The sequence below is a fragment of the Mesorhizobium sp. M1409 genome, assembly GCF_040317535.1.
In the GTDB taxonomy this organism is placed as follows: Bacteria; Pseudomonadota; Alphaproteobacteria; order Rhizobiales; family Rhizobiaceae; genus Mesorhizobium.
On sequence record NZ_JAMYKV010000003.1, the window covers coordinates 1 to 54,577 of the forward strand.

The window sequence follows — 54,577 nt, forward strand, 5'->3', positions numbered from 1 at the left end:
TGCCTAGGGTAAGTCTTTGTCGCAGAAGCATTTTCCCTGATTCGGAGCCCCGATGCACCTCAACTCTGTGAGATATTCGGGCTAGCGCCGGCGGTTTTGCGTTTTGGCGGGGAATTGGGCCTGGCTCGGACAGCCGGCAAAGGCCGTGGATTGGACCAATTCCGTGTTTCTGGACAGGGTGAAGCGCGGCGGCTAAAAGGCCAAGTCTATCTTCTAAAAAGTCTATCTTCTAAAACGCAGAGCCCATTTCCCGCCGGTTTGCCGGCGGCTCTCTCGAAAAGGCAGCATTCATGAGTGGCGTGAACGAAATCCGGTCGACATTTCTCGACTACTTTCGCAAGGAGGGTCACGAGATCGTCGCGTCGAGCCCGCTTGTGCCGCGCAACGACCCGACGCTGATGTTCACCAACGCCGGCATGGTGCAGTTCAAGAACGTCTTCACCGGCCTGGAGAAGCGGCCCTATTCGCGCGCCTCGACCGCCCAGAAGAGCGTTCGTGCCGGCGGCAAGCATAACGACCTCGACAATGTCGGCTATACCGCGCGCCATCTGACCTTCTTCGAGATGCTCGGCAATTTCTCCTTTGGCGACTACTTCAAGGAGCGCGCCATCGAACTAGCCTGGAACCTGATCACCAAGGAATTCGGGCTGAACAAGGACAAGCTGCTGGTCACCGTCTATCACACGGATGACGAGGCAGCCGGCTTCTGGAAGAAGATCGCCGGGTTTTCCGATGACCGCATCATCCGCATCGCGACCTCGGACAATTTCTGGGCGATGGGCGACACCGGACCGTGCGGGCCATGCTCTGAGATCTTCATCGACCGCGGTGAACACATCTGGGGCGGACCTCCCGGCAGCCCTGAGGAGGACGGCGACCGTTTCCTCGAATTCTGGAACCTGGTCTTCATGCAGTATGAACAGGTGACGAAGGAGGAACGCATCGACCTGCCGCGCCCGTCGATCGACACCGGCATGGGCCTGGAGCGCATGGCGTCCGTCCTGCAAGGGGTGGAAAGCGTCTTCGAGACCGATCTGTTCCGTCATCTGATCGAGGCGTCGTCGTCCGCTCTCGGGCATGGGCCCGACAAGGAGACGGTCGCGTCCTTCCGTGTCATTGCCGACCACCTGCGCTCGTCCTCTTTCCTGGTGGCCGACGGCGTGCTGCCGTCGAACGAGGGCCGCGGCTATGTCCTGCGCCGCATCATGCGCCGCGCCATGCGTCATGCGCAGCTGCTCGGTGCCCGCGATCCCCTGATGTGGCGCCTAGTGCCGGCGCTGGTGCGCGAGATGGGCCAGGCCTATCCGGAACTGGTGCGCGGCGAACAGTTGATCACCGAGACGCTGAAGCTCGAGGAGACTAGGTTCCGCAAGACGCTGGTGCGCGGCCTCGGACTGCTTTCGGAGGCGACGGAAACGCTGCGGGCCGGCGATATGCTGGATGGCGAGACGGCCTTCAAGCTCTATGACACGTACGGCTTCCCGCTCGACCTGACGCAAGACGCGCTGCGCCAGCGCAGCATCTCGGTCGATCTTGCCGGCTTTACCAATGCCATGGAGCAGCAGAAGGCCGAGGCGCGCAAGCATTGGGCTGGCTCCGGTGATGCGGCCACCGAGACCGTCTGGTTTTCGGTGCGCGAGAAGGCGGGCGCCACCGAATTCCTCGGCTACGAGACCGAGCAGGCCGAAGGCATCATCCAGGCGCTGGTCAGGGACGGCACGACCATCGACAGCGCCGGCAAGGGCGATGCGGTGGCGATCGTCGTCAACCAGACGCCGTTCTATGCTGAATCCGGCGGCCAGATGGGTGACACCGGTGTCATTTCAGGCGAAGGCTTCTCGATCGAGGTCTCCGATACGCAGAAGAAGGCCGATGGGCTGTTTGTCCATATCGGCAAGGTGGCCAGCGGCACGGTCAAGACTGGCGCGGCGGTCGAGCTGAAGGTCGACCATAACAGGCGCTCCAGACTGCGCGCGAACCATTCCGCGACGCATCTGATCCATGAGGCGCTGCGTGAGGTGCTGGGCAGCCATGTCGCGCAGAAGGGCTCGCTGGTCGCGCCAGAGCGTCTGCGCTTCGACATCTCGCACAACAAGCCCATTTCACCGGAGGATCTCGAAGAGGTCGAGCGCATGGCCAACGAGATCGTCGTGCAGAACGGCCCGGTGAACACGCGCCTGATGTCGGTCGATGACGCCATTGCCGAAGGCGCCATGGCGCTGTTTGGCGAGAAATATGGTGACGAAGTGCGCGTCGTTTCGATGGGCACCGGCGTGCATGGCGCCAAGGCCAACCGGCCCTATTCGGTCGAGCTTTGCGGCGGCACGCATGTCAGGGCGACCGGCGACATCGGTCTGGTGCGTGTCGTGTCGGACAGCGCGGTCGCCGCCGGCGTGCGCCGCATCGAGGCGCTGACAGGCGAGGCCGCGCGCAGGCACCTCGACGAGCAGGACCGGCGTTTGAAAACGGTTGCCGCGACGCTGAAGATCTCGCCGGCCGACGTGCCGGCGCGTGTCGAGGCGCTGCTCGACGAGCGCAAGAAGCTCGAAAAGGAACTGACCGAAGCGCGCAAGAAGCTGGCGCTGGGCGGGGGCGCGGCCCCTGGTGCGCCGGTCGAGAACGAGACGGTGGCCGGTGTCGGCTTCCTGGGCAAGGCAGTCTCCGGGGTCTCGCCGAAGGATCTGAAGCCGCTGGCCGATGCCGGCAAGACTTCGCTCGGCTCCGGCGTCGTCGTCTTCGTCGGCGCCGGCGAGGACAACAAGGCGAGCGTCGTGGTCGCCGTCACCGACGATCTCGTCGGCCGTTTCAGCGCTGTCGATCTGGTGCGCGTGGCCTCCGCCGCGTTGGGCGGGCAGGGCGGCGGCGGTCGGCCCGACATGGCGCAGGCCGGGGGACCGGATGCGTCCAGGGCCAATGATGCGATTGCGGCGGTAAGGGCTGCACTCGAAGCCGCCTAACGGCCAGATCATGGCGGGGAGCCCTATCTTTGGCGGGTAGTGCTGCCCCTCATCTGGCTGCCGCCATCTTCTCCCCGTGAACGGCAGGGCTAACGCATATGGAATTCGTCAGATGTCTGCCCGGCACGGACCCCCACCCCTAACCCCTCCCCACAAGGGGGAGGGAGACTTCCGTTGGCGCTGACCCCGGAGGATCGCCTGTCTTTTCGGCGCCAAGAGGAATTAAAGGCACGCGGCAGCGTTCCCTCCCCCTTGTGGGGAGGGTTAGGGTGGGGGTTCTTCTTCGCAAGAATTCATATGCGATAGCCCTGCCGTGAACGGGGAGAAGGGCGCTTTCGCGCACGATTTCGCTAATTGCCAGTGTTGAAGGGTAGCCGCAGAGATCGCGGCCAGCGCCACATGGGTACGGCGAAACCGAAGATCACTCGGTCTTTTCGGTTCTGACAAAGCTTGGACGAGTTGAAATCCGCTCCCACCAAGCCTGGATCGTCGGAAATTCAGCGAGCAGGCTTTGCCCTTCGGCGACCTTGACGAAATAACCCATGATCGGCGCCGCATGCAGATCGGCCAGGGTCAGCTGGTCGCCCAGCAGCCACGGCCCTGGCGCTTTCAGCGAGGCAAGCGTCTGAAGCGCTTTGCTTGCCTGCGAAAGCCCGCTGGCGATCAGCGCCTCGTCGGGCGCTTCTTTCTCCAGCCGCTCGACGGCGACATCCCAGACCATCGACCTGTAGGCATAGGCGTCGAGCATGCCGATGATCTGGTTCATGGTTGCGCGGCGGCGAGGCTCCCTCGGCTGCAAGCTCGGCCCGTCAAATGATTCGTCTACATATCTGGCGATCGCACTCGTCTCGAAGAGCCGAAAGCCTTCATGCTCGAAGGCCGGGATGCGACCGAAGGGGTGGTGCTCGAAATACCAGGCAGGAATGCCATCAGTGGCAAAGACATCGACCGGCACAAGCTCGTGGTCGACGCCTTTTTCCGCGAGCACGAGGCGGACGATGCGCACATAGACGCTGTAGTCCGCCCCATAGACGATGGGCTTGCTCATGCTAGCCCTCCTGGACCTCGACAGGTCAGGCCATCGCCTTCTGCAGGTTCTCGTCTATCTTGTCTAGGAAACCGGTGGTCGAAAGCCAGGGCTGGTCGGGGCCGATCAGCAGCGACAAGTCCTTGGTCATGAAGCCGGATTCGACGGTCTGGATGCAGACCCGTTCCAGCGTTTCGGAGAAACGCTTCAACTCGGCATTGTCGTCGAGCTTGGCGCGGTGGGCGAGGCCTCGCGTCCAGGCGAAGATCGAGGCGATCGAATTGGTCGAGGTTTCCTCGCCCTTCTGGTGCTGGCGATAGTGGCGGGTGACGGTGCCGTGCGCGGCTTCGGCTTCCACCGTCTTGCCGTCCGGCGTCATCAGCACCGAGGTCATCAGGCCGAGCGAGCCAAAACCCTGCGCAACCGTGTCGGACTGGACGTCGCCGTCATAGTTCTTGCAGGCCCAGACATAGCCGCCCGACCATTTCAGGCTGGAAGCCACCATGTCGTCGATCAGGCGATGCTCGTACCACAGCTTCTTCGACTTGAACTCGGCTTCGAATTCGGCCTCGTAGACCTCCTGGAAAATGTCCTTGAAGCGGCCGTCATAGGCCTTGAGGATGGTGTTCTTGGTCGACAGATAGACCGGATAGTTGCGCAGCAGGCCGTAATTCAGCGAGGCGCGGGCGAATTCGCGGATCGAGTCGTCGAGATTGTACATGGCCATGGCGACACCGGCGCCCGGCGCGTCGTAGACATCGTGCTCGATCACCTTGCCATCCTCGCCGACGAACTTGATCGTCAGCTTGCCCTTGCCGGGAAAGCGGAAATCGGTGGCGCGGTACTGGTCGCCGAAGGCGTGGCGGCCGACGATGATCGGCTTGGTCCAGCCGGGCACGAGCCGCGGCACGTTCTTCATGATGATCGGCTCGCGGAAGATGGTGCCGCCGAGGATGTTGCGGATTGTGCCGTTCGGCGACTTCCACATCTTCTTCAGCTTGAATTCCTCGACGCGCTGCTCGTCGGGGGTGATGGTCGCGCATTTCACGCCGACGCCGTATTTCTTGATGGCGTTGGCCGAATCGATGGTCACCTGGTCATTGGTGGCGTCGCGATGCTCGATACCGAGGTCGTAATATTCGAGCTTCAGGTCGAGGTAGGGGTGGATCAGCTTGTCCTTGATGAACTGCCAGATGATGCGGGTCATCTCGTCGCCGTCGAGTTCGACGACCGGGTTCGCCACCTTTATTTTCGCCATGGAAAAAATGCCTCGTTGCTGGGAAATGGGATGGCCTTGCCCGCATCGCGTTCGGCCGGGGGATGCCGCCCGTATATCAAAGCGTTTTTGACCGCGCAAACGGCTATCGGTCACGAATGTGAGGCACGACCGCCGTCATTTGCGAATGCTTCATTTTCGCGGCCGAATATGGCAGGGACGCTGAAATGCCGCAAACAGCAGTTCATTGACAATCATGCCCATCATCGAAGATCGCGATAATACTGCAGACGCCGGCCCGGCGATCATCCTCGTCGAGCCGCAGCTCGGCGAGAACATCGGCATGGTCGCTCGCGCCATGGCCAATTTCGGTCTGTCGGAGCTGCGTCTCGTCAACCCTCGTGACGGTTGGCCGAGCGAGAAGGCACGCGCGGCGGCCAGTCGCGCCGATCATGTCATCGATGCCGTCACCGTCTTCGACGATCTGGCCTCCGCGCTCGCCGACCTGAACTTTGTTTTCGCCACCACGGCCAGGCAGCGCGACGGCTTCAAAGCCGTGCGCGGGCCGGTGGAAGCGGGCAGGATGCTGCGGGCCCGTCACGCAATGGGCCAGCGCACCGGCATCCTGTTCGGACGCGAACGCTTCGGCCTCTACAATGACGAGGTCGGCCTTGCCGACGAGATCGTGACCTTCCCGGTGGATCCTGATTTCTCCTCGCTCAACATCGCCCAGGCCGCGCTGCTGATGTCCTATGAATGGATGAAGTCAGGCTTGGAAGACGAGACCAAGACCAATTTTTCCGGCCCGAATATGAAGCCGGCGAGCAAGGAAGAACTGCACGGCCTGTTCGCCTATCTCGAAGGCGCCTTGGAAGCGCGCGGCTATTTCCGGCCGGCCCCGAAGAAGCCGAAGATGGTGGACAATCTGCGCGCAGTGCTGACACGTCCCGGATTTGCCGAACCGGAGCTCAAGGTGCTGCGCGGCATCATCTCGTCGCTCGACCGATTTTCGCCGGCGATGCCGCGCGGCGATGGTTCCCCGGGTGACGATCCAAGACGATTGCCCGCGGCCGCCGCGCGCGCCCGCAAGGCGGAAGGCAATCGCCTGGCTGATACCGGCAAGGACGACGACATACCGCCGCTCGGCGGAAAGGGAACCGACAATGACTGAGCGGCCGATCCTGATGTTCGATTCGGGCATAGGCGGGCTCACCGTGCTGCGCGAGGCGCGCGTGCTGATGCCCGATCGCCGCTTCATCTATGTCGCCGACGACGCCGCTTTCCCCTATGGCGCCTGGGAGGAGCCGGCCCTCAACGCCCATATCCTCGGCCTTTTCGGCGCGCTGCTGGAAAAATTCCAGCCCGAGATTTCGGTCATCCCCTGCAACACCGCGTCGACGCTGGTGATCGACGCGCTGCGCGAGAAATTCCCGGGCCATCCCTTTGTCGGGACGGTGCCGGCGATCAAGCCGGCGGCGGAGCGCACGCGCTCCGGGCTGGTCTCGGTGCTGGCGACGCCCGGCACGGTCAAGCGTCAATACACGCGCGACCTGATCAGCAAATGGGCGCAGAAATGCCACGTGCGGCTCGTCGGCTCGGACCGGCTGGCGCCGCTGGCCGAGATTTACATGCGCGAGGGGTTCGTCGACGAGGAGATCGTGCGCCAGGAGATCGCGCCATGCTTTGTCGAGAAGGACGGCGCCCGCACCGATATCGTCGTGCTCGGCTGCACGCACTATCCGTTCCTGGCCAATCGCATGCGCAAGACCGCGCCCTGGCCGGTCGATTGGATCGACCCGGCCGAAGCGATCGCCCGTCGCGCCATGTCGCTGCTTGCACCGGTCGACGGGCCGCTGCCGGTGGGTGAGCCTGACATTGCCGTCTTCACCTCCGGCAAGATGGACTTCGCCACCAGCCGGCTCATGCAGGGCTTTGGCCTGACGGTCGCCTGATATCCGGAACATTGGTTGGCTCGATGCGTTTTCCCCTCAGGCAATGAAGAGAGAAACAGCCATGCCATCCACCTCGAAAGCCCAGCAGAAAGCCGCTGGCGCCGCTCTGTCGGCCAAGCGCGGCGAGACGAAGAAGGGCGAACTCAAAGGCGCTTCCAAGGGAATGTACGAATCGATGAGTGAAAAGCAGCTCGAGGAATTCGCCGAGACGAAGCGCAAGGGCCTGCCGGAAAAGAAATCGAAGCATTGACGTCAGGCACGCCCTTCGCAGGGATGACTAGGACGACAAGGTCGTTCGCGGGAACGCGAGACGGAACCAAAAAAGCCCGCAGCTAAAGCGCGGCCTTTGAAACGTCGGTCGCCTGAGCCGAACCGGAAGCCTAGCCGCAAGCTTGACACCGGCTAAATCTCCGTTTAATCAGCGCGCCAACACCGGGCCGCAACGCCCGGTGGTTTTCTTTATGTGCGCAAGATGCGTGGAAACTCAATTCTACTATCTTGTTTGAACTGACGTGTCCCGTGGGTTTTCCGCCGCGTTGCGTGGGAAAATCCTGTCAGGTCTCGAAAACGGAGGCCAGAGGAGGGCGCGTTTCCTTCACCCGGACCATGAGGTTCCGGGTGTGTTGTTATGAAAAAGGGAATGCGATGAGCAAGCGCGAATCCGCGAAGTACAAGATCGACCGCCGTCTTGGCGAAAATATCTGGGGCCGCCCGAAGTCCCCGGTCAACAAGCGTGAATACGGCCCCGGCCAGCATGGCCAGCGCCGCAAGGGCAAGCTTTCCGATTTCGGCCTGCAGCTGCGCGCCAAGCAGAAGCTGAAGGGTCACTATGGCGACGTTTCGGAAAAGCAGTTCCGCAAGGTCTATGAAGAGGCGGATCGCCGCAAGGGCGACACCTCGGAGAACCTGATCGGCCTGCTCGAGTCGCGTCTCGACGCCGTCGTCTACCGCGCCAAGTTCGTGCCGACCATTTTCGCCGCCCGCCAGTTCGTCAACCACGGCCACGTCAACGTCAACGGCAAGCGCGTCAACATCGGCTCGTACCGCTGCAAGCCGGGCGATGTCGTCGAAGTCCGCGAAAAGTCGAAGCAGCTGGTCATCGTTCTGGAAGCGGTCGGTCTCGCCGAGCGCGACGTGCCGGACTATATCGAAGCCGATCACAACAAGATGGTCGCGACCTTCTCGCGCATCCCCGGCCTGGCGGACGTTCCGTTCGCCGTGCAGATGGAACCGAACCTGGTCGTCGAATTCTATTCGCGCTAAAACGGGCGCGTTTTGCGATACCATTCAAGGCCGCCCATCGAGGCGGCCTTTTCTTTGTCGGCCATGTCCGCTAATTCCGAGCGCAACGAAGCGCCGGACAGTCGTTGCTCCCGGATTTTGGAACTGACGCCATGAACATGCTGCCAGACGCCGAATCGCTTGAACCGGCCAGCGACATCGAGGGCGGCTTCCATCCGCTGTTTGCCGATGTGCCGTCCTCGGTCGAGTTCAACAAATTGCGCAAGCGGCTGCTGCGGCTGACCCGGCAGGCAATCGAGGATTTCTCGATGGTGAAGCCCGGTCAGCGCTGGCTGGTAGCGCTGTCGGGCGGCAAGGATTCCTACGGTCTACTCGCCGTTCTGCTCGACCTCAAATGGCGCGGACTGCTGCCGGTCGATCTTCTGGCCTGCAATCTCGATCAGGGCCAGCCGAATTTCCCCAAACATATCCTGCCGGACTATCTCGACAAATACGGCATTGCGCACCTTATCGAATATCAGGACACCTATTCCGTCGTCACCGACAAGCTGCCCGCGGGCAGCACCTATTGCTCGTTGTGTTCGCGGCTCAGGCGCGGCCATCTCTATCGCATCGCGCGCGAGGAGGGGTGCTCGGCGCTGGTGCTCGGCCATCATCGCGAGGACATTCTCGAGACCTTCTTCATGAACCTGTTCCATGGCGGGCGTCTCGCCGCCATGCCGCCAAAGCTGCTCAACGACGACGGCGACGTCATGGTGTTGCGGCCGTTGAGCTACTGCGCCGAGGTCGACCTCGAAAAATTCGCTGCCGCGATGCAGTTCCCGATCATTCCCTGCGATCTCTGCGGCAGCCAGGAAGGTCTCCAGCGCAACGCCATGAAGGCCATGCTCGGGGATATCGAAAAGCGCATGCCCGGCCGCAAGGACACGATGCTGCGCGCGCTGTCGAACAGCAGGCCATCGCATCTGCTCGACAGAAGGCTGTTCGATTTCGCCGCGCTCAATGAGGCCCTCAGCACAAGGCAAGCCGATGACATTTGACGATAGTGCGATCGACTGGCTCGCTGACCTTCTGTCCGACGCTGCAAAGGCCGAGATCATGCCGCGCTTTCGCAGGCTGGGCGAGGGCGACATCCGGCAGAAGACCTCGGCCGCCGACCTGGTGACGGAAGCCGACGTCAATGCCGAGCGGCTCATCACCGCGCGGCTGCGCGAGCGTTATCCCCAGTCGATGGTCGTCGGCGAGGAGGCCTGTTCCGACAATCCGGCGCTGTTGAATGGGTTGGGTGATGCTGATCTGGCTTTCGTCATCGACCCGGTGGACGGCACTTTCAACTTCGCCTCCGGCGTGCCGCTGTTCGGCGTCATGCTGGCGGTCGTGGTCAAGGGCGAGACTGTTGCCGGCATCATCCACGATCCCGTCGGCAAGGACTGGCTGATCGGCGCCAAGGGCGCCGGCAGTCATATCCGGCATGCGCATGGCGGCATCGAAAGGGTGCATGTCGTGGCACCCGCGCCGATCTCGGAAATGACAGGCTCGGTCTCCTGGCAATATATGCCCGAGCCCGAGCGGTCGCGGCTGGCGCGCAACCAGACGAAGATCCTGTCGCAGTTCGCCTATCGCTGCGCGGCGCACGAATACCGTCTGCTGGCCAGCGGTCATGCCCATTTCGTCGTCTACAACAAGCTGATGCCATGGGACCATCTGGCTGGCGTGCTGATCCATGCCGAGGCTGGAGGCCATGCCGCGCGATTCGACGGCAGCGCCTATCTGCCCTCGCATGTCGGCGGCGGCCTGCTTGTCGCGCCCGATCGCGAAAGCTGGCACGAATTGCGCCGCGAGCTTTGGGCGCAATAGGATCATTTCCTAGCCAGTGCTTTGTATCGGTGGTGGCCAGCGAAAGAGCGATGCAATCTCACGCAGATCCGGAGGCTCTCGAATGAAACCTCGGTTCGCAATTGTCGCGGCGGTTCTTGCCGCCGCCTTGTTTGCCAGCTCCCACGAAGCAAGATCGCAAGAGCGCAGCTGTCGCAGTTCCGATCCCATCGACACGATAAAAGAGATGTCGGACGCTATTTATGCTTGTTGGAAGCCGCCACCCGGAACCGCCGGCATGTCGCTGACGCTGCGGTTCTCGCTTCGCCGCAACGGCACGCTGATTGGCAAGCCTCGCGCCACATATTCCGAGCTGGGGACCGATCCCCAGCTCAGCCGGGCCTTCGTGGCGTCAATCCTCAAGGCACTCGACGAGGCTCTGCCATTGCCTTTTTCGGACAGCATGGGCGGAGCCATCGCGGGGCGTATGCTTGCCCCTCGCTTCACCGCGGCCCTTGAAGGTGCGTCCTGATGCATGTCGCCCAAAAGTGGCCCCGGGACGACGACACGCACAAAAACGACAATTCAGTGCAAATCGGTGATGTGCCCTGAAACGGGTGGGTTCTGCGGCTGGAACATCTTGCCGCGCTCGGCAATGAAAATCATCAGCAGCGCCGCAACCGAGACGCTGCAGAAGCCGGCGGCCAGCGGCGTCACCGTGCCGTTGAAGGCCTGGCCGATCAGCGTGCCGAGAATGCCGCCGAGAAAGGTCTGCATGAAGCCCAGGATGGACGACGCCGTGCCGGCCAGTTGGCCGAGCGGCTCCATGGCCAACGCATTGAAATTCGCGCCGAGCGCGCCGAACGGGAGCATGGCGCAGGCAAAGAAGGTGATGAACAGCCAGAGCGGCATCTTCATTTCCAGCGAAATGACCAGCCAGGCAAGGCTGATGACCAGGAACAGCAGCAGCGCGCTCTGCGACAGGCGGCGCATACCGATACGGCCGACAAGGCGCGAGTTCAGAAAATTGGAGAAAGCAAGCACGCCCGCAACCCCGGCGAAGATGACCGGGAACATCTCGCCGACATTGAATATGTCGACATAGATCTGCTGCGCCGAGGCGATGAAGCCGAACATGGCGCCGAAAATGAAGGTGCTGGCGAAGGCATAGCAGATTGCAATGCGGTTGGTGAGCACGATGCGAAACCCGCCGAGGATGGAGTTGACGGTCAGCGGCCGGCGATGTTCGGGATGCAATGTTTCAGGCAGGCGCAGCAGCGACCAAGCCGAGACAATAAGCGCACCGACGGCCATGGTGACGAAGATCCAGTGCCAGGTCGCAAACAGCATGATGAACTGGCCGATGCCGGGAGCAATGACCGGGATCGCCATGAACACCATGAAGATCAGTGACATCACCTCGGCCATGCGCCGGCCGTCGAACGTATCGCGCACGATCGAGACGGCGATGACGCGGGTCGCTGCCGCACCAATGCCTTGCACGGCCCGGCACAGCAGAAGTGTTTCAAAGCTGGGTGCAACGGCGGCCGCCGCGGCCGCGGCGACATAGACCACCAGCCCGGCGACCAGCGGCGCGCGACGGCCGAAGCGATCCGAGATCGGCCCGAAGAACAGCTGGCCGCCGCCGAAGCCCAGAATATAGGCGGTGATTACATATTGCCGGTGGTTTTCGTTCTCGACGCCGAGCGAGGCGCCGATCTGCTGCAGAGCCGGCAGCATGATGTCGATGGCCAGCGAGTTCAGCGCCATCAGCGCGGCGCACAGCGCGATGAACTCCCAGCGTGGAATGGGCAGTACCGATTGCGGCGCTGATTTTGGCTGGTCCACGGCAAGTCCGATCTTTCAAACGAAAATGCGCCGGCGGGCCGGCGCATTGGCTCGTCTCGGTCCTGCATACAGGACATATGTCGAGGTGGGGTTGCCCTGGCGTTTGGTGCGCGTTGCCTAAAATTGTGTGGCGGTTTTAGGCGGACGACAGGCACGAAAGACAGCGGTCAGGCGGCGCCTTTGACGCCGACGCCCTTTTCGACAAGGAAAGTCTGAAGTTCGCCCGCCTGGAACATCTCGCGGATGATATCGCAGCCGCCGACGAATTCACCCTTGACGTAGAGCTGCGGGATCGTCGGCCAGTTGGAATATTCCTTGATGCCCTGGCGCAGTTCGGCCGAAGTCAGCACGTCGACGCCTTTGTAGTCGGCGCCGATATAGTCGAGGATCTGGACGACCTGGCCGGAAAATCCGCATTGCGGGAAACCGGGCGTGCCCTTCATGAAAAGGACGACGTCGTTGCCCTTCACTTCGTTGTCGATGTAGTCGTTGATACCGCTCATGGAATATCCTTTCCCGCCTGTGGGAGTCAGGCTCGAAACATTTCCCTTCAAATAAACCCAACGATTGCTCGAAACAAGACTTTAGCCGTGCCGTGGCTGAAATGGCGCAAAGGATGGGCTGGGTTGGGCCAAGCGGTTCTCTCGACACTGATTCGCGTCGTTGCGGTTGTTCCGGTGCGGATCAGTCGGGAACGCTGGTCTGTAGCGCCAACGCGTGCAGCACGCCGCCCATATTGCCCTTCAGCGCGTCATAGACCATCTGGTGCTGCTGCACGCGGCTTTTCCCCCGGAAGCTTTCGGCCACCACCTCGGCCGCATAATGGTCACCGTCACCGGCAAGATCGCGAATTGTCACCTTGGCGTCCGGAATGCCTTCCTTGATCAGTTTTTCGATGTCGTGGGCATCCATTGCCATGGCAGAATCCTGTTTCGAGCGGCCGGTAGCCGGCCATGAGACGAGAGTCGGGCGAGCCTAAAGCCTTTCCGGTCCGGATTGAAGCCGTTCTATCCCGCCAAAGGCAAGACGGTCCGAGAACCACAGGGAAGACCTAGGCCGGTGGGCTTGCTTCATCCTCGACAGCGTCCTCGCGTGTCGAGAAGGCGCGGCCAAGGCTGAAGGCCAGCACATAGAGGGGAACGTTGATAACCAGGCTGACAATGGGAAGATAACTCGTCATCTGCCAGAGAGGCGAGAAGAACGGTTGGCCGTAGCCGTCGCAGATCAGCGAGGAGCCGTACTCCCACAGCGCCCCTATGACGGCCGCGCAGGCAAAAAGCTTGATGCAGGTGACGATATGCCTCGCCCGTTCCGGATCCGGGAAAAGGCGGCCCCAAAGCACTAGGCAGATGATCGGGATCGCGTAGATGAGGTTCTGCGTGGCGAGCATCGGGATGGCGCCATTGGCCGCGGCAAGAAACTGCGCGCGCGTTTCCAGCTGGGGGCAAACCTCGCTTGAGGTCGTCGACAGCAGGAAAAAGACGAACGGCCCAAGGAACCAGAAGAAGAACAGCGACGGCCAGAAGACGACTGCAAGCAGCGCCCGGGCAGCCAGTCCGGTCAACTGGCCTGGTCCATGAAGCGCGGGAACCAGCCTTCGTGGGCCCCGGTCAATTCGCTGACCGGGATTGCCCGCGCCTCGCCAAGCTTCAGTACACTGCCGCCGGTCGAGCCGATCCACGGCGCGAAAATGCCGAGTTCGCTCTGCTGCTTGCGGATGGCGTCCCATTCTTCGCCATGCGGGTCGATCGACAGCGTCAGCAGATAACGGCCCTGATCCTCACCGAACCAGACCGGGATCGGATCGGTGCCGACAAGTCCTGGGACAGTGGCGCCGATGCCGGACGCCATCGCCATTTCGGCCAAAGCCACCGCGATGCCGCCATCGGACACATCATGGGCCGCCGTGACGATGCCGGACGCGATGAGCGCGCGCACATGGTCACCGACGCGCTTTTCATGATCGAGGTCGACCGGCGGCGGCGGGCCATCCGTGCGGCCGTGGATGTCCCTGAAATAGACCGACTGGCCAAGATGCGTTCCCCAGGAGGCCGGCGCGCCGACCAGCAGGATCATCTGGCCTTGCGCGGCAAAGCCGGTCCGCACCATCTTAGACCAGTCGGCGATCAGACCGACGCCGCCGATGGTCGGTGTCGGCAGAATGCCCTGGCCGTTGGTCTCGTTGTAGAGCGAGACGTTGCCGGAGACGATCGGGAAGCCGAGCGCGCGGCAGGCCTCGCCGATGCCTTTCACCGCGCCGACCAATTGCCCCATGATCTCGGGCCGTTCCGGATTGCCGAAATTGAGATTGTCGGTGGCGGCCAGTGGCAAGGCGCCGGTGGCGGTCAAATTGCGCCAGCATTCGGCCACCGCTTGCTTGCCGCCCTCATAGGGGTCGGCCTCGCAATAGCGCGGCGTCACGTCGGACGAGAAAGCGAGCGCCTTGGTGGGATGGCCTTCGACGCGAACCACACCGGCATCGCCGCCGGGAAGCTGCAGCGAATTGCCCTGGATCAGCGTGTCGTATTGCTCCCAGACCCAGCGGCGCGAGGAAAGATCCGGTCCGCCGAGCAGCTTCAGGAGCGCATCGGCAACATCGGCCTGCGGGACGTCATTGGCGGCCAGCGGCGCCGGCTTCTTCGGCTCGACCCATGGCCGGTCATATTCCGGTGCCTTGTCGCCGAGATCCTTGATCGGCAGGTCGGCGACCTCGTCGCCCTGGTGCAGGACGCGGAAGCGCAGATCGTCGGTGGTCTTGCCGACGATGGCGAAGTCGAGCCCCCATTTGTGGAAGATCGCCTCGGCTTCCTTTTCCTTCTCGGGGCGCAGCACCATCAGCATGCGCTCCTGGCTTTCCGAAAGCATCATTTCATAGGCGCTCATGCGCTCCTCGCGCACCGGCACCTTGTCGAGATCGAGCTCGATGCCGAGACCGCCCTTGGCGCCCATCTCGACCGCCGAGCAGGTGAGGCCGGCCGCACCCATGTCCTGGATGGCGATGACGGCGCCCGAGGCCATCAGTTCGAGGCACGCTTCCAGCAGGCACTTTTCGGTGAAAGGGTCGCCGACCTGCACGGTCGGGCGCTTCTCGTCGATCTTGTCGTCGAATTCAGCCGACGCCATCGTGGCGCCGCCGACGCCGTCGCGGCCGGTCTTGGCGCCGAGATAGACGACCGGCAGGCCGACGCCCTTGGCTTCCGACAGGAAGATGGCGTCTGTCTTGGCTATGCCGGCCGCGAAAGCGTTGACCAGGATGTTGCCGTTGTAGCGGGCGTCGAAATTGACCTCGCCGCCGACCGTCGGCACGCCGAAGGCGTTGCCATAGCCGCCGACGCCGGAAACCACGCCGCTGACCAGATGCCGCGTTTTGGGATGGTCAGGCGCGCCGAAGCGCAGTGCATTCATCGCCGCGATCGGTCGCGCGCCCATGGTGAACACGTCGCGCAATATGCCGCCGACGCCGGTCGCCGCACCCTGGTAGGGCTCGATATAGGACGGGTGGTTGTGGCTCTCCATCTTGAAGACGACGCAGTCGCCGTCGCCGATGTCGACCACGCCGGCATTCTCGCCCGGACCCTGGATCACCTGCGGGCCGGTGGTCGGCAGCGTGCGCAGCCACTTCTTCGAGGATTTGTAGGAGCAGTGCTCGTTCCACATCGCCGAGAAGATGCCAAGTTCGGTAAAGCTCGGCTCGCGGCCAACGAGGTCGAGGATGCGCTGATACTCGTCGGGCTTCAGCCCGTGCGCGGCGATGAGCTCGGGGGTGATCGGCACGGAATTGGAAATGGTCATGGGCGGCGATTTTTATCCGGGGCGCGTTGGGATTTTGAGTCCCGTCTTATCGCAAGCTTGGGAGCCAATACACCCATCGGATGCTGAAAAACAACGGAAAGCTACAAGGCGATGACGGGTGCGACGAGATCGCGGCTTTGGTCCGGCCATCGATCCGCGCGTAGCGGCAGTCGTGGGGGAACGTTGTATCTGTTCGCGAGATGCTTCTTCACCGCCATTGGGGAACGGGATGACATCCCGGCCGTTAGGTCTCCAACCAATCAGGAGATTTGGACCATGGCCACCAAGCAAGGCAAGAAAGACAATCGCCTCTCGGACAAGGAGGCTATGCATATCGCGGAGACCACCGACGTTTCGCCTGGGCAGGCCAAGGAGCTGGCCGAGAAGCACGGGAAAGACAAGGCCGAGAAGGAAGCCAAGAACTTCAAGGCAGAGGGCTGATCCTGAGAGCTAGGTTTTACGGGCTGCTCTGCGCCAAGCCGGCGCTTCAGAAATGAAGGGCGCGTCAGTCGCGAGCTGGCTCAGGAGAAGCTGTCGTAGCCGGCACGGCCTTCCTCGAGAAGTCGCCGTATCACCGCAACGCCTTCGGCGATGTCCTTGCGCTGCCGTGGTTGCGAAACGCCGAAGCGAACGCCATGGAAAACCTGCTCGGAACGGCCGGCCTTGAACTCGTCCTCGTCGTCGATCAGCACGTCATGCTCAAGGCAGGCGTTCTTGAAGGTGCCGGAGAGCCAGGGGTCGGGCAGGGTCAGCCAGACAAAGGGCACCCTGTCATGTGACTTGAACGCGAAGCCCGCCAAAGTCTCGCGCACGATCGCTATGCGGGCTCGGATTTCGGCGATGCTGCGCCCGCGTATCTCGTCCGCCCGGCCCGACAGCACCAGCCTTGTATTCACCTCCGCCAGCAGGAAGGGCATGCCGCCGGTCATCATCTTGTGGGCGACGCGGATGCGGTGACGATAGGCAGGCGGGCAGGAAAGCCAGCCGCCGCGCACACCCGCCGCGACCGACTTCGACAGACCACCGGCGACGATGGTGCGTTCAGGGGCATATTCGGCCAGCAACGGTGTCGGATCGTCGGTCAAATTGCCGTAGAGATCGTCCTCGATGAGGACGACATTGTATTCGCGTGCGACACGCGCGATTGCTTCGCGGCGCGCCGCCGACAAGGTCACCAGCGTCGGGTTTTGCGCCGTCGGCATCAGGAAGATCATCCTGGGATGCTTTTGCGCGCAGACGCGCTCGAAATCCTGCGGGTCGAGGCCCTCGTCGTCAGACGCCACCAGCGCGGTGCGCCGGCCGATCAGCCCGGCGCTACGGGAAATCTGCGAGTAGGTGAGGTGCTCGAAGGCGACATAATCGCCGGGCGTGGTCAGCGCTGCGATTGCCGCCATCACCGCGGCGTGGGTGCCGAGCGTGGGGACGATGGCGTCGGCATTTGGGCGAAACGAATTGCGCGACAGCCAGCGGGCGCCGGCTTCGTACCAGCGGTCGGGGAAATCTCGCGTGTAGCTTGAAATCTCATGCGGATGGTCCTGTGCCGTGCGCGACAGGACATCGGCGATATCAGCGCCCTGACCGACGTCTGCCGCTGCCGTGCTGTCGAAACGCAGTTTGCCGCGCGGTGCATCGATATGGCGAGTGCCTTCGCCGCCGGCGTCCGGCGCCGGAAAATTCGGCTTCGCGCCATCGGCGCGCTGGCCGAGAACATAGGTTCCACGCCCGACTTCGCCGCTCACCAGCCCGCGCTCGCGCAGCAATTGATAGGCCCGGCCGACCGTGCCGACGGTGGTGCCGATGTCGTAGGCGAGGTCGCGTTGCGGCGGCAGCTTTGCTCCGGCATCGATCACGCCCCGATCGATATCCGTTTCGATCGAATCCGCCAGGCGCTGATAAAGCGGGCCGGAGCCGGCGGTGAGATCTGGAAGCCAATTTGTCATGGTGACAATTTTGTATATTGCGCCGAATTATGAGTCAATACATATCAGTATTGCGTCAAAAACGGGTGCAATTTGGAATTCCGGTAGAGAGAAAATGAATACAATCGCTACAATCCGTCATTCGAGAGCCGAATCGTCAGGCCAATCGGCACGCCCATCGGGCCAAAGCGGTTTTGTCAGCCGTCTGGTGCGCGTGGTCAGGTCGCTGGCAAAATCGATCGATCATCTGCTGGAGCGTCGGCGCAGCAGGTTGGCGCTGCTGGAAATGACCGATGACCAACTCAAGGATATCGGCGTCTCGCGCTGCGATGCCCACCGCGAGAGTATCAGGCCGTTCTGGGACTGACCCGGTTTTTGGGGAAGACCATGGTCCAAAAAGGAAATGCGGACCGATCGAAGATCCGCATAGCCCTAACGGACGCTCGATGCCCTGGTGCGCGCAACGCCATGATCCGCAAGGATGGCGACCACGCCCAGCACGATAAAAAGTCCGGTGATGGCCGCCGCTGAGATGGCGACGCTGGCCGCGCCGTTCTTGGCGACGTCTAGGAACGGGTAGGGCACCTCGCCGGCAAGCGGCGCCCGCGCCAGCGCATAGATCAGATAGGCGACGGGATAGAGCACCCACCAGGAAATGTCGCTCCACCGCGTCCGACCGTCGGCGCCTGATATCAGCCACCACAGCACGAACAGCACCGGCGTCACATAATGCAGCAGGACGTCGGAGAACAGGAACAGTCCTCGCGGCTGCCAAAGCTGTGCCAGAACCGTGGCGTAGATGATGAAGACCAGCGCGATCGAAACGGCAACGCCAGCCCGCATCCGCGTCCCGGCGAAGGCCGGCAGCCATGCATAGCCGGTGGACGACAGCAGCGAGGTGTACACCAGCACGGCGCCGATGTTGGTCAGGATGGTGAAGAAGCTGAGAACGAAAATGATGGAGCCGAGCAGGCCGCGGCCTGCTTCCATCGACGCCGGAATGCTGATGCAGAACTGCAGGATGAGCCCGGCCAGGCCAATGACCAGACCCGCTATCCGCAGAAAGCGGCCCATGGCTAGGCGGTCGCGGCGCAGGCCGGATTGCCGGCTTGCCAGCGGGCGATGTCCGAGCCGATGCGGGCGCCGAGCGGATCGTTCATCAGCGGCCCGAACACGTCGACGCGGCTTGAATTGCCTTGCGCCTGTACGACCAGCAACGGTTTGCCGCCATAGTGCTTGGCCGGCACCAGCAGGAAACGCGGCGTGCCGCTGAACGAATTCAGTTCATTGGCCATCTGATACTGCTTGAAGGCCGGGTCCTTGCTGGCGATCCAGCATTTATGGGCTGATATCGCCACTTGTTCCATGGCCAGCAACGCCGCACTTTTGCCTGACGGGACCGGCGTGCTTTTCGGGGTCGATTGGCAGGATGCCAGCGCGAAACCCGCGGCGGCAACCAGCGCCATCGTCTTGTTCCTGGTCAAGCGGCCCCCATCTCAAGCTCGGACAGAAAGTTCTCTAGGCCGTCGGTCATCTCGCCCCAGACCCGCGACAATGCCGGATGCTGCGAGGCGATCTGCTCATAGGCGTCGAATTTGGGATAGAAGTCGAGCAGGTCGTGGCGTCCTGTCATGGCGCGGAAATTGTTGAAGATGAACCGCGTCGGCGTCACCCAGGCGTCGGCGAAACTGATGTCGTCACCGAGCGCGAAGGGCCCTTGCGCCATGCGCTCCTCGATCGCCGCCAGTCCATGGTGCAAGCGGACGAACTGGGCGTCGATCTCGGCACTGTTTCGCTTCGGCATGGAATGAAGCTCGAAAAGCTTCATCATCGGGGTCAGCACATCGAGATCGGTGATGCGGGCGAACATGCGCACCAGCGCGCGGTCCTTGGAGTCCGGCGGCAGCAGCGCCGGTTCCGGAAATCGCTCTTCGAGATACTCGGCGATGACCACCGATTCGACGATCGTTTCGCCAGAGCCGGTGATCAGCACCGGAATCCGGTTCATCGGCGAGATGGCGCGAAATTGTTCCGGGATGGGAAAGCCGGGCGGTGGCGCGATGATCTTGAGCGGCACGTCCTTGATGTAGGCCAGCGCCCGCACGATCGACGAATAGGGCGACAACGGCCGCGAATAGAGTTTCATGACCGTTTTTCTCCCCCATAAAGCGGACTTGCCCCGACAAAGAGACAGGAATGTCCGGCTGTTTTCAAGACGCTCGCCTAGATGATTTCAGGCGGCAATGCCAAGCGCACTTTCGAACAGTCCACGGCCGTCGGTACCGCCATGGGCTGCTTCGATCAGGTTTTCCGGGTGCGGCATCAGGCCGAGCACATTGCCGCGGTCGTTGATGATGCCGGCAATGTCGTTGATCGAGCCGTTGGGATTGGTGCCGTCCGCATAGCGGAACACCACCTGGCCTTCGCCTTCGAGACGGGCAAGCGTGTCGGCGTCGGCGAAATAATTGCCGTCATGATGCGCAACCGGCGTGCGGATGATCTGGCCTGGCTGGTAGCGGCGGGTGAACATGGTGTTGGCGTTGGTGATCTCAAGCTTCACTTGCCGGCAGACGAATTTCAGCGAGGTGTTGCGCATCAAGGCGCCCGGCAGCAGGCCGGCCTCGACCAGGATCTGGAAACCGTTGCAGACGCCGATGACCGTCACGCCCGCAGCTGCCTTTTCGGCGACCGCCCGCATGACCGGCATGCGCGCCGCGATCGCGCCGCAGCGCAGATAATCGCCGAAGGAAAAGCCGCCCGGAATGGCGATCAGGTCGACATCCGGGATTTCGGTATCGGTCTGCCAGACAGTGACCGGCGGCTTTCCGGAAATCTTGGTCAGCGCCGCGATCATGTCGCGGTCTCGGTTGAGGCCAGGCAGGAGGACGACGGCTGATTTCATTTGGGTTCGTAAGGCCTCTGTGCTTCGGCGAGTTCTCGCAGATCAAGACGTCTATCTATGCGTTCAAGGCGCTCATCCTGACGGGCGAGAATGCCATAGACGTTATGGATATCGCTTTGCGTGGCCACCATGTGGCCCCGCATCACATTCAATTCCCGTTTCGTCTCGGAAACGTCCTGACGAAGCTCACCGATGTCGTGATGCACACGCTTGAGAAGCTCGAACATCAATTCATTCGTGACTTCCGCCATAGCGCCTCCGGTACAACCTCAGGTAATGGCTACACTATAGTTCTCAATCACCGTGTTCGCCAACAGCTTGTCGCACATCGCCTTGAGATCCGCCTCGGCCTTGGCCTTATCGCTTTCCGCCAGTTCGACGTCGAACACCTTGCCCTGCCGCACCGCGCCGACACCGCCGAAGCCCAATCCGGACAGGGCATGTTCGATCGCCTTGCCTTGCGGGTCGAGCACGCCGTTCTTGAGGGTGACGGTAATGCGGGCCTTGATCACGCTGGACATGCTCCTGTTCGAATGTCGGTCTTAGTGCGGCTTGCCTTTGATGCCTTCGGTCGAGGCGACGAGCACCGGGCCGGTCGGGCGCGGCGGCTCGTTCTCGTTCATGATACCGAGGCGACGGGCAACTTCCTGATAGGCTTCGACGAGGCCGCCCATGTCGCGGCGGAAGCGGTCCTTGTCGAGCTTGTCATGTGTCGCCACGTCCCACAGGCGGCAGGAATCCGGCGAAATCTCGTCGGCGACGACGATGCGCATCATGTCGCCCTCGAACAGGCGGCCGCATTCGATCTTGAAGTCGACGAGCTGGATGCCGACGCCCATGAACAGGCCGGAGAGGAAGTCGTTGACGCGGATGGCCAGCGCCATGACGTCGTCGATCTCCTGCGGGCTCGCCCAGCCGAACGCGGTGATGTGCTCTTCCGACACCATCGGATCGTCGAGCGCGTCTGCCTTGTAGTAGAATTCGATGATCGAACGCGGCAAAACGGTGCCTTCCTCGATGCCGAGGCGCTTGGACAGCGAACCGGCGGCGACATTGCGCACGACGATTTCGAGCGGAATGATCTCGACTTCCTTGATCAGCTGCTCGCGCATATTGAGCCGGCGGATGAAGTGGGTCGGGATGCCCATGCGGTTGAGGTGGTTGAAGATGTGTTCGGAAATACGGTTGTTGAGCACACCCTTGCCGTCGACGACTTCATGCTTCTTCTTGTTGAACGCGGTTGCGTCGTCCTTGAAGAACTGGATGAGCGTACCCGGCTCGGGTCCCTCATAGAGGATCTTGGCCTTGCCTTCATAAATGCGGCGGCGATTTTTCATCTGATTTTTTCTCTGGGGTTCCGGACAGGCGGTATCAGACCATTTCCTGTCCGTCTGCCTGAAATAGTGCGGCTACGGTAGGGTTCAATGCCGGGTCTATCCCAATCGCAACATTTGCTCAATCGGCAAATCCTTCCAATCAACCGCTTTCGGGACTGAAATGCCGCAGCGCAGCATGCAACGAAGCGTATTGACCGGCCCGCGACCTTTTGGTTTGTGCTTTAGCAACACACATATCCACCGCCAACGAATCGAATTTGACCCGGAGGGACGCCATGAGCAGCATGAAAGACCGCGAAGAGGGCTTTGAGCGCAAGTTTGCTTTCGACGAGGAACTTCGGTTCAAGGCCGCGGCGCGTCGCAACAAGGCGCTCGGCCTGTGGGCCGCCGAAAAGCTCGGAAAGTCCGGCACCGACGCCGACGCCTATGCCAGGGAAGTGGTTGTTTCCGACATCGAGGAAGCCGGCGACCACGACGTGTTCCGCAAGATCCGCAAGGATTTCGATGCGGCCGGCGTAGACCAGTCGGACCATCAGATCCGCCGCACCATGGACGAGTTGATGGCGCAGGCGATCGAGGAGATCAAGAACACCTGATCCGGCCGAAGCAGGTTCCGCAAAAGTGTCCTACGGTTTTGCGACGAAGACCCTGCGACAGACCAAAGAATGACTGGACCAATCGACCGCCCGGTCTATCCGGGCGGTTTTTCTTTGCCTTTGCCGCGGTTTCCGGCTGAAACTGCCGACATTAACAAGGAAGCGATCAGATGTCCCTGAAGTCTCGTCTTGCGGCCGATGAAACGCTGTTCACCGCATGGTCCGGCGTGCCGGATGCCCTGACCGTCGAAATCGTCGCCAAGCAGGGTTTTGATGCGGTCACGCTCGACATGCAGCATGGCGGCCATCACGAGGACAGCGTGCTGCGTGGGCTGGTGCCGGTGCTCGCTGCCGGCAAGCCGGCGCTGGTGCGCATTCCCGTCGGCCGTTTCGACATGGCAAGCCGCGCGCTCGATTTTGGCGCCGAGGCGGTCATCGCGCCGATGGTCAATTCGGTGGCTGACGCCAAACTGTTCGCCGCCGCCATGAAATACCCGCCGCTCGGCGAGCGTTCCTGGGGCCCAACCTACGCTTTTCCACGCCACGGCAAGGGCGACCAGGCGGAATGGCTGCGCGACAGCAACCAGCGCACAATGGCCTTCGCCATGGTCGAGACGCGCGCCGCCCTCGATGCGCTCGATGGCATTCTCGACACGCCCGGCATCGACGGTATTTTCCTCGGCCCGTCGGATTTCTCGATCGCCTGGAGCAATGGCTCCACGGTCGATTCGACGCTGGAAAGCATGATGGAGACAGTGGCGTCGGTCGCCGAGCGCACCCGCAAGGCCGGCAAACATGCGGCGATCTATGTTGTCGACCCGGCAATTGCAGGCCGTGTCGTGTCGATGGGCTACCGCCTGCTGGCCATAGGTTCGGAACACGCGCTGATTGGGCTCGGTGCAAAAGCCCTGATCAACAGCGTCAGGGATTCGATCGGCTCCTGAGGAAGTTCAGGCCTTCAGGTCCGTCAGGAATTTGGCGAAGGTCATCGAGCCTTCGGGCCACGGACCAAAGCCCGAATCCGCGTTGAGGTGACCCGTCTCGCCGGCATCGACGAACAGCGAACCCCATGCTCGGGCAATGTCCTCGGCGACATCGAAGGCGCAGAACGGATCGTTGCGGCTGGCGATCACGATGGACGGAAAGGGCAGCGGCTCGCGCGGGTAGGGGCCGAAGGTCATCAGGTGCCTCGGCCTGATCTCGGGATTGGCGACATCGGGCGGCGCCACGAAGAAGGCCCCGGCGACCTGCTTGCGGAACCGCGGGATGGCTTGCACCGCCGTGGCGACGCCGAGCGAGTGCGCCACCAGCACGACCGGCCTCTCGGCCTCGTTGACCGCCTTGGCAACATTGTCCGTCCAGTCGTCGCGCACCGGCTTCGACCACTCCGCCTGCTCAACCCTGCGCGCCGTCGACAGCTTCGACTGCCAGCGGCTCTGCCAATGGTCGGGGCCGGAATTGGTGTAGCCCGGCACGATGAGAATATCTGCTTCCTTGACTTTCATGGCGCTGAGATAGCGAGCCGCGTCGCTTCGTGCAACGGGTCATGAACAGCGCTCTTGATCATAATAGTGAACACGATGTTCGCTTCTTCGCGTCTTGTGTGAACGATGCCGATGGACGATCTGTGGTCAGGAAAAGAAACAGCCGTGGGCGGAAACCCTGACACGGCATACAATGATTGGCGGCGCGGACTTTTTGCCTTGGGAATTTCACCGCAGCCGGCCAAACGGAGCATTTGATGAGTGAACTGCCCTTTGCCGCCACCACGCCGGTCAGCGTTGCCCGCGTTGGGTTGAAAGCGCGCGATGCTGAAAGCCTCGCGGCCTACTATCGTAGCGTCGTCGGCTTGCGGGAATTGAGCCGTGCCGACGGGGCGATCACGCTGGGCGCAGCCAACCGTCCGTTGCTGGTCCTTGAGGCAGATGCTTCGGCCAAGCCGGATGATCCGCGCAGCGCCGGCCTGTTCCACACCGCCTTCCTGCTGCCCAGCCGCGCCGATCTCGGCCGCTGGATCAACCACGCCATCGCCGGCAAGATCACCATCGAAGGGGCTTCCGACCATCTGGTCAGCGAGGCGCTGTACCTGACCGATCCCGAAGGCAACGGCATCGAGATCTATGCCGACCGCCGTCCGCAGGACTGGAAGTGGAATGGCGACAAGATTGCCATGGCGACAGAGCGGCTGAACATTCCGTCGGTCGTTGCCGAAGTGCCGGCGGGTGACGTCGGCTGGCAGGGCGCGCCGGAAAACAGCATCGTCGGCCATGTCCACCTGCGGGTGGGCCGGCCGGAAGACGCCGAGGCCTGGTGGAACCAGGAATTCGGCTTCGACACGGTGGCCAAATATGGCGGCCAGGCGGTGTTCCTGTCCTCCGGCGGCTACCACCACCACATCGGCGCCAACGCCTGGCAGAGTTCGGGCGCCGGCCGCCGCGATCCGAGCAGATCCGGTCTGGCCTGGGTCGAAATGCGTTCGGACAATGTGACCAGCCCGATAACCCGCGAAGATCCCTGGGGCACGGTCATCAGGACTGTTCCCGGCAAAGCCTGATCGCCATCGAGCGCGTCTTTCTCCCCGTCACTATACGGGGAGAAATGCCCGGCAGGGCAATGAGGGGCAGCGCCAAGGTCGTGAAATTGTCAAAGCCTGAATGGGCGCGATCGTCGCTAAAGTCAGCGCTGCCCCTTGTATCTGCACAGGGATGATTTTGTGCGATGGAAGCGACTGAGCCTCGGGCTGGATGGCCATCCGGCCCGAGGCTTGGCGAAGTCGCCCGTTACCCCTGGGGCTACAACCGTGGATGAGCCTGGGATCTTCGCCTTCGTCACGCACGACCGAATAGTCGCTTGGCTCCAATCGCACGCACAAGGCAGGTTACCGTGAACAAGACCCTCTGTGGAATAGATATTTCGAAAGACTGGCTCGACGCCCATATCGAGCCGATCGGAACGGCAAACCGTTTCGCCAACGATGCGGCGGGCATCGCCGATCTGGCCGCCTGGTGTCAGGCCAATGGCGTCGATCTCGTCGTCATGGAAGCCAGCGGCGGCTACGAGCGCCTGGCCTTCCTGCTGTTGTGGGAGATGGGTCAGCCCTGCGGCATGGCCAATGCAAGGAGCGTTCGCTACTTCGCCGAGGCAATGGGCTTCCTGGAGAAGACCGACCGGATCGACGCCGCCGTCATCGCCCGTTATGGGCAGGTCAAGCGGTTGCAGCCAACGCCGCCGCCGAGCGTGGCCCAACAACGGCTCAAGGCGCTGGTCGCCCGGCTTTCCCAGGTCACCGGCGACCTCACCATCCAGAAGCAGCGCCGCAGCGCGGCTCGCGATGCCGAGACCATCATCAGCCTCGACGAGGTTATTGCTCTGCTCAAGCGCCAGAGCCGCCGGCTCGAAGGCGAGATCGCCTCGCTGATCGACGACGATCCCTTGTGGGCATGCCTCGACCAGGCCTTCCGCTCGCTCAAGGGCGTCGCCTCGCGCACCGTGGCCCGCCTCATGGCCGAGCTGCCCGAGATCGGCATCCTCTCCAACAAGGCCATCGCCAAGCTCGCGGGCCTCGCGCCGATCGCCAATGATAGTGGCAAGCGCAGTGGCCGCCGGTCGGTGCGCGGCGGTCGCGAAGGCCCGCGCTCCATCCTCTTCCTCGTTGCCCGCACCGTCGCCAGATACGATCCTCACCTTGCTGCCTTCCATCAACGGTTGCAGGACGCAGGAAAGGAGAAAATGGTCATCCGCATCGCGCTCGCCCGCAAGCTGCTCGTCATTCTCAATGCAAAAGCACGCGACGCGCGCATCGATTTCGCAAATGCAGCTTGACACCCCAGATAGTCGCTCATCCGCCTGCCGGCACCTTCTCCCCGTATAGTGACGGGGAGAAGGAAAGCTCGTCTCAGGCTTCGCCGAACACCCGCTTGAAGATCGTGTCGACGTGCTTGGTGTGATAGCCTAGGTCGAATTTCTCGCGGATTTCAGCTTCCGGTAGCGCTGCGGTCACTTCCTTGTCGGCGAGCAATTCTTCAAGGAAATCAGCGCCTTGCTCCCATACCTTCATGGCGTTGCGCTGCACCAGCCGGTAAGAGTCTTCGCGCGACAGGCCGGCCTGCGTCAGCGCCAGCATGACGCGCTGCGAATGCACGAGACCGCGGAACTTGTTCATGTTCTTCAGCATGTTGTCGGGATAGACAAGCAGCTTGTCGATGACGCCGGTCAATCGTGACAGCGCGAAATCGAGCGTCACCGTGGCGTCCGGCCCGATCATGCGCTCGACCGAGGAGTGCGAGATGTCGCGCTCGTGCCAGAGCGCCACATTCTCCATCGCCGGCAGTGCCATGGAGCGGACCATCCGGGCAAGGCCGGTGAGGTTTTCGGTCAGCACCGGGTTGCGCTTGTGCGGCATTGCCGAAGAGCCTTTCTGGCCCGGCGAAAAATACTCCTCCGCTTCCAGCACTTCGGTGCGCTGCAGCTGCCGGATCTCGATCGACAGCCGTTCGATCGACGAGGCGATGACGCCGAGCGTGGCGAAGAACATGGCGTGACGGTCGCGCGGGATCACTTGCGTAGAGACCGGCTCGGGCTTCAGGCCAAGCTTTGCCGCCACATGTTCCTCGACATAGGGGTCGATGTTGGCGAAGGTGCCGACCGCGCCCGATATCGCGCAGGTGGCGATGTCTTCGCGCGCATGCACCAGCCGCTCGCGGCAGCGCGAGAACTCGGCATAGGCCTGCGCCAGCTTGACGCCGAAGGTGGTCGGCTCGGCATGGATGCCGTGGCTGCGGCCGATGGTGACGGTGTCCTTGTGCTCGAACGCGCGGCGCTTGAGGGCCGCGAGCAGGCCATCGATGTCGGCGAGCAGGATGTCGCTGGCGCGGGTAAGCTGCACGGCAAAGCAGGTGTCGAGCACGTCAGACGAGGTCATGCCCTGGTGGATGAAGCGGGCGTCCGGCCCGACGAATTCGGCAAGATGGGTGAGGAAGGCAATGACGTCATGCTTGGTGACGCGCTCGATCTCGTCGATCGCCTCAACATCGAATTTCGCAGCACTGCCCTTTTCCCAGATGGTTTTTGCGGCTTCCCTGGGGATGACGCCGAGTTCCGCCAGCGCGTCGCACGCATAGGCCTCGATCTCGAACCAGATGCGGAACCGGGTCTCGGGCGACCAGATGGCGACCATTTCCGGCCGGGAATAGCGAGGGATCATCGGTCAGTCCTGACGTATCGAGAGGTTTGCCCGCGTCCTAACAGAGGCGAGCAAAATGCTCAACGCCGCTGGCGCGCAAACCAGACGCTCGCGGCAAACAGGGCCACGAAACCAAGCGGAAAGTAGAGCCGGATGCCCAGCACGACGAACTGGTAGAGCGCAATCAACGTCGTGAAGACGAACTGGAGGGCCCAGGTGTAGGTAAAGGCAGGTGCATGCCACTCCGCATAGTAGGAGCGGTACTGCAGCGCAAACAGCCCAGCGGTCAGGCCGACCGTCGCGGCGGTGAGGCACACGAACGCCGCCGCGAAGGCGACTTCCCAGCGCCTGCCCTGCGAGACCAGCTTCGCGGCAAACAGGCCAATCGGAAAGGCCAGCCCAGCTCCCACAGCGAAAAGCAAGGTGACAATGCGGATTTTCGCCGGGGTCTCCCAGTTGTCCAAGAACAGGGTGACGAGCGCGCTGGCCCCCATCGTCACCGCCCATAACAAGGCGCCGATAAGCGCGGTGCGAAGTTCCGGTATCGCGCGGCGAAGGCGGCTCAGGGCGCGGTCGCGCCTAGCGGGTTGAACAGGGGATGTCACAGGCGGCCGGTCACCGCGATCCAGCGAAAGTCCGGTCCCTCGAAGCCGTATTGGCGCACCGCGATCAGCACCGCGTAGGCGCTCAGACTGTCCATTGAAAAGGTTTGCACGGCGCCGATGCGATAGCCGTTCGGGCAACCCCGGCTTTTCGGTATCGCCTTGTCCTCATGCAGCAGCTTGGTGGCGCCGCCATCCTGCGCTTCGATACGCAGCAAGCGAAAGCCGTTGATTTCGCCCTGGCTTTCGCAGCCTTCGGTGTTGTTCATGCCCATCTCGTCCAGGCGGAACTCGAGTGGTTGGTCGACGGCTGAGAAGATCGGGCGCGGGTTGACAGCCATCCGGTGCGGATCGGCCGAAAGCTCGGTCACCGGGTTGAAACCCGCTGTTATGCCGCGGTTGGCGCTCAGCTCGGCCTGACCGACAATGGCTTCGCCCTTTTGCCGGGCCTGAAGGCGCGCCACATCCAGCTGGGCGTTCTCGTCTTCGAGCCGGACCCGGATCGGGGTGCCCTTGAGAAAGCTGTCGGTGCTGGTGTCGATATAATAGCGGTTGGCATAGGGAAAGCCCGATCCGTCCTGCACGCCATATTCCTCGAAAGCGAAGACGCTGCCGTCCTTGGTGAACCCCAGGATTTCAAGTTCGGCGACATCGCCGGCACGGGCAGCGATCGATGTCGCAAACTGTGCAAGCAAGCAAACGGCAAACAGAAAGAGCATTCGCATCGGTTTCTTCACCCTCAGCCGCGATCGTCTCAATCCCCTACCACGACGAAATCAAAACGTCGTGCAGTGCGAAAGCCGATGCATCCAATCGGCCCGTCATTTGTTATCGTCGGCAGTCCCAATGGAGAACCACCATGACCGACACCAGCAAAATTCGTGAGCATATGGAAGTCGTCGGCGCCGATGGCGTGCATATCGGCACCGTCGACAAGGTCGACGGCCAGCGCATCAAGCTGACCAAGGCCGATAGCGGCGAGGGTACTCACAGGGGCCATCACCATTATGTTCCCGTGAGCCTGATTGCGGAGGTCGACGGCAACAAGGTGTGGCTGTCCGCGAATTCCGATGTCGCGGTGACCTTCGAGGAAGAAAAGTCCGATCGGGTATGATCGAGGGCCTCTGTCTATCCCAAACGCGATGACCAGACCGGAAACAGATCGTTTTCGGCCGGCGTCGCGGCAAACACGCCGCGGCTGATGGCGCGCGCCATCGTGGCGCCGGCCGCGGCATAGAGGTCGATTGCCGCGTCGGCGGTGAGTTCGATGCCGCTCGTCCCTGTTGCCAGCGCGAATACCAGGTCGCCATCGGCCGGCGTGTGCGTCGGCCAGATGGCGCGCACGAAGCCGTCATGCGCCGAGATTGCCAGGCGCTTTGCGGCAGCCTTGGTGAGAACCGCGTCCGTGGCGATGACGGCGATGGTGGTGTTGCCGCCGGCCTCCATTTGTCTGCCCTTATGCTTGTCGCGGTATTTCAGCAGGATCCGCTTCGCGTCGTCCGGCATCGGCGAGGGATAGCCGAGCCCGCCGAACTCGTCGCCGATTTCGAACGGCGCCGCCCAGAAATGGCGGGTTCGGGTTATGGTCACCGAGCCGGTCGGATTGACGCCGGCCAGCGCACCGATGGTTATGCCACTGTCCAGTAGCGTCGAAGCCGAGCCGAGGCCGCCCTTCAACCCCGAAGTCAGCGCACCCGTGCCGGCGCCGATGGTGCCGAGCTCGAAATCGGCAGCGGCCTTTTGCGCTGCTTCATAGCCAAGTTCGCGGTAGGGTGGATAAAGGCCCCAATCCTTGTCGCCGCCGTTGCGCAGGTCGAACAGGATCGCCGACGGCACGATCGGCACGCGAAAGCCACCGACCTCAAGGCCGATGCCGCGTTCACGCAGCGCCGCCTGCACGCCCGATGCCGCGTCGAGGCCGAAAGCCGAACCGCCCGAAAGCACCACGGCGTGCACCACATCGACCGAATTGTGCGGTTCGAGCAGGTCGGTCTCGCGGGTGCCCGGCGCACCTCCCAGGATCTGAACGCCGGCCACCGTCGGTCCATCGCAAAGCACGGTCGTGACGCCGGACTTCAGCCTGGCGTCGGACGCGTTGCCGACGCGCAGTCCGGCGACGTCGGTGATCAGGTTGCGCGGGCCGGTGCGAAACATCAGTTGCTTTCCAAAGGCGCAAAGCGCGTGCCGTCGAAGCGGAAGACGCGGTAGGGGCCCTGGCTGAGGTCGCCTTTCGCGTCGAAGCGGATCGGCCCGATCGCAGTGGTGAAATCCTGTCCGGTCAGGGCCTCGGTCAGCGGCTTGCCCGAGGCTTCGGAAAAGCCTGACGCCGCCTTGGCGATCTCGACCGCCGCGTAGGCGGGCAGCGTATAACCGTCAGGCACGACCTTCTGCGTGGCAAAGGCCGACAATACTTTGGGGTCGGCGACTTCGGCCCATTCCGGCGGTGCGATCATCAATGTGCCCACGGCATAGGGCACATCGCCGAGCGGTGTGCGGAGGTTCTCCCCGCCGGCAAAGACGATGCCCGCCTGGAGCCGTGCGGCATCGCGGCCCATGATGGCGATGTCGTCACCGTCGCCGCCGGCGAACACATGAGTGGCGCCGGCTTTCTTCAGCCGGCCGATCATGCCGATCTGGTTGTCGAGCTGTGGCCGGAACGTGTCGACGAATACCGGTTTCAGCGCTGCCTGCTCGGCGGCCGCCCGCAACGTCTCGGCGATTTCGCGGCCATAGATGGTGCCGTCGTCGATGACGGCGAACAACTCGTTTTGCCACAGACGGGTGAGGGTGGAGGCGACGGCGTTGCGCTCATCGTCGCCGCGTGGCCCGAGGCGATAGACCGGCCAGCCGGTCTTGGCGCGGCGGTCGGTCAGGCTTTCAGTTCGCACGCCAACGGTAATGACTGGAACGTTGGCATCCTTCAGGATCGGCATCGCCGCCTCGATCGCCTCGGTGCACAGGAATCCGACCACGACATTGACCTTGGCCGCGACGAATTCCCTGGCCGCGGCAGCGCCGCCGTCGGCGGTACAGGCGTCATCCACGATCTTGAGTTCCATGCCGTTCGCTTCGGCCGCCTGACCGGTACCGGCCTCGATCTGCTTGCCGAGAATGGCCGATGGTCCAGACAGGGGCGCTGAGACGCCAACCAACAGCGTCTGGGCATTCGCACCACTGGCCAGAAACAGCCAGGATAGTGCCGCTATTGTTCTAGTCCTGGGTCGCATTCGAGCGATGAGGTCCTCTGTGCCGGTCTTATGCTGCTGGCACCTACTTACCGCCAAGACCTAAAGGCTGCCCGACCTTGGTGCAACACGCGAATTTCGGGATATGGCTCAAGCACTTCGCTTGTGGCGGGCTATGTATGGCCATATATGTCGGTGGGATCCTGACCATGGAAAATATACGGTGCTGAAGAAGAACGACATTGGGCCGCAGGCCTACCGCGACGCGATGAGCCATTTTGCCGGCCATGTCCATGTTGTCACCACCGATGGGCCGGCCGGCAAGCGCGGCGCGACGGTGATCGCGGCCTGTTCCGTCTCGGACACGCCCCCAATCATTCTGGTCTGCCTCAACCGTGAAAATCCCAAGAATGAGCCGTTCGTAAAAAACGGCAGATTTGCCTTGAACACCCTGGCTTCGCATCAGGAGCCGCTGTCGGTCGGGTTTTCCGGCATGACCGGCCTGCCGGTCGAGGAGCGTTTCGCGCTCGGCGAATGGGACCTGATCTCGACCGGCGCGCCGACGCTGAAGGGCGCGCTCGCCGTGTTCGACTGCGAACTGATCGACACCAAGGACCTCGCCACCCATCGTGTGCTTTTTGGCAAGGTGACAGGCCTGCGGATGGGCGATAATTTGCGGCCGCTGATCTACCACGCTCGCGGCTACCACGTTCTGGAAAGCGGAGCGCCGGCGTTCACGGAGAAAGAATGACCGAGCTGAAACCGCGCGCCGCGCCGCGGACGATCGACGAGACGCTCGATCTCCTGACCGGCGCGGACTATGTGGCGGACCGGTCGCTGGCGACCGTGCTGTTCCTGTCGTTGCGCATGAAGCGGCCGCTGTTCCTCGAGGGCGAGGCCGGCGTCGGCAAGACCGAGATCGCCAAGGTGCTGGCGCAGGCGCTCGGCCGCCGGCTGATCCGCCTGCAGTGCTATGAAGGCCTCGACGTCTCGTCTGCCGTCTATGAGTGGAACTATGCCGCGCAGATGATCGAGATCCGCATGGAGGAGGCGGCCGGCAAGGTCGAGCGCTCCGCCATGGAGCGCAACGTCTTCTCCGAAAAATACCTGATCCGCCGCCCGGTGCTCGATGCGCTGACCGGCAAGGCGGGGGCTGCTCCGGTTTTCCTGATCGACGAGCTCGATCGCACCGACGAGGCGTTCGAAGCTTTCCTGCTCGAAATCCTGTCCGACTTCCAGGTCACGGTGCCTGAACTCGGCACCATCAAGGCGGAAGAGCCGCCGATCGTCATCATCACCACCAACCGTACCCGCGAAATCCACGACGCGCTGAAACGGCGCTGCCTCTATCATTGGGTCGACTATCCCAATGCCGAGCGCGAACTGGAAATCGTGCGCCGCAAGGTGCCGCAGGCCAATCAACGGCTTTCGGCCGAAGTGGTCTCCTTCATCCAGAAGCTGCGCCAGATCGAGCTGTTCAAGGTGCCGGGTGTCGCCGAGACCATCGACTGGGCCGGCGCGCTGACCGAGCTCGACAAGGTGGCGCTCGATCCTGAAACCGTCTCCGACACGATCGGCGTGCTGCTGAAATATCAGGACGACATTGCCCGTATCGAACAGGGCGAAGGCCGGCGCATCCTCAACGAGGTGAAGGCCGAGCTTTCGGCAGCGGAGTAGGCGATGCCGAACCAGGAGCCGAAAGAAGCGAAGGCCGACGGGCGGATCGCCGACAACATCGTCTATTTCGCCCGCATTCTGCGCAAGTCCGGCATGAGGGTCGGGCCGGCTTCGGTCAAGGACGCCATCGAGGCGGTGCTGGTCGCCGGCATCGGCTCGCGGGATGATTTCTACTGGACCCTGCACGCCGTGCTGGTGTCGCGGCACGAGGACCACGCCACTTTCGACGAAGCCTTCCGGCTGTTCTGGAAATCGCGCGAGCTGATTGAAAAGATGCTGGCGATGTTTTCGCCGGTGGCGCCTGATGTCAGGGAGAAGCAGAAGCCGCGCGCCGCCGAGAACCGTGTCAGCCAGGCGATGTTCGAAGGCCATCAGAAGAACCAGCCGGCCCAGGAAATTCCCGAGATCGAGGTCGACGCCCGCTTCACTTTTTCCGGCAATGAGGTGCTGCGCGGCAAGGACTTTGCCCAGATGAATGCGGCCGAGATGGCTGACGCCAAGAAGGCGATCGCCCAGTTGCGGCTGCCTTTCGACATGGTGCGGACGCGGCGTTTCAAGGCCGATGCGCATGGCCGTCGCGTCGATCCGCGCGCCATGATGCGCTCAGCGGCGCGCACCGGCGGTGAACTGATCCTGCCGAAATTCCGCTCAGCTCGCGAGGTTCATCCGCCGCTGGTTGTGCTGGCCGACATTTCCGGCTCGATGAGCCAGTACACGCGCATTTTCCTGCATTTCCTGCATGCGCTGACGGAAAAACGCCGGCGTGTGCACACGTTCGTTTTCGGCACCCGGCTCACCAACCTGACCCGGCAGATGCGTCATCGCGACCCCGATGCCGCCCTTGCCGATTGTTCGACGGCGGTCAGGGACTGGTCGGGAGGCACCCGCATCGGCGACACGCTGGCCGAGTTCAACCTGATATGGTCGCGGCGCGTGCTGGGGCAGGGCGCGGTCGTGCTTCTGATCACCGACGGACTGGAGCGCGACGATGTCGCCGGACTGTCGGAGGAAATGGAGCGCCTGCACAAATCCTGCCGGCGGCTGATCTGGCTGAACCCGCTGCTGCGCTTCGACGGTTTCCAGGCGCGCGCCCGCGGCGTCAAGGCGATGCTGCCGCATGTCGACGAGTTTCGCTCGGTGCACAATCTCGACGCGCTGGCCGATCTCTGCGCGTCGCTGGACAAGAAGTCGGCACAATCCGTTGATCCGCGCCGATGGCTGGAAGCTGGCGCGAGGCACGCCGCATAGCCATATGTTTGCCAGTTCTTTAGGAAAAACAGACCCTGAGAGAAGCAACGATGAGCGACAGCATTTATCTAGATGAGGCCCGCGACCCCTTGATCATCGCGGAGGGCTGGATGAAGGACGGCAAGGACGTGGCCATCGCGACAGTGGTCGAGACGTGGGGATCAGCGCCTCGCCCCGTAGGCAGCCATCTGGTCATCGATGCGGACGGCAATTTCCAGGGCTCCGTTTCGGGCGGATGCGTCGAAGGCGCGGTGGTGACCGAGGCCATCGACGTCATCGACAGCGGCAAGGCCCGGATGCTGGAGTTCGGTGTTGCCGACGAAACCGCCTGGCAGGTCGGCCTGTCCTGTGGCGGCCGCATCAAGGTCTATGTGGAAAGACTGGGCTGATCTCGGATGGATCCCTATGCCTTAAGAACTTTGAACGCCGAACGCCGTGCACGCCGCGCGGCGATCCTTGTCACCGACCTTGGTGATGGCCGCGACCGCATCGTGCGCGAGGGCGATCAGCTCGCCGGCGATCTCGGCGCCGCGATCGCCAGGACGTTCCGCACTGGCAATTCCGGTTCGGTCGAAGCCGAGGGGCGAACCTTCTTTCTCAATGCGCACCTGCCACAGCCGCGTCTGGTCGTCATTGGCGCTGTCCATATCAGCCAGGCGCTGGCGCCGATGGCGAAAATCGCCGGCTACCCCGTGGAGATCATCGATCCCCGCACCGCTTTCGCCACCCCGGACCGCTTTCCCGACGTGGCGCTCCATGCCGAATGGCCGGAGGATGTGCTGAAGCGCCAGCCGCTCGACAGCTACACCGCAGTTGCCGCCGTCACCCATGATCCGAAGATCGATGATTTCGCCCTGAAGGCCGCACTCGACGCCAACTGCTTCTATGTCGGAGCGCTCGGCAGCAGGAAGACGCATGCCAAGCGTGTCGAGCGCCTGCTGGCGCTGGGCGCAACCGCCGACCAGATCGGCCGCATCCACGCTCCGATCGGACTCGACATAGGTGCTGCCAGCCCGGCCGAGATCGCGGTTGCGGTGCTGGCGCAAGCGATCCGCGCCTTCCGCTCGCGCGGTGTGGAAGCCAAAGGCGCGGCGGCGTGAAGTTCGGATCGATCCCGATCGAGGCGGCTGAAGGCGCGGTGCTCGCGCATGCCACCACCGCTGGCGAGCGGCGCTTCCGCAAGGCGCACAGACTAAGCGCCGAAGACGTGGCGCTGCTGCGGGTCGCCGGTATTTCCGAGGTCGTTGCGGCCGTGCTGGCTGCCGACGACCTCGGCGAGGATGCCGCCGCGCTGGCGATCGCTGACAGCATGACCTTTCGCGGCATCGGGGCCAGGTCGGCCGCGACCGGGCGGGTCAATCTCCATGCCAACGCATCGGGCATTTTCACGGTCGATGCTGCTGTCATCGACGCTATCAATGCCATCGATCCGGCCATCACCATCGCCACGCTGGCGCAGCATGCGCCGGTCGAGAAAGGCCAGATGGTCGCGACCGTGAAGATTATTCCGTTCGCGGTCAGTTCGGCGCTGGTCGAAGCCGCGACAAAAATCTGTGCCGGCGGCGAGATCTTTGCCGTCAATGCCTACCAGGCGATGCGTGTCGGCGTCATCCAGACGGTTCTGCCGGGCATCAAGCCTGGAGTGCTGGACAAGACGCTGCGCGTCACCGAAGCCCGGCTGGCGCGCACCGGCGGCAGGCTGACGGCGGAGCGCCGCACGCCGCATGAAATCGCACCGGTGGCGGAAGCCGCGGCGTCGCTGGCGCGCGACAACGACATGGTGGTGATCTTCGGCGCCTCGGCAATGAGCGATTTCGCCGATGTCGTTCCAGCCGCCATCGAGAGGGCGGGCGGTACTGTCATCCGCGCGGGCATGCCGGTCGATCCCGGCAATCTGCTGGTGCTCGGCACACTCGATGGCAAGCGCGTCATCGGCGCGCCCGGCTGCGCCCGCAGCCCCAAGGAGAACGGCTTCGACTGGGTGCTGGATCGGTTGATCGCTGGCCTTGATGTGACCGCCAAGGATATCGCCGGCATGGGGGTCGGCGGGCTGCTGATGGAAATCCCGACGCGGCCGCAGCCGCGCGAACCGCTGCCGGCCAAAAGCCAGCTTAAGGTCGGCATCGTGCTGCTGGCGGCTGGCCGGTCGAGCCGCATGGGTGGACCGAACAAGCTGCTGGCGCTGTTCGATGGCAAGCCGCTGGTGCGCCGCACCGCCGAGCGGGCGTTCGGCTCGAAGGCGTCTAGCACGATTGTCGTCACCGGCCACCAGCGCGAGCGGGTGCGCGCGGCGCTGGCGGGCCTCGACGTGACCTTCGCCGACAATCCCGATTTTAGCGAAGGCCTGTCCACCTCGCTGAAAACCGGCATTGCCTATCTGCCGGAAGACTCCGCCGGTGTAATGATCGTTCTCGGCGACATGCCGGGTATCGCGTCCGATGACCTCGACAGGTTGATCGATGCCTTCCGCAAGGCCGGCGGCAATTCGGTGGTCCGCGCCTCACATAATGGCAAACGCGGCAACCCGGTGCTTTTGCCGCGTTCGCTGTTCCCGGCGATCGCCCATCTCGAAGGCGATACCGGCGCACGCCATCTGGTCGAGACCGAAGGGCTCGATGTCATCGATGTCGAGATCGGTGCGGCGGCGTCTGTCGATGTCGACACACGCGAGGCGCTGGAAGGCGCCGGCGGCGTGCTGCAGGATTGACAAACCCAAGCCGAATTACGCATGCCTTGGGCATGGCTACTCGCTTCCTTCCCTCTGCGTTTGCGCTTTTACCCCCCTCTGGCCTGCCGGCCATCTCCCCCTCAAGGGGGGAGATCGGCAGCTTCGATGGCGGCGTCCATCTTGCAACTTTGGAGATTGGCGAAAGCCGAAGGCGCATCCAATCTCCCCCCTTGAGGGGGAGATGGCCGGCAGGTCAGAGGGGGGCGGTCACGCTCCATGCCTTTCTGATTTCGATATTTTTCTTGTTTTCTGCCGGTTACGCCACCGCTCTCGAACTAAAGCCCTTCAAGGACGATCTCTTCGCCTATCCGGCCACGCTGTCGTCCGACACCGATGGCGCCTACACCGTCATCGACTATCGCGAGATGCGCGACATCAACCAGCGTGACCAGGTCCCGGAGCGCCGGGTGCACGCCCAATACACCGACACCGGCGTTCGCAAGGTGCAGCAGGATCTGCTCTTGAAGACCGATGCCGGCGATGTCAGGCATATTGCCGTCGGCAAGACCGAGGGCGCCGGCATCATCGTGCTTTACCTGCACGGGCAGGGCGGCAGCCGCAAGCAGGGCGTCGACGACTTCACTTTCGGCGGTAATTTCAACCGGCTCAAGAACCTGATGGCCGGCAATGGTGGCCTCTATCTCAGCCCGGACTTTTCCGATTTCGGCGACACCGGCGCGGCGCAGGTCGCGGCCCTGATCAATCACTATGCCGAGCAATCGCCGGGCGCGAAGATCTTCGTCGCCTGTGGCTCGATGGGCGGCGCCCTGTGCTGGAAGCTTGCCGCCCGCAACGATACCGGCCGGCGCATCAACGGGCTGCTGCTGCTCGGCTCGCTATGGGACGAGAGTTTCCTGGCAAGCCCCGCCTTCCGGCGCCATGTCCCGATCTTCTTCGGGCAAGGCAGCCATGACGTGGTTTTCCCCGTGGGAAAGCAGGAAGCGTTCTTCCGCTCGATCATCGCCAAATCGAAAGCCTATCCCTATCCGACGCGTTTCGTCCGTTTCGAGACCGGCACCCATGGCACCCCGATCCGCATGATCGATTGGCGCGGCACGCTCAACTGGATGCTGTCCAAGGCGCCCTGATGCATATCGGCCAAAGTGCAGTGGGTTTGGCGATCATGGCCCGGCCGATATCCTCTTGCTGGTGTAGGCTGATGATCCAACAGCTCGGAAGCACGACGATGGACGCTCGCCCCTTCAATATCCAGATTCCGAACGAACGACTTGAGGATCTCCAAGACCGTCTTCACGCAACGCGATGGCCAGTTCCGCTAATCGAAACAGGCTGGAACGATGGGGCCGACCTGCCGCTCATGGAGCGCCTTGCGGACTACTGGCGAGATCGCTTCGACTGGAGAGCGCAAGAGGCGCGGCTGAACCGGCTGCCGCAATATCTGGCTAGGGTGAACAACCTGGATGTCCATTTTGTCCACCAGCCAGGCACCGGACCGGCGCCGCTGCCGCTGATCATCACGCATGGCTGGCCCGGTTCCTTCATCGAAATGGGAACACATCATTCCATTGCTGACGGACCCATCTGCCCATGGTGGTGACCCAGCCGACGCTTTCCACGTCGTGGTTCCCTCCTTGCCCGGATACGGCTTCTCGCAGGCGCCGACGGAACCAGGCTTCCACTCCGGCCGCATCGCGGAGCTATGGGTGCAGTTGATGTGCGGGCTCGGCTATGACCGCTTCGCTTGCCAGGGCGGCGACATCGGCGCGGGCGTCTCCGCCTGGATGGCACGGCTCCGTCCTGAAAACGTGCTTGGCGTCCACGTCAATTACATTCCCGGGAGCTATCGGCCGCCCTTGGGTGCAGCTCAGCCACCTGTCACCGTTGAGGAACAGGCCTTTCTGGACAAGGCTGCGGCCTGGACGGCAACGGAGGGTGCCTATGCCCATCTGCAGGGCACGAAGCCTCAGACGCTCGCTTATGCGCTGACTGACTCGCCGGTCGGTCTCGCGGCCTGGATGATCGAGAAGTTCCGTTCCTGGAGCGATTGCGACGGTGACGTGGAACGCGCCTTTGGCATGGACGCGCTCCTTACGGACGTTTCTCTCTACTGGTTCACCAATGCGCTCACCTCGTCCTTGCGGCTCTACAAGGAGAATCGGCTCTCCCCTCTTGCGTTCAAGGCTCCGGAACGCGTTTCGCCGCCGCTTGGGGTAGCGCTTTTCCCCCGCGAGTTGCCAATGCCGCCGCGCTCCTGGGTGGCGAGGGGTCTTCGACGTGCAGCGATGGACGCCGATGCCGCGAGGCGGCCATTTCGCTGCACTGGAGGAGCCGAATCTTCTGGTCCAGGACATTCGCGCCTTCTTTCGGCCGATGCGTTCGCGGCCTGAATCGAGAAGGTGAAAGCGAAGGACGGGTCGAACGCGGCGTTCTTGATTTGAGTCTTCCCTACGGCGCGGTGTTGTAGTCGACAACCGTCTGCGGATTTTCCTCGCCGTCATAGGACGCATCGACGTCGTACTGGACCAGCGAAAAATCACCGTTGCGGAACAGATATGTGCCGGAGTCGGAGGCATCGCCGATGCCGCGCCATTTGTTGAACGTGGTGATCGTATGGGCGTCCCATAGTCGGAATTGGTGGCCCATCCCGTGGTGTGGAAGCCGATCACCGTCACGCTCAACAGCTTGCCGTCACTGTCGTTGTTCTCGTAGCGGATATCGGTCTCCGGTTCGGCGAACTGCAATTGCCGCACGCCGTCCACCTCATCCGTCATGTAGTAGACCGAGCTTTCATTGTAGGCGGCGGCCGAACACGAAAAATGAAACAGCCGCGTTTCCTTGTCAGGATCGCCGGGCTGCGCATTCTTGTCCTTGTATTTGATCGAAAAGCCCTCCGGCTCATTGGCCAGGAACTGCTTGTCGCACTGGTCGCCATAGGTCGCCAGAAAGGCTCTCTTGGCCTGCTCCAGTGCCGTGTCCTTCTTCGGCGGTGGCGGCCCGTCGCCGCAGCTTGGCGGCAGCGCCTCCTCGAAATCAGCGGTGGAGGGTTTCAGCGCGCCTTTTTCGATGTGGATCGGATCGAAGGGTGGCGCCGCCTGGATCTGCGCATTCACCTGGCGCAGCGTATAGCAGCCGGCAAAGACCTTCTCGCCGCCGGTCTTGTCGGTGGCGCGGATGGCGACGGGGACGTTGTAGAAAATGCTGCCCGCTGCACCTTCGTCCGAAACGGCCCCGGTCTCCACCTCGACCTTGTCGGTGCCGTCATAACCCTTGACGAAACTGTCGAAATCCTTTGCCGGCTTCGTATCACCGAAATACCCCCAGGCGCGGGCGAATTCATGCCGGTTGATGGCGCTGTAGAGCGAGCGGACGACCGCCTCGGCGCTCGACCTGTCGTCGATATAGGGCGCTTCGGGCGCATCTTCGGCGGCCAATGCCGTCTGGCCGATCGGGGCAAGGGAGAGAAAGGCAGTCGCTGCGAAAAGGGCGCGTCTCATCTGAATCTCCGCTCGATAGGAGAGTCTACAATGGCGATTGCGGCAACGTGGTGGCGCTGGTTCGGCGGTCTTGAAGAATCGTGCGCGAAGGCGCTACGTCGCATCCGCCGGCGTTCGGCCGGACAGGAGATTTGACGTGACCATATCGATGTATGAGGCATCCGTGCCCGTGTTCTCAGTCAGGCTGAAAGCACTTTCCAATGTGCTTGCGACCGCCGAACAGAATGCGATTGACCGCAAGATCGACCCGCAGGTGTTTTTGACGTCGCGGCTGGCGCCCGACATGTATGCTCTGACCCGGCAGGTGCAGATCGCCACCGACCATGCCAAGGGTGCGCCGTCACGGCTCGCCGGCCGCGAGGTGCCCAGATACGAGGACAACGAGGCGAGTTTCGCCGATGTCCAGGCGCGCATCACGAAGACCCTGGACCTACTGGCGACATTTTCGGCGGCCGAATTCGACGGTTCGGATGACAAGATCATCGAACTGAAGCTTGGCGGACGCGAAAGCTCGATGCCCGGCATGCAGTATCTGCTGCATGTGGCCATGCCCAACTTCTATTTTCACCTCACCACCGCTTACGACATCCTTCGCCACAACGGCGTGCCGCTGGGCAAGGCGACGTTCCTGGGAGCGCGTTGAGGATTGAGTTTCGAGATGTCCCGTGGAGGCCGGGACATCTCGCGACGGTATACGCCTAACGAATGGACATTTCGCGGGCAATGCGTGGAAAGTCGGCCGGCTTGATACCGATGTCGGCACGGTCGGCATTGCTCATCGCATGGAGCAGTGCGAGCGCGGAACGGTATCTCAGATGCTCCTGCGGCCGCGGCCGGGCGAACATTTCAGTGAAGAAACCCATGATTCAAGCCCCTGATTGCTCCTCCACGGCCGCCAATATAGGTGAATCGTGACAATTGTGCAGTGCAGCATTTGCATGCCAGCCATGTGCTGATGATTTCTTCGGCCATATTTTGCAACGGACTGAAACTTTTGCACGGCGAGCCCCGTAGGCTCGAATGCCGGCTACATGGCCGGTTTTTCCTCGCCCTCCTGGCGAATTCCGGACTGCATGAAAGTGCGTTCCGGCTTTTTGTCCGGGATTGCGGTGCCCGAGCAACGATCCAGGCAATGCTAAATTCGTTAAGATCGATGGCATGCATTTTTAACGAGCCGATTCTATGCTTCGACACCCGGATAGTCTGGCAAGGAGGAGGCTGACATCGCGACTGGCACCAAGCGGGATTTCGCTTCGTTGCTCGACGACCTCTTCGTCGCTTCCGACAAGGGCGATGGAATTGGGGGCGACGGAATTGGGGGCGACGGGATCGAGGGCGAGGAGGCCGGCGCTCGTCCATCCATCCCGTTCGACTATCTCTCGGTGGCGGATGAACTCCATTCCGGCCGCATCAAGGTTTCCGCCAGCGGCTTTGCCACTGAATATCGCGAGGCGGGTGCTGATCTGGCGACCGAATTCGCCGCCTTGCTCGATCATGCCAAACTGGCTCTCGCCGGCGAAGAGCCAAAGCCCGAGGAGAAGCTGCCGCCGATCGATCCGGAATCCATCGCCGTCGAACTTGGCCTCAATCAGCCCAAGCAGGTCGCCGATTTCAGCCGCATGCGCCGCAGCTTTGCCTTCGCCAATCATCCGGACCGTGTCGCACCGCATCTGCGCCAGCGCGCCATGATCCGCATGCAGGTGGCCAACATGCTGATCGACGAGGCCAAGCGCCGCGCGCTGGCCGGTGCTCGCCGCTAACGTAGCTTGTTCACGCAAAAGTCGGTCTGGCGAGGCTTGGAGAGCGCCTCTGCTTTCCGTAGGATGGGACTTCCTCCCCGCGCTGCCGCGCACGCCTTTCCTCCGGAGCAGAATCCCATGCACAAACGCCGTCTCGGTCGGACCGATCTTCTTGTTAGCCAAATCTGCCTGGGCTCCATGACCTGGGGCCAGCAGAACACAGAGGCCGAAGGCCACGCCCAGATGGACCTGGCTTTCTCGCGCGGCGTCAATTTCATCGACACCGCCGAACTCTACCCGATCCCGCCCAAGGCGGAGACGCAAGGGTGGACCGAAAAGATCATCGGCAGCTGGATGAAAGCCAACCGCAACCGCGACAAGGTGATCCTTGCCTCCAAGGTCGTCGGCCGCACGGCCAACCGGTGGTTTCGCGGCGACAGGCCATCGCAATTGGTGCGCGCCGATATTTTTGACGCCATCGAGAAATCGCTGGCCAAGCTCGGCACCGACTACATCGACCTCTACCAGATCCATTGGCCGGAACGGGACATTCCCTGGGGCGCCAATCCGACGCGCGTCGGCGCCGTATCGCCGCGCGCCGATTCTGTGGGCGCGCCGGCCGACGAAACACCGATCGCCGAGACGCTCGCCGTGTTCGACGAACTGGTGAAGGTGGGAAAGATCCGCCATTTCGGCCTGTCGAACGAGAGTTCCTGGGGCGTGATGCGGTTCCTTGCCGAGGCTGACAAGGGTATCGGCCCGCGCGTCGCGTCGATCCAGAACGCCTACAATCTCGTCAACCGCACCTTCGAGGTGAACCTCGCCGAGGTCTGCGAGCGCGAGCAGGTGTCGCTGCTCCCCTATTCGCCGCTGGCGCAGGGCTACCTCACCGGCAAATACGACCATGGCGCGCGTCCGCAGGGGTCGCGTTCGCAACTGTTCAACCGCGGCCAGCGCTACGAGACGCCAGGTGCCGCCGAAGCCCAGCTCGAATACAATGAGTTGGCGCGCTCCTTTGGCCTGGAGCCGGCATTGTTTGCCAATGCCTATGTCTCAAGTCGGCCCTTCGTCACCTCCAACATCGTCGGCGCGACGACCATTTCGCAGCTCGACATGGCGCTGTCTTCCGTCGATGTCGTCTGGACCGAGGAGATGCAGAAGGCGGTGGATGCGATCCACCAGCGGGTCGGCAATCCCTGTCCCTGAACGGGATCGGATGTGGCCGAATACTCGATAATTCCAAGGGAGCGGGCGACAATGAATTTTCCGGTCGAGACAGTGCGTCAAAAGTTTCCGGCTCTTTCCCTGACTGATAAGGGCCGCCGCCGCATCTATCTCGACAACCCTGCCGGCACGCAGGTGCCGCAAGCCGTCGCGGACGCCGTGTCGCGCTGTCTCCTGACCACCAATGCTAATCTCGGCGGCTATTTCGAAACGACGGTTGCCGCGCAGGCCGTCGTCGACGAGGCGCACGCGGCAATGGCCGATTTCCTTGGCGCCGCAAGCACCGAGGAGATCATAATCGGCGCCAACATGACGACGCTGACCTATCACATGTCGCGCACGCTTGGCCGCACGATGCAGCCTGGCGACGAGATCATCCTCACCCGCATGGACCACGAGGGCAACGTCTCACCCTGGCTGCAACTGGCCGAGGACCTCGGCCTCGTCGTGCGCTGGCTGCCGTTCGACGAAATGAGCTGGCAGGTCGAAGAGGCGACGCTGGCCGTGCTGCTTACGGATAGGACCCGGCTGGTCGCGTTGAACTACGCCAGCAACCTGACCGGCTCGATCAACCGGGTGAAGGCGCTGACCGCCATCGGCAGGAATGCCGGCGCCCTTGTCTATGTCGACGCCGTGCAGTTCGCTCCGCATGGCCTGATCGACGTGCAGGACATCGGCTGCGATTTCCTGATCTGCTCGGCCTACAAATTCTTCGGTCCGCATATGGGCATATTGTGGGGCCGGCGCGACGTCATCGATGGTCTGAAACCTTACAAGTGCCGTTGCTCGTCCAATGGCCTGCCGGAGCGGTTTGAACTGGGCACGCCGCAGATCGAGCTGATGGCCGGCCTCACCGCCGCCGTCGATTACTTTGCCGATCTCGGCGCCGCTGCGGGCGAGGGCGGTTCAAGAAGGCGGAAGATCGCCAAGGCGTTCGACGTCTCGACCGCCTACGAGAACCCGCTGGCGCAACAACTGATCGATGGCCTGTCCGATATCGGGGGCTTGACCATCCACGGCATCACCGATCCGAAGCGGCTTGGCGATCGCGTGCCGACCGCGTCCTTCACGGTCGACGGCATCGTGCCCGAAACGATCGTGCGGCAGATGAACGCCGAAAACATCTTCCTGTGGTCCGGCCACAACTATGCCTGGGAGCTCGTCCACCAGCTCGGCATTCCGGCCGAGCAAGGCGTCGTGCGCATCGGCATCGCCCACTACAACACATCTGCCGAAATCGACGAGACGCTGGAGAGCGTGCATCGGGTGATTGCGATGCTCAGACAACAGCGCTCCTGACGCACTGTCAGGGCAAAATCACCGCGCCTTGCCGCCGAAGCCGGTGAGGAAGGCGGTGAGATTGTCACCGAGCTCATCGCAGAGATAACCGCCTTCCTGGACGATGACCGTCGGCAGGCCGAGCTTGGCGATCGCCTCGCCGATGCGCGAGAAGCCCGGTGTCGTCACCGAAAGTCCACCGAACGGATCGCCCTCGAACGCGTCGAGGCCGAGCGCCACGACCAGCGCGTCGGGCGAAAAGGCACGAATGCGCTGGAATGCCACCTCGAGCGCTTCCAGAAAGGCCGCATCAGTGGATTTGCGCGGCAGCGGCAGGTTGAAGCTATAGCCGAGGCCGGGTCCTTCGCCGCGCTCGTCGGCATGGCCCCAGAAGAACGGATAGAAGCGCACCGGATCGGCATGCAGCGAGACGGTGAGAACATCAGGCCGTGAATAGAAGATGCCTTGCGTGCCATTGCCATGATGCAGGTCGACATCGAGGATCGTTACCCGCGCCGCCTGCTTGCGCAAGACCTGCGCGGCGACGGCCGAGTTGTTGATGAAACAGAAGCCGCCGGCGACATCTGCAAAGGCGTGATGGCCGGGCGGGCGGCACAGCGCGTAGGCGGCCGGTGCGCCTGATATAACCGCCTCGGCGGCTTCGACCGCGCTCCAGGCGCTCCACAGCGCGCTCTGCCATGTCTCGCCCGAGATCGGGCAAGCGGTATCGGCCATGTGGTAGCCGGCCTGACCGACCGCCGAAGCCGGATAGGAGCCGTTGCGCGCGATCGGGTGGATGTTGGGGATCACTTCGGCCGACGCGCCCTCAATGCGCTGCCAGCGAGCGTGGATATGTTCGAGGAAATGCAGATATTCCGGTGTATGCACCGCCGCGACCGGGCCGAGCCCAAGATTGCGCGGCCGCTCGATCGTGCAGCCTGCGGATTTTGCGCCGGCTAGCAATCTCTCGACGCGCTCCGGCTTTTCCGGATTGGGCTGCGCCGCACCGCTCGAAAGAAATGCCTTGGGGTCGTGGCGCTTCTGCTCCTCGGCGTAGAAGGCTTTCATTTCTGCTCCCCATTCTCGGTCGCGTCGGCGAAGGCAAAGAAGGCCTCGCCGATGATCTTCTGCGTCTGCTCATCGCTCGACCAGGCGATGCCCAGCCTTTCATAAAAGGCCTTGGCGCCCTCATTGTCGGTGTCGACGGACAGTCGGAGATAGGCGCCGCCGTCTTTCCGGCACCGCGCCGCAACGTGCCGCAGCAGCCGCTCGCCGATCTTGCGGCCGCGAAAACGGTCCTCGACATAGAGGTCCTGCACATAGACGCCAGGCCGCCCCATCCAGCTCGAAAAGATCGGGAAATACAGGCAGAGACCGGCGAACTCGCCGCCGACCTCGGCGATCAACGTCGAGAAAGCTGGCTTTTCGCCGAAGCCGTAGCGGCGGAGATCATCAGCGGTGGACGTGATCTCCTCATGCGCGCCGATATGGGTGCCGAGGCGCAAGAGCGCGGCATGGATGGTTTCGGCGTCATCAAGGGTTCCGGGGCGAAGCCGGACGTCATTGGCTGATGGATTGATCACGGTCGTCTCTCAAAACGCCACCCGGTCGCCGCCCTTGAGGGCCAGCATGTCGCGCGCTTCGGCGGGCGTGGCGACCTCCAGCGAGAGCCCGTCGAGAATGCCACGGATGCGGCGCACCTGGTCGGCATTGGATTTCGCCAGCTGGCGGCCGTCATAAAGACTGTCCTCCAGCCCGACACGGACATTACCGCCCATGGCTGCTGCGATCGAGATCAGCGGCATCTGATTGCGGCCGGCGGCCAGCACCGAGAACTGGTAGCTGTCGCCGAACAATTTGTCTGCGATGCGCTTCATGTGGACGAGATTGTCAGGGTCGGCGCCGATGCCACCCAATATGCCCAGCACGAACTGGATGAACAGCGGTCCCGACACCAGGCCCCGGTCGCGGAAATGCGCCAGCGAGTAGAGATGGCCGACATCGTAGCACTCGAATTCGAAGCGCGTGCCGCAGCCCTTGCCCAGCCTCTCCAGCACGCCTTCCATATCGGCGAAGGTGTTCTTGAAGATGGTGTCCCGCGTCGCTTCCAGCAGCTTGGGCTCCCATTCGTGCTGCCATTCCCGTGGCTTGTCGAGCATGGGAAACAGCGCGAAATTCATCGAGCCCATGTTGAGGGAGCACATCTCCGGCTCGGTCCTGAGCGGTGCAGCTAGCCGCTGATCCAGCGTCATCAGCGACGAGCCGCCCGTGGTGATGTTGATCACCGCATCCGTCGCCTGCTTGATGCGCGGCAGGAACTGCATGTAGACATCCGGATCGGCGGTTGGGCGGCCATCCCTGGGGTCGCGGGCGTGCAGATGCAGGATCGAAGCGCCGGCTTCGGCCGCGGCGATCGCGTCGGTGGCGATCTGGTCCGGCGTCACCGGCAGATAGGGCGACATAGACGGCGTGTGGACCGAGCCGGTGACGGCGCAGGTGATGATGACCTTTCTCGGCGCCATTCTTCTACCCCCGACCTTCGACCGGCAGGTCGAGCTCGGAAGCGAGAACGTCCAGCGAGTCGCCGATGATGGAGACGATCTCGCCGACCTGCTCCCTGGTGACGATCATCGGCGGCGCGACCATGAAATTGTCGCCGTCGACGCCGCCCTTGACCCTGCGGCCATAGATGATCAGCCCGCGTTCATAGGCGAGGTCGAGCAGCCGCTGCGTGGCCTTCCTGGTCTGGTCCATCGGTCGGAGCGTCTCGGGATCGGCAACCATCTGGGCGCCGGTGAGCAGGCCCTTGCCGCGCACGTCGGCGATGAATGGAAACCGTTTCGCCAGCCTCTTCAGCCCGTCCATCAGCACGTCGCCCATCGCAGCCGCGTTGGCGATCAGGTCAAGCCGGTCCATTTCACCGAGCACCGCAAGCCCTGCGGCGCACGCCAGCGGATTGCCGGCGTAGGTGTGGCCGTGCTGGAAGCCGCCCGAGGCGAGCAGCGGCTGCACCAGCCGCATCGGTGCCGCCAGCGCCCCAAGCGGCGCATAGCCCGAGCCAAGTCCCTTGGACAGCGCGACGATGTCGGGCTTGCAGTTCCAGTGATCGCCGCCGAGGAATTTTCCGGTGCGGCCGGCGCCGCTCATCACTTCGTCGTGGATGAGCAGGATGCCGTAGCGGTCGCAGATCTGGCGGATGCGCGGATAGTAGCTGTCAGGCGCGACCAGGGCCACGGTCGCCGCACCGCCGATCGGCTCCATGATGAAGGCGACCACGCTCTCCGGCCCTTCGGCCAGGATCTTCTCCTCCAGCATGTCGGCATATCGAATGCCGCGCTGTTCCATCGAAAGATTGTCGCGGTCGCGCCAGGCGTTCGGCGCCGGCACGGTCGGCATCACCCGCATCATCGGCTCGAAAGTTTCGGCAAGTGCATCGTCGCCGGTAATCGAGAGCGAACCCAGCGTGCCGCCATGATAGGAGGGGAAGCGCGTGATCACCTTCCAGCGGCTGGCCTGGCCGGTGGCGACGGCCCATTGCCGCGCAAGCTTGAGGCAGGATTCTGTCGCCTCCGAGCCGCCCGAGACGAAGAAGATGCGGTCCATGCCTTCCGGCAGCTTGCCGGCGAGTTCCCGCGCAAGCTCCTCCGCCGGCTCGTTCTCGAAATGCAGCCGATAGGCGAAGGTGGCGCGGTCCATCTGCCGCTTCATGGCATCCAGCACGTTGCGGTTGGAATGGCCGATATTGGCGACCATCGGGCCGCTCGATCCGTCGATGAAGCGGCGGCCGTCCTGCGTCCACATGTAGATGCCTTCGGCGCGGTCGATCAGCGGCCGGCGCAGGCTGGACAGATAGAACAGGTGCGATTCTCGCCGAGCTTCGGTGTCTTGAGCGGCGGTCTGGGTTTTCGACATGTCAGGACTTTCCGAGGTAACGATCGAGGACATTTTTTGTGACGCGTTCGACCATCGGGTCCTGTCTTAGCAGGCCTGCGACCCATTCGCAGCTTCCGGCGTGGAACACCTCGCCCTTGCCGCGCGGGAAGTTGACGATCATGCCATTGCCCCGTTTGACTTTTTCCAGATTGGCGTCGCTCGCCTCGCCAAACAGCGTTTCGGCGGTGAAGCGCCCATCCTCGTCGGTGAGGAACTGGTCCTCGATCGGGATATCGGCGCTTTCCTCGACCTGGCTGGCCATTCCGACGGCGAGAACCTGGAGGCCATCAGGTGCGCCGCTTTTGGCCGTGGGATAGGGCAGGCCGCCGCGTATCTCGAAGTCGAGCCCGTCGACCTCATAGCCGTAGACATGGCTGTCGGCGCCCAGCAGGTCACCGTAGTAGATGCCAGTGCCGGCGAAGGCCCAGTGCTCGGGCCGGTAGACCGGAAAGCCACGCGCGCCGCGCCGCGCGCAGCCGCCCCCGCCGGCATAGACGCCGCGCGTCGCGTTGAGCCCGAAGGTCGCCGAACCAGGCCGGGCGATTTCCGGCGCTTCCCAGGAATTGGTGGCGCGGGTGACGTCGCCGCCTGGGAGATAGGCCGGGTCTTCGGCACGCGAGCGATATTTGTAGCAGACCTGCCGGCGACCTTCGTCCTCGAGCCGCGTCTGCCACATGAAATTGCCGGCAAAGCGCGCCGCATGGCCACCGCGCCCGACATAATTGTCGACGGCATCGCGCATCTCCCAGGTCCAGTATTCGTCATGGCCGACGAAGACGGCGCAGTCGTAGCCGTCGAGAATCTCGGGCGAAAAGTGCAAATCATGCTGGCTGGCAAGATCGACCTCATAGCCGGCCCGTTCGGCGAAGCGGAAGAAGTGGCTGTCATAGCTGGCCCAGCCCGACGAAGCGTATTTCTTCGAATGGCCGGTGGCGAGCGCCCATTCCATGTGCGGATAACGCGGCACCGTCTTCGGCGGCACGGCGACTTCCAGCGGCACGCGTGGCGCGTCCTTCGGCAGCACCACGAAGCCACGGCACCATGGGCGCTGCGTCGACACGATGGGCGAATACTGGTTGCGGTCCGGCCCGGTGATGCCCTGGTAGTGGTTGGAGCCGCCCCAAGTGTTGTAGGCGAGCCAGGTGCCCGTCGCCGCCACCTGCAGCACACGGCCGGGTTTGGGGCCTGGCTGTGGGCTGACGATGAACAGATGGTGGCATTGGATCGGCTTGCCATCACGGCCATCGGCGGTCAGCGTCACCCGGTAGGCTCCGGACGGCCAGTCCGCCTCGACGCGGAATTCGAAGGACGCATCCCAGCCGCAGCCTTCGGCCGAACATTGGTCGGGCGTGTCCTGCCAGCGTGCCGCAATGCCTGCCTGCTCGAACACTTTGGTCTCCGTGCCGCCGTCGCGGACGATTGCGATATTGAACCGCGAGGCCGTCGAACTGACATGCAACGCCACCGTCTCGCCGGCGCGATAGGAAAACCGGTCGCTGTAGCACCAGATCTCGCCGCGCTCGCCATCCATGCCAGGCCACTCGTAGTAATGGCCGCGCACCGCGTGCCGGCGCTGCTCCGGCGTCAGTCCGAAATCGGGAAACTCGGTCGGCAAATGGGTCATGAACACCGGAGAAGTTCGAGGCCGCCATTTCGGCGATCTGCCGGTCCAGCGTCAAATGGAAACGATCGGGCCAGCATTCGTTAGCCGCACCCTTGGCCGCCTCCATCAAACGGACTATCTCAGGGGAGGCGGCGTTTCCGCCATGGGGGTCGGCATGCTCAGAGTGCAAAAGGTCAAGGTCGACGAGATCTACGTGCCGACGGCGCGCAAGAAGACGCTGCATCCCGAGACCGTCCGCCATCTGGCCGAGGACATCCTGGAAAACGGCATGAAGACGCCAATCCAGGTCCGCCATGACGGCAAGCGCCATATCCTCGTCGAAGGCCTGCATCGGCTGGAAGCAGCAAAATGGCTCGGCGAGACCGAGATCGAGGCCTATCTGGTGCAAGCCAAGCGCCATTGACACGCCCTTCGTTCCAACCGGACCGACGCCCGCCAGGAACGTCGTCGCAAAAATTTCGCCGGCGGTGTCGGCTTGCGGTTCATCGGCTCGTCCTTGGGACGGAAGCCAGATCAAACCGACAGCCGAGGACATCTTCATGGCCACCAAGCTCGACATCGCCCCCACCAACGACCGTGAACTGGTTCTCGCCCGCGTCATCGATGCGCCGCGCGAGAACGTGTACCGCTGCTGGACCGATCCGAAGCTGGTCACGCAATGGTTCTCGCCAAAACCATGGACGACACCACGGGCCGAAATGGATGTGCGCAGCGGCGGCTCGAGCCTTGTCGTCATGGCTAGCCCGGACGGCAACGAATTCCCCAACCCCGGTGTCTTCCTCGAAGTCGTTCCCGGCAAGAAGATCGTCTTCACCGACGCCTACACAGAGGCTTGGGAGCCATCGGAAAAGCCGTTCATGACCGTGGTGCTGACCTTCGAGGACGAGGGCAACGGCAAGACCCGCTACATCGCTCGGGTCAGGCACTGGAGCGTCGCAGACCGCGAACAGCATGAGAAGATGGGTTTCCACGAGGGTTGGGGACAGTGCACCGACCAGCTCGAAGAACTCGCTAAAACTCTTTGATCGGCCAAACGCTTTGATCGGCATGACGCTTTGATATCGGCAGGAGAGGAGATCGATATGTTCAAAACCCTGTTTTTCGCCATTTTTGCTTCGGTCGTAGCACTCGTTGGCTGCCCGGGCACCACCAATGCAGAGGAGACAAAATCCGCCATGACGACTGAAACGAATGCACTGCCGAAGCTGGAAAAGTCCGGCCTGCTGCCGATCAACGGCCTGAAATATTATTATGCCATCTATGGCAAGGGCGAGCCGCTGCTTCTGCTGCATGGCGGTCTTGGCACCACGGATATGTTCGCGCCGATCCTGCCGAAACTTGCCGAAAACCGCACCGTCATCGGCGTCGACCTGCAGGGTCACGGCCGCACCGCGCTCGGCGATCGGCCGTTCAGCCTGGAGGCGATGGGCGACGACATGGCCGATATCGTCAAGGCGCTCGGCTACGACAAGATCGACGTCATGGGGTATTCCCTGGGCGGCGGCGTCGCATTCCGTCTTGCTGTCCAGCATCCCGAAGCGGTGCGCCGCCTCGTGCTGGTATCCACCGGCTATGCGGCCGACGGCTTCTATGACGAGATGCGCCCGCAGCAGGCGCAGGTGAGCGCGGCCGCCGCCGCGTTCATGAAGGACACGCCGATGTACAAATCCTATGTCGCGGTGGCGCCACATCCAGACGATTTCCCGAAACTGCTCGACGCGCTTGGCAATTTCATGCGCCAGAACTACGACTACTCGGCCGACGTCGCCAAGCTGAAGATGCCGGTCATGCTGGCCTATGGCGACAGCGATATGTACAAGCCAGAGCACGAGATCAAGTTTTACCAGATGCTCGGCGGCGGGTTGAAGGACGCCGGCTGGATGCGTGAGAACCTGTCGCGGAACCGGCTGGCGATCCTGCCCAACCGTACCCACTACGACGTCTTCTTCGCCCCGGAACTGACGGCCGCGGCCCTGCCTTTCCTCAATGGCGAGACCAAGGTGAAGACCTGGGACGAGGTGGTCGGCGAAACGGAATGACCGCCCAAACCGCCGGCTGTCTAGCGGCAGTCGGCGGATTTTCACGCGGTCATTACGATGGTTTCGATGTCATGGCCGCCCGCATCAGCATAAGCGATGACGTTGTATCAAAGCTTTTCAATTGACCCAAACGGTCCCGCCACTAACTTGCCCCTATTCTCTCCCACCAATGGATCCAGACAATGGCAAGATATGAGGGCGGATGCCTGTGCAAGGCGGTGCGCTACCGCGCGGACGCGGCCCCGATCAATGAGCGTATTTGCCACTGCCGCGTTTGCCAGAAGGCGATCGGCGCCGCCTTCAACGCACGTGTGCTGTTTCGCATCGACGATTTGACGGTCGACGGGCCGCTGGCGACGGTAAACTCCTCGCCGGACCTCAAGCGCGGCTTTTGCCCGAACTGCGGCACGACGATGTTTTCCCGGCGTGATTCCGCGGGGATTATCGGCATCACCACCGGTTCGCTCGACGACCCCACCGTTTTCAAGCCGCAAATGCATATTTTCACGGCCTCGAAGCAGCCCTGGCTGGTGCTCGATGACGGCCTGCCGCAGTACGAAGGCGCCCCGCCGCCAGGCTAGTTTTTCCTTCGGAACGGAGGGCGCAAGCCTGAACAAAATTTAATCCAAATCAACACGAGATAGCCGGCAAAGCGTCATTGGCGGGCCATCATTGTCTCCCTATTTATGGGTCGCGGGTACGGCATTCGAGGAGACGACGGATGAACGACAGCATCACCACCCTGGACGAGCTTTTGAGCGATCCGATGGTCCTGCTCGTGATGGAGCGCGACCGTGTGCGCCCCGAACAGGTGCGCATGCTGCTCGAACGGGTTCGCCGGCCTTCCGTCGATGAGCCCGTTGTTCCGCCGGCTCATGTGATCGCCAGGGCATGCCAGAAACTCTGGCTCTGCCCGTAATCGCGTTGCAATTTTCCCAGTGAATCTCAGACCGGCCCAAGCTGGGTCGGTTTTCAATCGCGCGCATGCCGGCGCATCAGCTTACAAATCCGTAAATTGATTATCTGGCCCATGACGATAAGGCTTGCCCGGGATTGATCTCGACTGGTCGGTCCGCGCAAGCCCGATCTCTCATACATGGAATTCGACGTTGGCCGACAGCACTCAAGGCCTGACACGGGCTTCGTCGGCCTGCCAAGGTGGCGTTCCTCGGCGTCGTGCAAGGCATCACCGAACTGCTGCCGATTTCCTCGACCGCCCAAGGGGCCTGATGCGTGTGCTGGAGCGTTTCTCGGCCTGGCCGTTTGTCATCTATCGCGGGGTGCTCGGCGTCGTCCTATTGCTGAGCGTGGCGATGGGCAGTATCGCTTGAAACGGGCTATATCCGTACTGGACCCCGAATCTGGATTCCAGCACGCGCATGGATTTCTTCACCCTTCTGCAATCGGTGCCGCTGCTGCTGGCGCTGGCCAAGGGCGCGCTGCCGTCGGTGGCGGCACTCGGCATGGGGTTTGGCCAATGGGTTGCCTTGCTGCCGCCATGCCGGGACTTAGTCTTCGAGGCGACCAGCTATCTCGTTTGCGAGGTCGACCCGAAGCGATATCAGGTCGAATTCTTCTGGAGGGATCCGGCGGGCAAGCCGTTTCAGTCTCTGCACAATCTCGCTGCCTCGCAGCGGGCGGCCGGGCGCACGATGCTGTTCGGCATCAATGCCGGCATGTATCACCCGAATCTCGCTCCGGTCGGTCTGTATGTCGAGCAGGGCCAGGAAATGGCTTCTGTGAAGACCGGGTCGGGAAGCGGCAATTTTTCCCTGCAGCCGAATGGCATTTTCTACATGCGCGACGGCAAGGCGGCGGTCCGCGCCACCAAGGATTTTGTGAAAAGGCGTCCGCCCGTCGACTATGCGACCCAATCCGGGCCGATGCTGGTGATCGACGGTAAGCTGCATCCGAAATTCCAGGCCGACGGCACCTCGCGCAAAACCCGCGACGGTGTCGGGGTGCGCAAGGACGGCGTCGCGGTCTTCGCGATTTCGAACGGCACGGTGACCTTCCATGCCTTCGCCCGTCTTTTCCGCGACGCGCTCGGCTGCAACAAT

The 54,577-nt window shown here is 62.7% G+C and carries 62 protein-coding genes and 2 pseudogenes (1 of these 64 cut by a window edge); 36 read left to right on the forward strand and 28 right to left on the reverse strand.

Features of this window, described 5'->3' with window-relative positions:
* The first annotated feature begins 290 nt into the window (after positions 1–290).
* Complete coding sequence (gene alaS / locus NKG99_RS02935) at positions 291–2,957, forward strand: alanine--tRNA ligase (RefSeq protein ID WP_352863978.1); 2,667 nt, start codon at positions 291–293, stop codon at positions 2,955–2,957.
* 421 nt (positions 2,958–3,378) lie between these two features.
* Here alaS and NKG99_RS02940 read toward each other — a convergent pair whose 3' ends face one another.
* Positions 3,379–4,005 carry a glutathione S-transferase family protein gene (locus NKG99_RS02940; protein ID WP_352863980.1) on the reverse strand — a complete coding sequence of 209 codons (627 nt, stop codon included), beginning with the start codon at positions 4,003–4,005 and terminating at the stop codon, positions 3,379–3,381.
* Between the two features lie 25 nt (positions 4,006–4,030).
* A complete protein-coding gene (locus NKG99_RS02945) occupies positions 4,031–5,242 on the reverse strand; it encodes an NADP-dependent isocitrate dehydrogenase (RefSeq protein ID WP_352863982.1) in 1,212 nt (403 codons plus the stop codon).
* A gap of 214 nt (positions 5,243–5,456) precedes the next feature.
* On the opposite strand from NKG99_RS02945, the gene NKG99_RS02950 reads away from it, so the two are divergent.
* The 7 genes from NKG99_RS02950 (at position 5,457) to NKG99_RS02980 (ending at position 10,741) form a co-directional block, all read left to right on the forward strand.
* Positions 5,457–6,371, forward strand: coding sequence for an RNA methyltransferase (locus NKG99_RS02950; protein ID WP_352863983.1), 915 nt, complete (start codon positions 5,457–5,459; stop codon positions 6,369–6,371).
* On the forward strand, positions 6,364–7,152 hold the full coding sequence (murI, locus tag NKG99_RS02955; RefSeq protein ID WP_352863984.1) for a glutamate racemase: 789 nt from the start codon (positions 6,364–6,366) through the stop codon (positions 7,150–7,152). The genes NKG99_RS02950 and murI overlap by 8 nt, the downstream gene beginning before the upstream one ends.
* 61 nt (positions 7,153–7,213) lie before the next feature.
* Positions 7,214–7,402 carry a DUF3008 family protein gene (locus NKG99_RS02960; RefSeq protein ID WP_352863986.1) on the forward strand — a complete coding sequence of 63 codons (189 nt, stop codon included), beginning with the start codon at positions 7,214–7,216 and terminating at the stop codon, positions 7,400–7,402.
* A 395-nt stretch (positions 7,403–7,797) separates the two neighbouring features.
* On the forward strand, positions 7,798–8,415 hold the full coding sequence (gene rpsD / locus NKG99_RS02965) for a 30S ribosomal protein S4 (protein WP_023759539.1): 618 nt from the start codon (positions 7,798–7,800) through the stop codon (positions 8,413–8,415).
* A 131-nt stretch (positions 8,416–8,546) separates the two neighbouring features.
* Positions 8,547–9,434 (forward strand): tRNA 2-thiocytidine(32) synthetase TtcA, encoded by an 888-nt coding sequence (ttcA, locus tag NKG99_RS02970; protein WP_352863988.1) that lies wholly within the window; start codon positions 8,547–8,549, stop codon positions 9,432–9,434.
* On the forward strand, positions 9,424–10,251 hold the full coding sequence (locus tag NKG99_RS02975; protein WP_352863990.1) for an inositol monophosphatase family protein: 828 nt from the start codon (positions 9,424–9,426) through the stop codon (positions 10,249–10,251). Before ttcA ends, NKG99_RS02975 begins: the two co-directional genes overlap by 11 nt.
* A gap of 82 nt (positions 10,252–10,333) precedes the next feature.
* Positions 10,334–10,741, forward strand: a complete 408-nt coding sequence (locus tag NKG99_RS02980) for a UCP034077 family protein (RefSeq protein WP_352863992.1) — start codon at positions 10,334–10,336, stop codon at positions 10,739–10,741.
* 53 nt (positions 10,742–10,794) lie between these two features.
* Here the strand turns inward: NKG99_RS02980 and NKG99_RS02985 are convergent, their stop codons facing one another.
* From NKG99_RS02985 to purL, 5 genes are all read right to left on the reverse strand, one after another.
* A complete protein-coding gene (locus NKG99_RS02985; RefSeq protein ID WP_352863993.1) occupies positions 10,795–12,057 on the reverse strand; it encodes a multidrug effflux MFS transporter in 1,263 nt (420 codons plus the stop codon).
* A 167-nt stretch (positions 12,058–12,224) separates the two neighbouring features.
* Positions 12,225–12,560 carry a Grx4 family monothiol glutaredoxin gene (gene grxD, locus NKG99_RS02990; protein ID WP_095085430.1) on the reverse strand — a complete coding sequence of 112 codons (336 nt, stop codon included), beginning with the start codon at positions 12,558–12,560 and terminating at the stop codon, positions 12,225–12,227.
* 181 nt (positions 12,561–12,741) lie between these two features.
* Positions 12,742–12,975, reverse strand: a complete 234-nt coding sequence (locus NKG99_RS02995) for a BolA/IbaG family iron-sulfur metabolism protein (RefSeq protein ID WP_006206026.1) — start codon at positions 12,973–12,975, stop codon at positions 12,742–12,744.
* Between the two features lie 133 nt (positions 12,976–13,108).
* Positions 13,109–13,621, reverse strand: coding sequence for a hypothetical protein (locus tag NKG99_RS03000; protein WP_352863996.1), 513 nt, complete (start codon positions 13,619–13,621; stop codon positions 13,109–13,111).
* Positions 13,618–15,849 carry a phosphoribosylformylglycinamidine synthase subunit PurL gene (gene purL, locus NKG99_RS03005; protein WP_352863998.1) on the reverse strand — a complete coding sequence of 744 codons (2,232 nt, stop codon included), beginning with the start codon at positions 15,847–15,849 and terminating at the stop codon, positions 13,618–13,620. Before purL ends, NKG99_RS03000 begins: the two co-directional genes overlap by 4 nt.
* A gap of 276 nt (positions 15,850–16,125) precedes the next feature.
* On the opposite strand from purL, the gene NKG99_RS03010 reads away from it, so the two are divergent.
* Positions 16,126–16,290 carry a hypothetical protein gene (locus tag NKG99_RS03010; protein WP_168991916.1) on the forward strand — a complete coding sequence of 55 codons (165 nt, stop codon included), beginning with the start codon at positions 16,126–16,128 and terminating at the stop codon, positions 16,288–16,290.
* Between the two features lie 80 nt (positions 16,291–16,370).
* On the opposite strand, the gene NKG99_RS03015 is transcribed toward NKG99_RS03010, so the two are convergent.
* A complete protein-coding gene (locus NKG99_RS03015; RefSeq protein ID WP_352864001.1) occupies positions 16,371–17,789 on the reverse strand; it encodes an aminotransferase-like domain-containing protein in 1,419 nt (472 codons plus the stop codon).
* Between the two features lie 94 nt (positions 17,790–17,883).
* Here NKG99_RS03015 and NKG99_RS03020 point away from each other — a divergent pair, with 94 nt between their 5' ends.
* The gene (locus tag NKG99_RS03020) at positions 17,884–18,135 is read left to right on the forward strand and encodes a DUF1127 domain-containing protein (protein WP_352864641.1); all 252 of its coding nucleotides are present in this window, start codon (positions 17,884–17,886) and stop codon (positions 18,133–18,135) included.
* A 65-nt stretch (positions 18,136–18,200) separates the two neighbouring features.
* Here NKG99_RS03020 and NKG99_RS03025 read toward each other — a convergent pair whose 3' ends face one another.
* The 7 genes from NKG99_RS03025 to purC form a co-directional block, all read right to left on the reverse strand.
* Positions 18,201–18,842: a Pr6Pr family membrane protein gene (locus tag NKG99_RS03025; RefSeq protein ID WP_352864003.1), complete on the reverse strand. Its 642-nt coding sequence runs from the start codon at positions 18,840–18,842 to the stop codon at positions 18,201–18,203.
* A gap of 2 nt (positions 18,843–18,844) precedes the next feature.
* Positions 18,845–19,234 (reverse strand): hypothetical protein, encoded by a 390-nt coding sequence (locus tag NKG99_RS03030; RefSeq protein WP_502910904.1) that lies wholly within the window; start codon positions 19,232–19,234, stop codon positions 18,845–18,847.
* 14 nt (positions 19,235–19,248) lie between these two features.
* Positions 19,249–19,914 carry a glutathione S-transferase family protein gene (locus tag NKG99_RS03035; RefSeq protein ID WP_352864006.1) on the reverse strand — a complete coding sequence of 222 codons (666 nt, stop codon included), beginning with the start codon at positions 19,912–19,914 and terminating at the stop codon, positions 19,249–19,251.
* An 87-nt stretch (positions 19,915–20,001) separates the two neighbouring features.
* Positions 20,002–20,670: a phosphoribosylformylglycinamidine synthase subunit PurQ gene (gene purQ, locus NKG99_RS03040; protein ID WP_352629143.1), complete on the reverse strand. Its 669-nt coding sequence runs from the start codon at positions 20,668–20,670 to the stop codon at positions 20,002–20,004.
* Positions 20,667–20,921, reverse strand: coding sequence for a hypothetical protein (locus NKG99_RS03045; RefSeq protein ID WP_352864008.1), 255 nt, complete (start codon positions 20,919–20,921; stop codon positions 20,667–20,669). Before NKG99_RS03045 ends, purQ begins: the two co-directional genes overlap by 4 nt.
* Positions 20,922–20,939: 18 nt before the next feature.
* The gene (gene purS / locus NKG99_RS03050) at positions 20,940–21,182 is read right to left on the reverse strand and encodes a phosphoribosylformylglycinamidine synthase subunit PurS (RefSeq protein ID WP_023759521.1); all 243 of its coding nucleotides are present in this window, start codon (positions 21,180–21,182) and stop codon (positions 20,940–20,942) included.
* 30 nt (positions 21,183–21,212) lie between these two features.
* Entirely contained in the window at positions 21,213–22,007 is a 795-nt protein-coding gene (gene purC / locus NKG99_RS03055; RefSeq protein WP_352864010.1) for a phosphoribosylaminoimidazolesuccinocarboxamide synthase, read from the reverse strand.
* A 275-nt stretch (positions 22,008–22,282) separates the two neighbouring features.
* Between purC and NKG99_RS03060 the strand changes: the two genes are divergently transcribed.
* Together NKG99_RS03060 and NKG99_RS03065 are read left to right on the forward strand one after the other, a co-directional pair.
* Positions 22,283–22,603: a DUF1476 domain-containing protein gene (locus tag NKG99_RS03060; RefSeq protein ID WP_352864012.1), complete on the forward strand. Its 321-nt coding sequence runs from the start codon at positions 22,283–22,285 to the stop codon at positions 22,601–22,603.
* A gap of 170 nt (positions 22,604–22,773) precedes the next feature.
* Entirely contained in the window at positions 22,774–23,547 is a 774-nt protein-coding gene (locus tag NKG99_RS03065; RefSeq protein ID WP_352864014.1) for an HpcH/HpaI aldolase family protein, read from the forward strand.
* Positions 23,548–23,553: 6 nt separating this feature from the next.
* Here the strand turns inward: NKG99_RS03065 and NKG99_RS03070 are convergent, their stop codons facing one another.
* Entirely contained in the window at positions 23,554–24,108 is a 555-nt protein-coding gene (locus NKG99_RS03070) for an RBBP9/YdeN family alpha/beta hydrolase (RefSeq protein WP_352864016.1), read from the reverse strand.
* 236 nt (positions 24,109–24,344) lie between these two features.
* Here NKG99_RS03070 and NKG99_RS03075 point away from each other — a divergent pair, with 236 nt between their 5' ends.
* Complete coding sequence (locus NKG99_RS03075) at positions 24,345–25,157, forward strand: VOC family protein (protein ID WP_352864017.1); 813 nt, start codon at positions 24,345–24,347, stop codon at positions 25,155–25,157.
* 329 nt (positions 25,158–25,486) lie between these two features.
* Positions 25,487–26,425: an IS110 family RNA-guided transposase gene (locus NKG99_RS03080; protein WP_352864019.1), complete on the forward strand. Its 939-nt coding sequence runs from the start codon at positions 25,487–25,489 to the stop codon at positions 26,423–26,425.
* A 73-nt stretch (positions 26,426–26,498) separates the two neighbouring features.
* Here NKG99_RS03080 and purB read toward each other — a convergent pair whose 3' ends face one another.
* From purB to NKG99_RS03095, 3 genes are all read right to left on the reverse strand, one after another.
* A complete protein-coding gene (gene purB, locus NKG99_RS03085; RefSeq protein ID WP_352864021.1) occupies positions 26,499–27,806 on the reverse strand; it encodes an adenylosuccinate lyase in 1,308 nt (435 codons plus the stop codon).
* A gap of 59 nt (positions 27,807–27,865) precedes the next feature.
* Complete coding sequence (locus tag NKG99_RS03090) at positions 27,866–28,279, reverse strand: hypothetical protein (protein WP_352864023.1); 414 nt, start codon at positions 28,277–28,279, stop codon at positions 27,866–27,868.
* Between the two features lie 107 nt (positions 28,280–28,386).
* The gene (locus tag NKG99_RS03095; RefSeq protein WP_352864025.1) at positions 28,387–29,112 is read right to left on the reverse strand and encodes a DUF2259 domain-containing protein; all 726 of its coding nucleotides are present in this window, start codon (positions 29,110–29,112) and stop codon (positions 28,387–28,389) included.
* 134 nt (positions 29,113–29,246) lie between these two features.
* Between NKG99_RS03095 and NKG99_RS03100 the strand changes: the two genes are divergently transcribed.
* Positions 29,247–29,501 (forward strand): DUF2171 domain-containing protein, encoded by a 255-nt coding sequence (locus NKG99_RS03100; RefSeq protein ID WP_352864027.1) that lies wholly within the window; start codon positions 29,247–29,249, stop codon positions 29,499–29,501.
* A gap of 14 nt (positions 29,502–29,515) precedes the next feature.
* On the opposite strand, the gene NKG99_RS03105 is transcribed toward NKG99_RS03100, so the two are convergent.
* Entirely contained in the window at positions 29,516–30,541 is a 1,026-nt protein-coding gene (locus tag NKG99_RS03105; protein WP_352864029.1) for a P1 family peptidase, read from the reverse strand.
* Entirely contained in the window at positions 30,541–31,614 is a 1,074-nt protein-coding gene (locus tag NKG99_RS03110) for a branched-chain amino acid ABC transporter substrate-binding protein (RefSeq protein WP_352864031.1), read from the reverse strand. The genes NKG99_RS03105 and NKG99_RS03110 overlap by 1 nt, the downstream gene beginning before the upstream one ends.
* A 181-nt stretch (positions 31,615–31,795) precedes the next feature.
* On the opposite strand from NKG99_RS03110, the gene NKG99_RS03115 reads away from it, so the two are divergent.
* The 9 genes from NKG99_RS03115 to NKG99_RS03155 all read left to right on the forward strand — a co-directional run bounded on the left by NKG99_RS03115 (position 31,796) and on the right by NKG99_RS03155 (position 39,573).
* Entirely contained in the window at positions 31,796–32,323 is a 528-nt protein-coding gene (locus tag NKG99_RS03115; RefSeq protein ID WP_352864032.1) for a flavin reductase, read from the forward strand.
* Positions 32,320–33,249 carry an AAA family ATPase gene (locus NKG99_RS03120; RefSeq protein WP_013532114.1) on the forward strand — a complete coding sequence of 310 codons (930 nt, stop codon included), beginning with the start codon at positions 32,320–32,322 and terminating at the stop codon, positions 33,247–33,249. The genes NKG99_RS03115 and NKG99_RS03120 overlap by 4 nt, the downstream gene beginning before the upstream one ends.
* Before the next feature lie 3 nt (positions 33,250–33,252).
* Positions 33,253–34,497, forward strand: a complete 1,245-nt coding sequence (locus NKG99_RS03125; protein WP_352864034.1) for a vWA domain-containing protein — start codon at positions 33,253–33,255, stop codon at positions 34,495–34,497.
* A gap of 50 nt (positions 34,498–34,547) precedes the next feature.
* Positions 34,548–34,886 (forward strand): XdhC family protein, encoded by a 339-nt coding sequence (locus NKG99_RS03130; RefSeq protein WP_352864035.1) that lies wholly within the window; start codon positions 34,548–34,550, stop codon positions 34,884–34,886.
* Positions 34,887–34,892: 6 nt separating this feature from the next.
* Complete coding sequence (locus NKG99_RS03135; RefSeq protein ID WP_352864037.1) at positions 34,893–35,597, forward strand: XdhC family protein; 705 nt, start codon at positions 34,893–34,895, stop codon at positions 35,595–35,597.
* Entirely contained in the window at positions 35,594–37,204 is a 1,611-nt protein-coding gene (locus NKG99_RS03140; protein WP_352864039.1) for an NTP transferase domain-containing protein, read from the forward strand. The genes NKG99_RS03135 and NKG99_RS03140 overlap by 4 nt, the downstream gene beginning before the upstream one ends.
* A gap of 254 nt (positions 37,205–37,458) precedes the next feature.
* Complete coding sequence (locus NKG99_RS03145) at positions 37,459–38,313, forward strand: alpha/beta hydrolase (RefSeq protein WP_502910905.1); 855 nt, start codon at positions 37,459–37,461, stop codon at positions 38,311–38,313.
* Positions 38,314–38,384: 71 nt separating this feature from the next.
* Positions 38,385–38,783 carry an epoxide hydrolase N-terminal domain-containing protein gene (locus tag NKG99_RS03150; RefSeq protein WP_352864041.1) on the forward strand — a complete coding sequence of 133 codons (399 nt, stop codon included), beginning with the start codon at positions 38,385–38,387 and terminating at the stop codon, positions 38,781–38,783.
* The gene (locus tag NKG99_RS03155) at positions 38,707–39,573 is read left to right on the forward strand and encodes an alpha/beta fold hydrolase (RefSeq protein ID WP_352864043.1); all 867 of its coding nucleotides are present in this window, start codon (positions 38,707–38,709) and stop codon (positions 39,571–39,573) included. The genes NKG99_RS03150 and NKG99_RS03155 overlap by 77 nt, the downstream gene beginning before the upstream one ends.
* Positions 39,574–39,631: 58 nt before the next feature.
* On the opposite strand, the pseudogene NKG99_RS03160 reads toward NKG99_RS03155, so the two are convergent.
* Positions 39,632–40,680, reverse strand: a pseudogene (locus NKG99_RS03160) (DUF1176 domain-containing protein).
* Between the two features lie 136 nt (positions 40,681–40,816).
* Here NKG99_RS03160 and NKG99_RS03165 point away from each other — a divergent pair.
* Positions 40,817–41,323, forward strand: a complete 507-nt coding sequence (locus NKG99_RS03165) for a DUF1993 domain-containing protein (protein WP_352864046.1) — start codon at positions 40,817–40,819, stop codon at positions 41,321–41,323.
* Positions 41,324–41,378: 55 nt separating this feature from the next.
* Here the strand turns inward: NKG99_RS03165 and NKG99_RS03170 are convergent, their stop codons facing one another.
* A complete protein-coding gene (locus tag NKG99_RS03170; RefSeq protein ID WP_109669696.1) occupies positions 41,379–41,543 on the reverse strand; it encodes a hypothetical protein in 165 nt (54 codons plus the stop codon).
* A gap of 393 nt (positions 41,544–41,936) precedes the next feature.
* Here NKG99_RS03170 and NKG99_RS03175 point away from each other — a divergent pair, with 393 nt between their 5' ends.
* From NKG99_RS03175 to NKG99_RS03185, 3 genes are all read left to right on the forward strand, one after another.
* Complete coding sequence (locus NKG99_RS03175) at positions 41,937–42,440, forward strand: hypothetical protein (protein WP_352864050.1); 504 nt, start codon at positions 41,937–41,939, stop codon at positions 42,438–42,440.
* 117 nt (positions 42,441–42,557) lie between these two features.
* Positions 42,558–43,625 (forward strand): aldo/keto reductase, encoded by a 1,068-nt coding sequence (locus NKG99_RS03180; RefSeq protein ID WP_352864053.1) that lies wholly within the window; start codon positions 42,558–42,560, stop codon positions 43,623–43,625.
* A 51-nt stretch (positions 43,626–43,676) separates the two neighbouring features.
* Positions 43,677–44,942 carry a cysteine desulfurase-like protein gene (locus NKG99_RS03185; protein ID WP_352864055.1) on the forward strand — a complete coding sequence of 422 codons (1,266 nt, stop codon included), beginning with the start codon at positions 43,677–43,679 and terminating at the stop codon, positions 44,940–44,942.
* Between the two features lie 18 nt (positions 44,943–44,960).
* On the opposite strand, the gene NKG99_RS03190 is transcribed toward NKG99_RS03185, so the two are convergent.
* The 5 genes from NKG99_RS03190 to NKG99_RS03210 are packed head-to-tail and all read right to left on the reverse strand — an operon-like array spanning position 44,961 to position 50,478.
* Positions 44,961–45,989 (reverse strand): histone deacetylase family protein, encoded by a 1,029-nt coding sequence (locus NKG99_RS03190; RefSeq protein ID WP_352864058.1) that lies wholly within the window; start codon positions 45,987–45,989, stop codon positions 44,961–44,963.
* A complete protein-coding gene (locus NKG99_RS03195; protein WP_352864643.1) occupies positions 45,986–46,501 on the reverse strand; it encodes a GNAT family N-acetyltransferase in 516 nt (171 codons plus the stop codon). The genes NKG99_RS03190 and NKG99_RS03195 overlap by 4 nt, the downstream gene beginning before the upstream one ends.
* A gap of 12 nt (positions 46,502–46,513) precedes the next feature.
* Positions 46,514–47,443 (reverse strand): 3,5-dioxohexanoate:acetyl-CoA acetone transferase, encoded by a 930-nt coding sequence (gene kce, locus NKG99_RS03200; protein ID WP_352864060.1) that lies wholly within the window; start codon positions 47,441–47,443, stop codon positions 46,514–46,516.
* 4 nt (positions 47,444–47,447) lie between these two features.
* Positions 47,448–48,833 (reverse strand): aminotransferase family protein, encoded by a 1,386-nt coding sequence (locus NKG99_RS03205; protein ID WP_352864062.1) that lies wholly within the window; start codon positions 48,831–48,833, stop codon positions 47,448–47,450.
* 1 nt (position 48,834) lies between these two features.
* Positions 48,835–50,478: a N,N-dimethylformamidase beta subunit family domain-containing protein gene (locus NKG99_RS03210; RefSeq protein WP_352864065.1), complete on the reverse strand. Its 1,644-nt coding sequence runs from the start codon at positions 50,476–50,478 to the stop codon at positions 48,835–48,837.
* Between the two features lie 154 nt (positions 50,479–50,632).
* Between NKG99_RS03210 and NKG99_RS03215 the strand changes: the two genes are divergently transcribed.
* From NKG99_RS03215 to NKG99_RS03250, 8 genes and pseudogenes are all read left to right on the forward strand, one after another.
* The gene (locus NKG99_RS03215; RefSeq protein ID WP_013532091.1) at positions 50,633–50,881 is read left to right on the forward strand and encodes a ParB N-terminal domain-containing protein; all 249 of its coding nucleotides are present in this window, start codon (positions 50,633–50,635) and stop codon (positions 50,879–50,881) included.
* 136 nt (positions 50,882–51,017) lie between these two features.
* Positions 51,018–51,503, forward strand: a complete 486-nt coding sequence (locus tag NKG99_RS03220) for an SRPBCC family protein (protein WP_352864067.1) — start codon at positions 51,018–51,020, stop codon at positions 51,501–51,503.
* 57 nt (positions 51,504–51,560) lie between these two features.
* On the forward strand, positions 51,561–52,517 hold the full coding sequence (locus tag NKG99_RS03225; protein ID WP_352864070.1) for an alpha/beta fold hydrolase: 957 nt from the start codon (positions 51,561–51,563) through the stop codon (positions 52,515–52,517).
* Positions 52,514–52,642: a hypothetical protein gene (locus NKG99_RS03230; RefSeq protein ID WP_352864073.1), complete on the forward strand. Its 129-nt coding sequence runs from the start codon at positions 52,514–52,516 to the stop codon at positions 52,640–52,642. Before NKG99_RS03225 ends, NKG99_RS03230 begins: the two co-directional genes overlap by 4 nt.
* A gap of 57 nt (positions 52,643–52,699) precedes the next feature.
* On the forward strand, positions 52,700–53,098 hold the full coding sequence (locus NKG99_RS03235; protein WP_352864076.1) for a GFA family protein: 399 nt from the start codon (positions 52,700–52,702) through the stop codon (positions 53,096–53,098).
* 140 nt (positions 53,099–53,238) lie between these two features.
* Positions 53,239–53,436, forward strand: coding sequence for a hypothetical protein (locus NKG99_RS03240; protein WP_352864079.1), 198 nt, complete (start codon positions 53,239–53,241; stop codon positions 53,434–53,436).
* 304 nt (positions 53,437–53,740) lie between these two features.
* Positions 53,741–53,848: pseudogene (locus NKG99_RS03245) on the forward strand (undecaprenyl-diphosphatase); the annotation flags it as partial.
* A 48-nt stretch (positions 53,849–53,896) separates the two neighbouring features.
* Positions 53,897–54,577, forward strand: partial view of a phosphodiester glycosidase family protein gene (locus NKG99_RS03250; RefSeq protein ID WP_352864081.1) — the 5' portion only. 111 nt of this gene lie beyond the right edge of the window; 681 of the gene's 792 nt are visible here — the first part of the coding sequence; it begins with the start codon at positions 53,897–53,899; its stop codon lies off the right edge, out of view.

Bases quoted from the DNA above. Each gene is read 5' to 3' on its own strand.
- alaS (WP_352863978.1), top strand. From the start codon at position 291: ATGAGTGGCGTGAACGAAATCCGGTCGACATTTCTCGACTACTTTCGC.
- NKG99_RS02940 (WP_352863980.1), bottom strand. From the start codon at position 4,005: ATGAGCAAGCCCATCGTCTATGGGGCGGACTACAGCGTCTATGTGCGC.
- NKG99_RS02945 (WP_352863982.1), bottom strand. From the start codon at position 5,242: ATGGCGAAAATAAAGGTGGCGAACCCGGTCGTCGAACTCGACGGCGAC.
- NKG99_RS02950 (WP_352863983.1), top strand. From the start codon at position 5,457: ATGCCCATCATCGAAGATCGCGATAATACTGCAGACGCCGGCCCGGCG.
- murI (WP_352863984.1), top strand. From the start codon at position 6,364: ATGACTGAGCGGCCGATCCTGATGTTCGATTCGGGCATAGGCGGGCTC.
- NKG99_RS02960 (WP_352863986.1), top strand. From the start codon at position 7,214: ATGCCATCCACCTCGAAAGCCCAGCAGAAAGCCGCTGGCGCCGCTCTG.
- rpsD (WP_023759539.1), top strand. From the start codon at position 7,798: ATGAGCAAGCGCGAATCCGCGAAGTACAAGATCGACCGCCGTCTTGGC.
- ttcA (WP_352863988.1), top strand. From the start codon at position 8,547: ATGAACATGCTGCCAGACGCCGAATCGCTTGAACCGGCCAGCGACATC.
- NKG99_RS02975 (WP_352863990.1), top strand. From the start codon at position 9,424: ATGACATTTGACGATAGTGCGATCGACTGGCTCGCTGACCTTCTGTCC.
- NKG99_RS02980 (WP_352863992.1), top strand. From the start codon at position 10,334: ATGAAACCTCGGTTCGCAATTGTCGCGGCGGTTCTTGCCGCCGCCTTG.
- grxD (WP_095085430.1), bottom strand. From the start codon at position 12,560: ATGAGCGGTATCAACGACTACATCGACAACGAAGTGAAGGGCAACGAC.
- NKG99_RS02995 (WP_006206026.1), bottom strand. From the start codon at position 12,975: ATGGCAATGGATGCCCACGACATCGAAAAACTGATCAAGGAAGGCATT.
- purL (WP_352863998.1), bottom strand. From the start codon at position 15,849: ATGACCATTTCCAATTCCGTGCCGATCACCCCCGAGCTCATCGCCGCG.
- NKG99_RS03010 (WP_168991916.1), top strand. From the start codon at position 16,126: ATGGCCACCAAGCAAGGCAAGAAAGACAATCGCCTCTCGGACAAGGAG.
- NKG99_RS03015 (WP_352864001.1), bottom strand. From the start codon at position 17,789: ATGACAAATTGGCTTCCAGATCTCACCGCCGGCTCCGGCCCGCTTTAT.
- NKG99_RS03020 (WP_352864641.1), top strand. From the start codon at position 17,884: ATGAATACAATCGCTACAATCCGTCATTCGAGAGCCGAATCGTCAGGC.
- NKG99_RS03025 (WP_352864003.1), bottom strand. From the start codon at position 18,842: ATGGGCCGCTTTCTGCGGATAGCGGGTCTGGTCATTGGCCTGGCCGGG.
- NKG99_RS03030 (WP_502910904.1), bottom strand. From the start codon at position 19,234: ATGGCGCTGGTTGCCGCCGCGGGTTTCGCGCTGGCATCCTGCCAATCG.
- NKG99_RS03035 (WP_352864006.1), bottom strand. From the start codon at position 19,914: ATGAAACTCTATTCGCGGCCGTTGTCGCCCTATTCGTCGATCGTGCGG.
- purQ (WP_352629143.1), bottom strand. From the start codon at position 20,670: ATGAAATCAGCCGTCGTCCTCCTGCCTGGCCTCAACCGAGACCGCGAC.
- NKG99_RS03045 (WP_352864008.1), bottom strand. From the start codon at position 20,921: ATGGCGGAAGTCACGAATGAATTGATGTTCGAGCTTCTCAAGCGTGTG.
- purC (WP_352864010.1), bottom strand. From the start codon at position 22,007: ATGAAAAATCGCCGCCGCATTTATGAAGGCAAGGCCAAGATCCTCTAT.
- NKG99_RS03060 (WP_352864012.1), top strand. From the start codon at position 22,283: ATGAGCAGCATGAAAGACCGCGAAGAGGGCTTTGAGCGCAAGTTTGCT.
- NKG99_RS03065 (WP_352864014.1), top strand. From the start codon at position 22,774: ATGTCCCTGAAGTCTCGTCTTGCGGCCGATGAAACGCTGTTCACCGCA.
- NKG99_RS03070 (WP_352864016.1), bottom strand. From the start codon at position 24,108: ATGAAAGTCAAGGAAGCAGATATTCTCATCGTGCCGGGCTACACCAAT.
- NKG99_RS03075 (WP_352864017.1), top strand. From the start codon at position 24,345: ATGAGTGAACTGCCCTTTGCCGCCACCACGCCGGTCAGCGTTGCCCGC.
- purB (WP_352864021.1), bottom strand. From the start codon at position 27,806: ATGATCCCTCGCTATTCCCGGCCGGAAATGGTCGCCATCTGGTCGCCC.
- NKG99_RS03090 (WP_352864023.1), bottom strand. From the start codon at position 28,279: ATGGGGGCCAGCGCGCTCGTCACCCTGTTCTTGGACAACTGGGAGACC.
- NKG99_RS03095 (WP_352864025.1), bottom strand. From the start codon at position 29,112: ATGCGAATGCTCTTTCTGTTTGCCGTTTGCTTGCTTGCACAGTTTGCG.
- NKG99_RS03100 (WP_352864027.1), top strand. From the start codon at position 29,247: ATGACCGACACCAGCAAAATTCGTGAGCATATGGAAGTCGTCGGCGCC.
- NKG99_RS03105 (WP_352864029.1), bottom strand. From the start codon at position 30,541: ATGTTTCGCACCGGCCCGCGCAACCTGATCACCGACGTCGCCGGACTG.
- NKG99_RS03110 (WP_352864031.1), bottom strand. From the start codon at position 31,614: ATGCGACCCAGGACTAGAACAATAGCGGCACTATCCTGGCTGTTTCTG.
- NKG99_RS03120 (WP_013532114.1), top strand. From the start codon at position 32,320: ATGACCGAGCTGAAACCGCGCGCCGCGCCGCGGACGATCGACGAGACG.
- NKG99_RS03125 (WP_352864034.1), top strand. From the start codon at position 33,253: ATGCCGAACCAGGAGCCGAAAGAAGCGAAGGCCGACGGGCGGATCGCC.
- NKG99_RS03130 (WP_352864035.1), top strand. From the start codon at position 34,548: ATGAGCGACAGCATTTATCTAGATGAGGCCCGCGACCCCTTGATCATC.
- NKG99_RS03135 (WP_352864037.1), top strand. From the start codon at position 34,893: ATGGATCCCTATGCCTTAAGAACTTTGAACGCCGAACGCCGTGCACGC.
- NKG99_RS03150 (WP_352864041.1), top strand. From the start codon at position 38,385: ATGATCCAACAGCTCGGAAGCACGACGATGGACGCTCGCCCCTTCAAT.
- NKG99_RS03155 (WP_352864043.1), top strand. From the start codon at position 38,707: ATGGCTGGCCCGGTTCCTTCATCGAAATGGGAACACATCATTCCATTG.
- NKG99_RS03170 (WP_109669696.1), bottom strand. From the start codon at position 41,543: ATGGGTTTCTTCACTGAAATGTTCGCCCGGCCGCGGCCGCAGGAGCAT.
- NKG99_RS03180 (WP_352864053.1), top strand. From the start codon at position 42,558: ATGCACAAACGCCGTCTCGGTCGGACCGATCTTCTTGTTAGCCAAATC.
- NKG99_RS03185 (WP_352864055.1), top strand. From the start codon at position 43,677: ATGAATTTTCCGGTCGAGACAGTGCGTCAAAAGTTTCCGGCTCTTTCC.
- NKG99_RS03190 (WP_352864058.1), bottom strand. From the start codon at position 45,989: ATGAAAGCCTTCTACGCCGAGGAGCAGAAGCGCCACGACCCCAAGGCA.
- kce (WP_352864060.1), bottom strand. From the start codon at position 47,443: ATGGCGCCGAGAAAGGTCATCATCACCTGCGCCGTCACCGGCTCGGTC.
- NKG99_RS03205 (WP_352864062.1), bottom strand. From the start codon at position 48,833: ATGTCGAAAACCCAGACCGCCGCTCAAGACACCGAAGCTCGGCGAGAA.
- NKG99_RS03210 (WP_352864065.1), bottom strand. From the start codon at position 50,478: ATGACCCATTTGCCGACCGAGTTTCCCGATTTCGGACTGACGCCGGAG.
- NKG99_RS03215 (WP_013532091.1), top strand. From the start codon at position 50,633: ATGCTCAGAGTGCAAAAGGTCAAGGTCGACGAGATCTACGTGCCGACG.
- NKG99_RS03220 (WP_352864067.1), top strand. From the start codon at position 51,018: ATGGCCACCAAGCTCGACATCGCCCCCACCAACGACCGTGAACTGGTT.
- NKG99_RS03225 (WP_352864070.1), top strand. From the start codon at position 51,561: ATGTTCAAAACCCTGTTTTTCGCCATTTTTGCTTCGGTCGTAGCACTC.
- NKG99_RS03230 (WP_352864073.1), top strand. From the start codon at position 52,514: ATGACCGCCCAAACCGCCGGCTGTCTAGCGGCAGTCGGCGGATTTTCA.
- NKG99_RS03235 (WP_352864076.1), top strand. From the start codon at position 52,700: ATGGCAAGATATGAGGGCGGATGCCTGTGCAAGGCGGTGCGCTACCGC.
- NKG99_RS03240 (WP_352864079.1), top strand. From the start codon at position 53,239: ATGAACGACAGCATCACCACCCTGGACGAGCTTTTGAGCGATCCGATG.